This is a genomic window from Actinoalloteichus sp. GBA129-24, from assembly GCF_001941645.1.
Taxonomy (GTDB): domain Bacteria; phylum Actinomycetota; class Actinomycetes; order Mycobacteriales; family Pseudonocardiaceae; genus Actinoalloteichus_A; species Actinoalloteichus_A fjordicus.
The window spans coordinates 5245172-5302842 of record NZ_CP016077.1; the positions used below are offsets into that span (position 1 = coordinate 5245172).

A 57671-nucleotide genomic window follows, 5' to 3' on the forward strand; every position below is an offset into this window, starting at 1 on the left:
CCGTCCACACCGGAAGAGTCGGTGGCAGGCGCCCCGGCCGCGACCGAGGAGAGTGCACCGGGACTCGACGACGTCGCCGAGGCACCGGCCTGCGGTTGCTCCGGTGCCGAGCCGATCGGGACGGCGGAGGCCGCAGCCACCGGTCGGTCGTGGCTCAGGGAGTCGAGCACGGACGCGGCCCACTCCGCAGACTGCTCGATCTCACCGAGCAGGGCGGTCAACTCCGTCGCGGAGGCCGTCGTTCCCGCCGGTCGACCGCCGATGCCCGCCGCAGTACCGATGCCTGCCGCAGTACCGATGTCCGCCGCACTGCCCGCGCCAGGAAGAACTGCCCGGTCGAAGAGGTCGCGAATGGCGGCCCGGCCCTCGGCCCGCAGTACCAACGGCTCCGGACCCAGCGCGAGCGGCACCGGAGCGAGGGAACGGGTCGACGACGGCGGTGTGTCCGTCACGGGCCTGCGCGCCGTCGGATAGCCGTCTGCCCAGAGCGCGGCCAGTACCCGGCGGAGCTGTGGCTCGGCGTCGCGACCCTTCTGCGCAGCGGAGATCGCGAGATGTTCGCGTTCGCCCAGGATGTCGTCGACCAGCGCAGGCACCTGTCCCATTCCCGGCTGCACGAACGCCCGAACGCCTGCCGCGTACATCGCCTCCACCAGCTCGGTGAAGCGAACGGCCTCGACGAGGTGCCGGATGATCAGCTCTCTCGTCTGCTCGGTCTCGGCGGGGAACGGTGCGGCGAGCGTGGCCGACCACACCTCGACACTGGCGGGGCGCAGCGTCGCCTGATCGACGTAGGCCTTCAGGCGTTCCGCCAGCGGCGCGAACATCGGGGTGTGTGCACCGGTCCGAAACGGCAGTGCCCAGGCGATGAGTCCACGATCGCGGCAGGCGGCCAGGAACGGCTCGACGTCCTGGGCCGGGCCGCACACGATGGTCTGCCGAGGGCTGTTGTCATGCGAGATCACCAGACCGGGATAGGCCTCGATCAGCGTGCGGACCTCGCCGACCGGTTCGCCGACCAGGACGAACGTCAGGTCCATGAGCGTGATGTCATCGCGCTGGACGGCCTCGACCAGCGACGCGGTCGCATCCTCGCCGATCACCCCGGCGCTGGACATGGCGTTCCATTCGCCGAGGCTGTGACCGGCGATCGCGTCCGGCACCACCCCCTCGGCACGCAGGCCTCGATCCAGCTCTCGGCCTGCGCCGAGGATCTCGAGCATGCGGGACATCGGAGTGGACGTCTCGGTTTCGAAGCCGGTCACCGCCTCGCTGTCCAGGCCGGGGAAGACGAAGGCGAGCCGCCCGGAGCAGGCTGGCCCGAGCAGCGGTGTCGGAGCGAACCAGATGTCGTTGCGGCCCCGCCAGGCCCGGCCAGCCGCGATCACCCGGCGGGCGAAGGCCAGTCGTCTCGGTGTGGGGTCGACGATCGCCAGCCTGCACGGTCCGCCTGCCGACGTCTCGGCCTCCGGTGACAGCCCGACGCGCAGCACCTCGGCGTCGTCGGCCTCGAAGAGTCGCGCCATGGCGGCCGGATCCGAGGCGACGAGCCGCAGGGTCCGCTCGCCCGCTCCGGCGTCCTGGGTGCGCGTGATCGCGGCGAACCCGGACCGGCCGACCGAATCCGCCTCCTGCTCCAAGACGACGTGGGCGTTGATTCCGCCGAAGCCGAAGGCGTTGACCGCGGCCCGACGTGGCACGCCTGCGGGCGACTCCCAGGGACGTGCCTCCGCCAGGGGTCGGAACCGGGTCGCGGCGAGGTCGGGATGCGGCTGGTCGCAGTGCAGGGTAGGCAGCTGAACCCCGTGATGCACGGCCAGCGCGGCCTTGACCAGTCCCGCGACCCCGGCGGCAGGCATGGTGTGGCCGATCATCGACTTCACCGAGCCGATGACCGCCGGATCGCCCGCAGCGGGGCCGAAGACCTCGGCGAGGGTGCCGATCTCGACCGTGTCGCCGACGGGGGTCGCCGTGCCGTGGGCCTCCAACAGGCCGATCGAGTGCGGCGAACTCGGATCGATCCCCGCTTCGCGCCACGCCTGGCGGACGGCGCGCGCCTGGCCCGCGATGGTGGGGTTGACCAGACTGGACGACCGGCCGTCGCTGGCCAGGCCGGTGCCTCGGATCACCGCGTACACCCGGTCGCCGTCCCGGCGGGCGTCGGCGAGGCGCTTGAGCACCACGACCCCGGTGCCCTCCCCGATCAGCGTGCCGTCGGCCCGCCGGTCGAAGGGCCGGATGTGCTCGCTCGACGACAGGGCCTGCATCTGGGTGAAGACACTCCAGAACGCGATGTGGTGCGAGTGGTGGGAGCCCCCGGCGAGCATCAGATCGCAGCGGTGCCGCTGCAGCTCGCCGACGGCGTGGTCAACGGCGATCAGCGACGAGGCGCACGCGCCGTCGACGATGTAGGCGGGTCCCCGCAGATCCAGTCGGTTCGCGACGCGGGAGGCCATCAGGTTGGAGACCACCCCGATCGCGTTCTCCGGTTGCTCCGGACGCTGGCCTGCTCGAACATGGCGTGTCAGCTCGGACACCGCGACGTCGTCGAGCTCGGGGAAGATCTCGCGCATCATCGACGCGAACTGCGCGGGTCTGGTGATCCGGTCGCTGCGGTCGGTCTGCCTCGTGGACACATAGCCGCCGCGACCGAGGACCACGCCCACACGATCCCGATCCGGCAGCGCCCCTTCACCGCCCGCGTCGGTGATCGCGTCGGCGGCGACGCTGAGCACGATCAGATGATCGGGCTCGGTGTCGGCCACCGACATCGGCGTGATTCCGAAGCGGGAGACGTCGATCTCGGCGAGGTCGTCGATGAAGCCGCCCCGCCTGCAGTACATGGCGTCGGGGCGGGTCCGGCCGACGGCGGCGGGGTCGTAATAGTCCTCGCCCCAGCGGCCCGGCCGGACCAGGCTCGTCGCGTCGACTCCGTCGACCAGGTTGCGCCAATAGGCGTCCAGGTTCCCGGCCTGCGGGAAGAGCACGGCCATGCCCACGATCGCGACGCCGTCCGCCGAGAGCGTCACGGATTGACCCAGCCCTGCGGCGCGTACAAGACCGAGCGAGCGGTGGGGTCGCCCCACAGCAGTTCACGGGTCAGCGCGTCGACACCCGCGTCCGGGTCGATCATGTCCAGCCCCTGACGCGCGAACTCGCGACCAAGCTCGTCGGAGACCATCCCCCGATGCACGCCGTCGGGCACCCACGGTCCCCAGTGGACGGTGATCGTCCTGGCACCCGTCCGCACCGCATAGGCGTTGCCGAGGGCCTCCAACGCGTCGTTGCCCGCCGCGTAGGCCGCCTGGCCGCGATTGCCCAGCACGGCGGAGATGCTGCCGAACAGCACCACGAACCTCGGTGACCTCGGCAGCGTCGCGAGCGAGGACAACAGCGTCGAGGCGCCGGACACCTTCGTGTCGTACACCCGCCGGAACGCGGCGCCGTCGGTGTGGGCCAGCAGCCGGTCCTCGATGGTGCCCGCGCCGAACACGACGCCGTCGATGCGGCCGTGCCGGGTGTACAGCTCCTTCACCAGCTGGTGCACCGACTCCGGGTCGAGGACGTCGAGCTGGTGGTAGGACACGTCCGCCGAGGAGCGGCGCAGCTCCGTGAGCGTCGCGTCGACCTCGCGTCGGGCCAGCACCGCCCTGGCCGCCGCGTCCACCTCCGCCGGGGAGCCCACGGTGCCGCTGGAGGCCAGTGCGGCCCGTAGCCCGGGGAGGTCCGTGACGCCCGCCGTCGCGGCGGACTCCGGCGTCGTCGACAGCGCGGTGCGGCCTGCGAGGTGCACCTTCGCCCCGCCCGCGGCGAGCGCGGTCGCCGAGCGGGCGGTGATGCCCCGGCCGCCGCCGACGACCAGCAGGACGGCGTCGTCGTCGAGGCCGAGCAGCCGGGCCTCTCGCCTCGCGTCCGCGCCCGGCCCCGCTCCCGTCGTCGCGACCAGTCCGAGGTCGGCCCGGATGGGCAGCTGCGCCCGGCGGGTCGATCCGTCGAGCCGGATGACCGGCGGGTCCGTGCGGCGTTCGCCCAGCAGCTCGGTGAGCACCGAGGCCGCGATCTGCGCCGGGTCGGCGGCGGACGCGAACTCGATCAGCCGGACGACGGTCTCGGGGTACTCCCGATCCACGGTGCGCATCAGGCCTCGCAGCCCCGCCGCATTGACCGTGGCCGTCCGGTCGTCGTCATCGGCATGACTCAGCAGCGCGAACCACTTCGGCGGCCGGGCCAGCGCGGCCTTGACCGGACCGAACAGATCGGGGAGCACGGGATCGCCGATGTCCACCGCGTCCAGTCGGATCACTCCGTCGGCAGGCGGCTCCCCGTCGGGCATCCGACCGCCCGCCGTCCCCAGGAACACCGAGCACCCGTGCCGTTCCAGCAGGCCGTGCAGCTCGGTTCGCACCGCACCGGGCGCGCCGAAGACCGCGAACCGGGCGCCCGCCAAGGCCTGCGGATCGACCTCGGTGAGCGAGGCCAGCTCGACGGCGCCCCACACGTGCCGCACCGGCTCCCGGCCGGACGGAGTGGTCTCGATCGGCCGAGCGGCACTCCGATCGTCGCTCGTCGAGACGCCGTCGGCAGGGTGTCCGACCAGCGGGGTGCGGTCCTCGAGCGTGTCCGGGGCCGTCGGGCTCGCCGCGACCATCGACCGCCGTTGCGGATCAGTGATCGCGATGTATCCGGCAGGCGAGGAGTCGCCCGATCCGGCGGGGTCGAACGCGGCGGGGTCGAAGCCGGTGCGACGAGACGTGGCGAGGTCTGCTCCTTCCGGGGCTGCGCCCGTCGAGGGCTCGCGAGACGCGGACCCTCCGGTGATCGCCGGTTCGGTACCCGCCGGTTCGGGGCTCACCGAGCCGGCCTCGCCGTCTCGGCGCCGGGTCAGCCAGGCCGCGATCGCGACCGTCGTCCTGGCCTTGGCGAGTTCGTCGACGTCCTCCTCCGGCAGCGCGTCGACGTCGAGGCCGAGCCGGGCGATCAGCTCGCCCGCGATCTCGGTCCGCTTGATCGAGTCGATGCTGAAGTCGGCCTCCAGGTCGAGGTCCGGATCGATCAGATCCACCGGATAGCCGGTCCGCTCGCTGATCACCGTCAGCACCAGCGCATGGACGTCGACCGACGCGGGCGGCACCACCGGCTCGGTCGCGGGCACGGCGGCCGCCGGGACGACCGCCGTGAGCGGGGCCGAGGGAGCGACCTGCGCCTGCCCGACGGCGGAGACGACAGCGGCGGGACCGGCCTCCGCCGTCCCGACGGCGGCGGGAGCGGCGGCGACCGAGGCGCTGCCGACCGGTGCAGCAACGATCACGGGCGGAGCCCAGGTGACGCTCGGCGGTGCGGCCGGTCCGGCAGCCGAGCCTGCCCCGAGATAGGTCATCAGCACGTCGCGCTGCGCGGCGAGCATCTCCCGGCTCGACCTGAGGAAGTCGGTGACGAGCCGCTCGGCATCGCCTCGGGGTGCTGGGTCGCGTTGGATGGTGATGACGTCCTCCTGGATACGTCGGGCCGGTCGAAGCCCGTCGGGAAGGTGCGCGCCCTCGATCGTGCGGACCGAACGCCCGTCCACGGCCCAGCCGGGGCGCTGCGGCGGGACGTCACTCGTGGTCCCGGCTCCGGGCCCGATGAGCGTTCGGAGGTTCGCGGCGACCGCGCGGTCGCCCGCCCGCGCACCCCGCACCGCAGCGGCGGGCGTGATGACGCGGGCACCACGCCCGGCGGTCAGCCCGGCGGCGCGCACCGGGACGCCCGCCACGGCGAGCCGGGCCAGCAGGACGAGGAAGCCGCCGAGGCCGGGGCGCGAGTCCTCACCGGACGCCGCCAGATGCGGTCGGTCACCCAGCACCGCCGCCGTCAGACGGGTGAGGACGGTGCCCGGCCCTGCCTCGACGAAGACTCGGGCGCCTGCCTCGTACATCGCCTCGATCTGGTCCGCGAAGCGCACCGGGGCCGCGAGCTGCGCGGCGAGTTCCGCGCCCACCCGGGCGGGGTCCGCCGGGTAGCGGTCCGCGGTGCGGTTCGACCAGACGGGAAGCTCCGCCCGCCCGAACCGCCGATCAGCCAGCGCCGCACCGAATGCGCGACTCGCCGGGTCCATCAGCGGGCTGTGAAACGCGCAGGCGACCGGGATTCGCCGGGCGCCGAGTCCCGCACCGCGCAGCGCGACGACGGCCTCCCCGATCGCCGAGGCCGGACCGGAGACGACGGTCTGGGCCGGGGCGTTGTGATTGGCCACCACGACCTGCCCGGCGAGGGCGGCCGCCTCGAGCACCGAGGCCGTCTCCGCCGGACCCGCCGACACCGCCGCCATCGCCCCCTCGACGTCGCGGGCGGCGTCGGAAACCGCCTCGGCCCGCTGCCGGGTCACCGTCACCAGGTCGTCCGGGCTGAGCACCCCGGCGACGCACAACGCGACCAGCTCGCCGTAGCTGTGGCCCGCGACCATCGTCGGGACGACGTCGACGCGCTGGAGAAGTTCGGCGACGAGCAGTCCCGTGCCGCCGAGGGCCTGCTGCGCCACGGTCGTGTCGGTGACGGCCGCGCGCTGGGCCTGTTCGACGGCCTCGGTCAACGGCGCGGGCGGGTAGACGACGCAGGCGCCGTCGGGCACGCCGCGCAGATGACGATGCAGTTCGGGGAAGGCGATGAGCAGCGCGGCCAGCATGCCGGGACGCTGACTGCCCTGTCCGGGGAAGAGCAGCGCCACCTCCGGCGGCGGGCCGGTGCGCCCGAGTTCCGTGGCGCGGAACAGTCCCGAGGCAGGGTCGTCCTCGCCCGCCGAGGCCCGCCCGACCAACTCGGCCAGCTCGTCGAGGTCCGAGGCGACCAGCGCGAGGCCGACCGGACGATCGTGCTCGTCCTGCCAGGCGGCGGCGGTGGCCGCGAGGTCCCGCAGGCTCCACGGCCTGCCCGCCCGATCGTTGACCTCGAGGTGCTCCCGCAGCCGCGTCAGCACGCGCTGCAGCCCGGCCTCGTCCGCGGCCCGGAAGAGGAACAGCTCGGCGGGCCACTCCGCACGGCCGGAGGCGGGCGGCGGCCCCAGCGGATCGGCACGCAGGACCGCATGGAAGTTGATCCCGCCGAAACCGGAGGCACTGACCGCGCCCGCCCGCTCGGCGGCGGGAACGGGCCACGGCCTGGCCCGGCCGCTCAGGGTGAAGGGGCTCGTCTCGGGGTCGTAGGCGACGTTGGGGCTGCGCACATGGAGGGTGGGCGGCAGCACTCCGGTGTGCAGGGCCAGCGCCGTCTTGACCAGGCCCGCGAGACCGGCCGCGCACTTGGTGTGCCCGATCTGCGACTTGACCGAGCCGAGCGCGGTGCCGCCCACCCGTGCGCCCGCCGCACCGAAGACTGCGGTCAACGACGTGAGCTCCGCCGCGTCGCCCGCCACCGTGCCGGTGCCGTGCGCCTCGATCATGCCGACCTCGGCGGGGGACATCCCCGCCTGGGTGTAGGCCCGTCGCAGCGCCCGCTGCTGACCTTCCGCCCTGGGTGCGGTCAGCCCGAGCGCACGGCCGTCGCTGGCGCTGCCGACGCCCTTGATCACGGCGTAGACCCGGTCGCCGTCGCGGCGGGCGTCGGCCAGCCTCTTGAGCGCGACGCAGGCCGCGCCCTCCCCCAGCACGATGCCGTCGGCAGTGCTGTCGAAGGACCGGCATCGGCCGGTCGGCGACAACGCGCCCACCGAGGAGAACATCAGATAGTCGGAGATGCCGTTGTGCACGTCGACCCCGCCGCACAACACCACGTTGCTGGTGCCCTCGACCAGTTCCTTGCAGGCGACGTCGAGCGCGGCGAGCGAGGAGGCACAGGCGGCGTCGACGGTGTAGTTCATCCCGCCGAGGTTCAGGCGGTTGGCGATGCGCCCGGAGACGATGTTGGCCAGCCCGCCGGGGAACGAGTCGCCGGTGAGGCGCGGCAGCGCGGCATCGAGTTCGGCAGGGACGTCGGCGAGGTAGGCGGGCAGCAGCGACCGCATCGCGAGGGCACTGCCCAGGTCGCCGCCCGCCTGGACGCCGAAGACCACCGAGGTCTTCCCCCGGTCGAAGTCCCGGTCGCCGAAGGCGTCGACCAGCGCGGCCTCGGCGACCGTCAACGCCAGCAGCTGGGCGGGGTCGATGCTGGCCAGGGCGGCGGGCGGGATGCCGTGCCGGATGGCATCGAAGGGGACGGGCGGCAGGAAGCCGCCCCATTTGGAGACCGAGCGGCCGTCGCCGACCACGGCGTCGGATCGGTGGAACAGCGCAGGGTCCCAACGATCGTCGGGCACCTCGACTACCGAGTCCCGCCCCTCCAGCAGATTCACCCAGAATCGATCGAGGTCGGGGGCGTCGGGGAAGACGCAGCCCATGCCGACGACGGCGATGTCCAGCGGTCGGGCTGTCTCGGTCTCCGACGGCTCGGCACCGGCCGAGAGGCAGGCGGCGCGCTCCCGGCGGAACTCCTCGGCGCCCGAGGTCACCGCCTCGTGCAGGTCGGCCATCGTCGTCGGCTCGGAGCGCAGGACGGCGGCCTGACCCGCCATGAACAGTCCGTCGCGGAGCTGTTCGTCGGCGTCGACGCGGGTGAGGCCCTCCGCCGTCCGGCGGACGCTCTTGGCCGCGATGCGCAGTCGACCGACGTTGAGCCCCTCCAGCTCCGCCCAGATCTGCCGCTCCGGCACGCCCTCGGCGACGAGCCGAGAACGCACGGCCCCGAACTCCTCGGCGAACGGCGTCGCCAGCGCGCGGGTCACATGGCCGGGAGCGGACTCCAGCAGCTCGGTGCCCTCGGCCACGAGCACCTGCTGCTGGAAGACCGGGGTGACGGCGCCGTGGGTCACCGCCTCCTCGGTGCACAGGTAGGCGGTGCCCATCAGCACGCCGACCTCCACACCCAGCGAGGTCAGCGGGGCGGCCAGCGCGGCCACCATGGCGGCGGATCGGTCGTCGTGCACCCCGCCCGCGAAGAGCACCGCGATGTCGGCGGCCTGCGCCACGCCCGCGCGGAGCTGATCGAGCAGCACGCCGACCTGCGCCTCCCACAGCGGGAAGCTGTTGCGCGGTCCGATGTGTCCGCCGCACTCGGCACCCTCGAACACGAACCGCCGGAGGCCTCGGCCGAGGTACTGCGTCAACAGCGTCGGCGAGGGGACGTGGACGAAGGCGCGGACGCCCGCCTCCTCCAGCGCGGCGGCCTGCGAGGGCCTGCCGCCCGCGATGATCGCGTGGGTGGGCCTGATCTCCCTGATCACGTCGAACTGGGCCGTGCGGACCTCGTCGGGGACGAATCCCAGGACGCCGACCCCCCACGGCCGATCGCCGAGGGCGTCCCTGGTCTGTTCCAGCAGCGCCCGGCTCCGCTCCCGGTCGGCCAGGGCCAACGCCACGAAGGGCAGCGCGCCGTTGGCTGCGACGGCGCCAGCGAAGCCCGCCTGATCGCTGACCCTGGTCATCGGCCCCTGGGCGATCGGCAGTCGGGTGCCGAAGGCGCCGTCCTCGTAGGAGACCCGGGCGGGCGGCGGCTCGACGGCGGCCTCCATCGTGGCGGCGAGCACCGCACGAACGGCCGTGCCGACGTCGCCGTAGCGCTCGGCGAACACCGAGGCCAGCCCACCGTCCTGACCGATCGGGAGCGAGTCCGGCGGCGGCGAGGCGAGCCGAGGAGCAGCCGAGGACGAGGCCTCGGACTCCCGCAGGGGGCCGGGCGCGGAGCAGGCGGCCGGTAGATCGACCGCTGCCGGGTCGTCCACTGCCGAGGCGGAGTCGACCGGCGGCGCCTCGACGGGCCGGGTCGGCTCGACGGCGGCGTTCCGTCCCGCACCGGGCGGCGCGAGCGAAGCGGGCAGGAAACGATGTCCTGCCCGGTACACCGACTCGGAGCCGTCCAGCCGCCGCAGCCGCGCGGCGACCGATGCCGACGTCTCGGCCTCCGCGAGCAGGGCGAGCTGGACGTCCAGCACCACCCCCGCCGCGCCTGCGGTGAGCGCGGCGGCGGCGGTGCGCGGGCCGATCCCGCCGCAGATCCACAGCGGCAGGCGGAGATCCGGCTCGGCCAGCAGCCGTTGCAGGAGGATGAGGGAGCTCAGCTCCCCCACCCGGCCGCCCGACTCGTTGCCCCGCAGCACCAGGCCGTTCGCGCCCGCCCACGCGGCGCGACGTGCCTCGGCGATGTCGGTGACCTCGACCAGCAGCCTCGGTACCGCCCCGCAGGCCGGGAGCCGGTCCAGCGCGGGCAGATCGGCGATCACGAGGTCGACGCCCACGAGCATCTCGGCGTCCAGCACCGTCTCCGACGACACCCGGACGCCCCATGGGCCTGCGGCCCAGTCTCTGGCCTTGGCCAGCGCCGTCCGCGCCCGGCCGACCCCGGCGCCGAGGTCGAGCACTCCGACACCCCCGGCCCGGCTCACGGCGCTCACCAGTCGCGCGCTGGGTGCGCCGAGTGGAGTGACCCCGATGATCGCTGCGTCGTCGAGCACTGTTCTGACCCCCGCCGTCCGGCGATTCTGCACTTCCCGGCGCGAGACCCGGGCGAGCAACGGCTCCGCACCCGGCGGCACCGGATTCCCGCCGGATATACCCGGCGGTTCAGCAAAGTACTCGACGTCAGATTCGGAACACAAAATTCTACGCCAGCCACCACTCCATCGAGTGATAGTTCGTGATTTTGAGTGATATAACCCCCCTCTTCCTCGGCTTTTACCGACCCGATAGATTGGCATCTGTCCGCAGCGCGGCATCCCTCGCGTTCACTCCGAGAACCCACGACCCGTCTACATCGCCACCCCGAGAAGCCCGCCGTGGTCTCACCACGGACCCGATAATGCGTGTTCCGAACAATGTCGCAGGTCGCGGATGCGAAGTACGGCGCATTCGTCCGGAATCATTCCGTGATCTGGTGGTCGAACCATTCCCGAGACCGACTCCTCGCGTGGCGAGTGGCGGTCTTCGTCGAGCCGCGCCGCCGGCAGGCGCCCGGTTCGCGGCTCGCGCACTCCGCTGTCTGCGGCCGGTTCCGACGACGCAGGTCGGCGGGCGGCAGCGTCTCGGGCGGTCTGCACCCACTTGACGTGGGGCGCGCACGCGGCCAGCCGGCCGAGCGATCACGGCCAGGACGTCCCGGACGGACGCCGGAACCGACCGCAGGCGTCCCTGGTGTCGGGTCGATCACCGTGTCAGCTGATCTCCGGCTGGGTACCGGGCAGACGACCGCACTCCGACGTCACGGATTCCAGGAGGCACCCATGATCGCCATCATCGCCGCAGTGCTGTTCGGGCTCGCCCTGATCCTCGACATCGCGGGCGCCTCACTCGGGTTGGTCAGCAGTGGACTGCTGACGACCGCAGGCCTGTTATGTCTGGCCCTGCACCTGGGCGGTGTGGGCTCGAACCGCCGGGCCCGACGACGGTGAGCCTCGTCGCGACGGCCGTCTCGGCCAGGAGGCAGCCGACTCGTCAAGTCGAGACCCCGGACCCGAATTCGGGTCCGGATCGGGCCGCCCGCCAGGGCCGTCAGTCCAGGCTGTCCCGCGCATCGGCGAAGAAGCGCTCGACGCCCTCCGCCACGGTGACCCGCCCGTAGCCGATCTCCTCGTCGATGCGGATCAGGGTGCGCTCCACGGCCGAGCCGCCCGGCGGGGGCGGCGGCGGGGTGTCCCGGACGTGCTCCTCGATCGAGGTCTCGTATTCGCCCACGAGACCCGCCGGACCCGCCAGGTCGACGTTCTCCTGCTGAGCCACGGTGGCGGGCATTCCCCGGTCGGCCCCGAGCAGGGCGGCGGCCTCGGGATCGTTGACCAGGAAATCGATCAGCATCGCCGCCTCCTCCGGATGCTCGCTGCGAGCGGAGACGCCCATGAGTGCCGAGGGCTTGAAGTAGGTGCCGAGTTCGTCGGTGCCGGTGGGCATCGGTCCCAGCGCCAGCGGCGAGCCGTAGGTGTTCTCGGTGCTCAGCATCAGCGTGTCCCAGCCGAACTCCGAGGCCGACAGGCCGTGTCCGAGCGGCGTGACCGTGTCGCCTGCGACCACCCGGTCATGCGGCACGACGAGCCCGCGTTCCTGGAGGTCGACGACCATCTCCCAGTACTCGGTGAGGTCTGCCTCCTCGAATCCGAGGTCGCCGTCCTCGGTGTAGAGGCTGGCCCCGCGCTGGGCGAGCCAGTTCTCGAAGAAGGTCAGGTGCTGGCTCCACGAGGTGGTGGGGAACCGCTCCTCGCCGAGATGTGCCTGGAGGGTCTCCAGCGCGCCCTCGAAGTCGGCCCAGCTCCAGCCGACCTCCGGCGGCGCCAGGCCCGCCTCGGCCCAGACCTCGGGGTCGTACTGGAAGGACAGCGAGGTGCGGCCGACCGGCACGGCGAAGTACTCGTCGCCGACCCGGCCCGCCGCCTCCATGCCCGGCAGCAGCTCGTCGACGGCGATGATCTCGCCCTCGTACGGCGTCAGGTCGCGCAGTAGCCCGCGCTCGGAGTACTCCCGCAGGTAGCTGTAGTCGATCTGCATGACGTCCGGCGGATTGCCGCCCGCCGCCTCGGTGGCCAGCCGCTGCCAGTAACTGCCGAACTCGGCGAACGACGTGGCGACGGTGATGCCGGGATTCTCCCGCTCGAACATCTCCACCGCCTCGGTGAGCAGTTCGGCGCGTTGATCGTTGCCCCACCAGGTGTAGCGCAGCTCGACCTGACCGTCGTCGCCACCCGAGCCGCATGCCCCCAGCGCGAGGGCGAGGACGAGAGCCGCTGCCACCGAGGTTGGTCGTCCGCGTCGAGAGCGGTGGATCATGAGCACCTCCGAGTCCGCCGACGGATGCCGAGGCCCGCAGCCGAGCGACGACCCGCCCGTCGTTCTCGCACGTTAAGCGAGAGCCGCGTCACAGCGGCCGTCGCCGGCCGCAACCGGCCGACGCCGGCCCGGCCTCGTCGCAGGCGTTGAGTCCCGCCGGACGGGCCGATACCGTCGAGGGAAAGCGTTTCCCGCAGTTCGGCGGGATCGCGAGGTCTCGATCGACGCCGCGTCGATCCCTGCCCGGCGGCGACGCTGCGGCAGCCGAGGTGAGGAGCGCGCCACGTACCGCCCAGGAACCACCCTCATCCGCGCCGCCGTGATCGGCACCGGCAACATCGCCGACGGCAGGCATCTGCCCGCGCTCCAGGACGCGCCCGACGTCGAGATCGTCGCCGCCGTGGACGTCGATGAGGATCGAGCCCGCGACTGCGCCGCCAAGTGGGGCATTCCGGCGTCCTATTCGGACGTCGAGACTATGTTGACGCGGGAACAGCCCGATCTCGTCGTCATCTGCACACCGCCCGCCCTACACCGGGAACAGGCGGTCGCCGCACTACGCGCGGGCGCCTGGGTGTGGTGTGAGAAGCCGCCGTGTCGGTCGCTGGCTGAGTACGACGAGATCGCGGCTGCCGAAGGCAGCGATCAGACTCAAGCTGCCGAAGGCGACTGTCACGCTTCGGCTACCGAAGGCGACGGCCACGCATCGGCTGCCGAAGGCGACGGCCACTCCCCGGCAGGCCCGTACGCCGCCTTCGTGTTCCAGCACCGCTTCGGCTCCGGCGCCGAGCACGCCAGGAGCCTGATCTCGCAGGGCAGGCTCGGTGCGCCGTACGTGGCGCTGTGTCAGACCACCTGGTACCGCGACGATGCCTACTACGCCGTCCCGTGGCGCGGCCGGTGGGACACCGAGGGCGGCGGACCCGCGATGGGCCACGGCATCCACCAGGTGGACCTGCTGTTGGAGCTGATGGGCGACTGGGTCGAGGTGCGAGCGATGGCGGGTCGACTCGCCAGGGACGTGCAGACCGAGGACGTCTCCACCGCCTTGGTGCACTTCACCTCCGGGGCCATGGGCTCGGTGATCAACAGCGTGCTCTCGCCGCAGGAGGCGAGCCGCATCCGGGTCGATCTCGCCGATGCCACGGTGGAGTTGGCCCACGTCTACGGCTACACCAACGACGACTGGACCTACACGCCCGCCCGGCACGTCACGGCGGAGCAGGCCGAGGGCTGGGGCACGCCTACCACCGACGAGACGGGTTCGCACGCCGGTCAGCTCGCCAGCCTGCTCGCCGACATGCGGGCCGGTCGCAGGCCGAGGTGCAGCGGCGTGGACGGCAGACGGAGCCTGGAGTTCACCACCGCGATGTACAAGGCCGCGGTGACGGGACGTCCGGTGCGCGCGGGCGAGATCGTCGAGGGCGACCCGTTCTACACCGATCCCAGCGGCGGTCGCACCGACTGGACACTCGCCGCACAGTCGACCGGCTGAATTCGACCACCGTCACCCGGCGGCGGCGGTCGAGCGCGAGACGCGGCGGTGTCGCGGCAGGCGACATCCGAAGACGACAGGAAGAGGACGACGAGCGTGGGCATCCTGCACGTACGGCACGACCTGGGCGCGGAGATCGTCGTGGAGGCGGCGGGCGTGGCGATCCTGTCCTACGTCTACCGGCCCGACCCGATCGCCTTCGAGGCCCCCAAGCCCTACTGCCATCCGCTGCGGACGCTGGCGGGCGACGTGGTGACCGACTACCGGCCCAACGACCACCGCTGGCACAAGGGACTCCAGCTGACAGCGTCGCACGTCTCCGGCGACAACTTCTGGGGCGGCGTCAGCTACGTCCGCGACGAGGGATATGTGGTCAAGGACAACATCGGCCGGATGCGGCATGACGGCTTCGACGCCGTCGACGCTGCCGAGGACCGACTCGACCTGGTCGAGCGGCTCACCTGGATCAACTCCGGCGAGGAGACCTGGGCGAAGGAGGTCCGTCGCATCTCCGTGCACGACGTCGACGTCGAGGACGGCTCGTGGACGCTGACCTGGCGCAGCACGATCACCAACGTGCGGGGCGCTGATCTGCACTTCGGCAGCCCCACCACCGAGGGCAGGCCGATGGCGGGCTACACCGGGCTGGCCTGGCGCGGGCCGCGCGCCTTCCGCGACGGCACCGTGCTCACCGCAGGCGGCCTCGACGCCGCAGGCGTGATGGGGCAGCACGCGGACTGGGTGGCGTACTCGGGCGAGCACGACGAGGTCGACCGGCATTCGACGCTGGTCTTCCAGGAGGGGCCGCGCAATGCGGCGACCCCGGCGCACTGGTTCGTCCGTTCCGACCCGTTCGCCGTGGTCAACCCGAGCTGGGCCTTCTACGAGGAGCTGGCGCTGCCACCCGGCGCGGCACTCGATCGGGAGTACCGCGTGGTAGTGGCCGACGGCGCCTGGACCTCGGAGCGGATCGCAGACACGCTGGCGGCGAAAACCTGGTCCTGACGGCGAGTCAGGTCGCCGCGATGACAGCCTGACGGTCGGACGCGCACGAAGACGACCGGCCGGACCCGAACGAGAGGAGACGACATGACCGCCGAATCGAGTCCGTATCGGGACGGGGACGCCCTGCTGCTGCCCGGCGGCGTGGGAGTGTCCCAGCTGGACGTCTACGACTGGCCGACCGCGGACGACAGTCATGGCGGCTCGCCGCACATGCATCTGACCTGTATGGAGGCCTATGTCGTCGTCGGGGGCGAGGGTGCGGTGCAGACCCTGACGGCAGGCGGGCAGCAGGAGAGCGAGCTGCGGCCGGGGACGACGCTGTGGTTCACGCCGGGCACCATCCATCGGCTGATCAATTCGGCGGATCTGCGCATCGTGGTCGTCATGCAGAACAACGGGCTGCCCGAGGCAGGCGATGCGGTCTTCACCTTCCCCCCGGAGATCCTCGACGACCCGGCGGCGTACGCGCAGGCGGCGACGCTGCCCAGCCCGGCGGTCGAGGGCCATGCGGCGGCCGAGGCGGCGGCCAGGGCCCGACGAGACCTCGCCATCGAGGGCTTCGGTCGGCTGCGGGACGAGATCGCGGCGGGACGGGACGAGGCGTTGCTCCGCTTCCACGAGCAGGCGCTGGCCCTGGTGGGCGGCAAGCTCGCCGACTGGGAGCAGCGCTGGCGGGCCGGTGCACTGGCGGAGGCCGAGCGCACCGGGGCGCAGCTCGCCGCGTTGAAGTCGGGGGACGTCTCGCGGCTGCGGGCCGCCGAGATCCGGCAGATCGTTCCCCGTGATGACCGCAGACTCGGGATGTGCGGCAGGCTCACCACCTACCCGGTGGAGCGCGCGAACGAGGTGGGCGGCACGCGGCCGGACGCAGGCTGACCGGCTGATCCAGGAGCGGGCGCGCCGCCCGCCCGGCGGGCAGGCGGCGGCTCGGGCGTCGGCCCGCCGCAGCGTCTGCGGGCCGGGCGGGAAGCGGCGTCCGGGCGACCCGGCGGGATCGGTCGGTGCCCGAGTCCGGACCACGGCGGTGTCTCATGCAGCGATCCGGGTCCGGCCGGTCGAGGCGCGCGCCCTCGGCTCGTCCGACGACGAACCCGCGCGGCCGGACCGGGAAGCGCCACCCGGCAGGGCATGGCCCGGCGCGCGGCGTGCGCGGTGTGCGGCGGCTCGCCCGCCGAACGCTGGGCTGCGACCGGCAGCGGAGATCCGGGCACGGCGAGGCCACGCCGTGGGGACTCAGCCACGTCGATGGAATGGCGCGGAGCAGCCGTCAGGAAACGCCGCAGCCCGGCGCGCGCCCGTCGGCGCTCACGACGTCGGGACGGCCCGCCCGCCCCGAGAACGACGCTGAGCCGGCCCAGGCGAGTGCGAAAGCTGCCTCGGCGTCCGACCACCGAACTAAGGTCGAAACGACCGGCCCCACGTCGGGCCGCCAGGACCGGCCGAGAACAGCCGGAGCGCAGGCGGGCAGCCGGCACAGCCGCCTGCTGACCCCCGACCACACACCAGCTCGACGAGGGAGCACGCATGCGGGCCGCACGGCTGATCTCGCTGGTCCTGCTCCTCCAGGCCAGGACCAGCATGACGGCGGGCGAGCTGGCCGCCGAGCTGGAGGTCTCCGAACGCACGGTGTACCGCGACGTGCTCGCGCTGAATGCGGCGGGCGTGCCGGTCTATGCGGAGCGCGGCGCTGCGGGCGGTTACCGGCTGCTCGACGGCTACCGCACGCGACTCACCGGCCTGAACTCCGCCGAGGCGCAGGCGTTGTTCCTCTCGGGCCTCGGTCGCACCCTGGAGGAGCTGGGGCTCGGAGCACAGGCGGGCAGCGCGCGGCGCAAGGTGTCCGCAGCGCTGCCTCCGACGCTGCGGGACGCCGCGGACGACGCGGCGCGGCGCTTCCTCCTGGACGCGCCGGGCTGGTTCGACGAGGCCGTGACTCCCCCGCTGCTGGCCGAGCTGGCGCGCGCCGTGTGGGAGGACCGGCGCGTGGCGACGCGATACCGTCGAGGCGCGCGTGAGGTCCGGCGGGAGCTGGCGCCGACGGCGCTGGTGTTGAAGAACGGCCGCTGGTATCTGGTCGCCGAGATCGACGAGGGCCACCGGGTGTATCGGGTGGACCGGTTCGTGACGGTCGAGCTGCTCGCGGAGACCTTCGACCGCGCGGGCTCCTTCGACCTCACCACGTTCTGGCGGGACTGCTCGGCGGAGTTCGTCCAGCAGATGCTCACCGTCCCGGTGACGCTCCGGGTCTCCCCGGCAGGCAGGCTTGCGCTGCCCAGAGTCCTGGACCCCTCGTCCGTACGGCAGGCACTGGCCGAGGCGGCGGAACCCGACGAGCAGGGCTGGATCACGGTGACCCTGCCCGTCGAGTCGATCGAGATCGGTGCCGATCTCCTGCTCGGGATGGGGCCAGAGGCGGAGGTGCTCGCGCCGCCGGAGGTGCGCGAGCTGATGGCCGACTCGGCCAGGCGCCTCAGCCTTCTGTACCGCTGAACAGCTCGAACGGCAGGTTGCGTCCCTCGGCGAACGCGTCCCAGAACGGACTGCTCGCGCGGCCGTTGACGTCGGTGAAGCCGTAGTCGGCGGCCAGCTCCACGACCGTGCGCAGCGCGCCGGTGTGGCGGCTGGGATCGGGGTCGGCGGCCAGCGCCGCGATGGCACGACCGATGAACTCCGGCGACTCGGTGTAGGGCGCGGCCTCCGCAGGCATGTTCTCGGTCTGCGTCCAGCCGGGCGAGACGGCCAGCGCCGTGCCGCCGGAGGGGCGGAGGTCCTCGGCCAGGCCGAGCGGCATCCGGTTGACCGCCGTCTTGGCGACGTCGTAGTACAGCTGGCCGTAGTACTCCGGGCCGACCGCCCAGGTGGTGACCGCCAGCAGTCCGTTCCCGGTCTCGGCCAGCAATCGCAGGCCGAACTGGGCCGTGAGCACGTGCGCCCGCAGCCCGGCGATCAGCATCGCGTCGAGCTGGCGCGGATCGGACTCCCACAAGGGCTGCGGGACGATCCCGTCGTCCTCGGTGGTCTCGTAGCCGCCCCAGGCGTTGGAGACCAGTACGTCGAGCCTGCCCGAGTCGGCCCGCACCCGGTCGAACAACGCCCGGATCTGGTCGATGTCGGTGTGATCGCAGCGCACCGGGATGCCGGTGCCGCCGCGCGCCGTGACCCGCTCCGCCGTCTCCTCGATGGTCTCGGGGCGCCCGGTGGGGCTGCCGGTGGCCCGGCTGGACCGGCCGGTGACGTACACGGTGGCGCCGTTCTCACCGAGCACCTCGGCGATGCCCCGCCCCACGCCCCGGCTGGCGCCGGTGACGACCGCGATCGTGTTCCGCAGTTGCACTGTCCTGTCTCCTCACGTCGAATCCGAACGTGATCGAGGGTGACAGCGAAACCTGACACCGGCTGTCTGGATTGTCCGCCGGATCGCGACCGTCCCCGGCACCCGACCGGGCCAGGGGCCGGGACGGCGGGTTCAGCCGTTCGCCAGCACCTGCCGGGTCATGGGGCGCAGGCCGAGTCGCCCGTCGGCCGTCGTGGCCTGTTCGAGGCGCACCTCGGCATGGCGGCCCCGGATCGAGACCGTCGCCACCTCGTTGCCGAAGTAGGGCCCCGCGAGTCGATCCCAGCTCAGCGGCGGGTCGGCGACGCCGGCTCGCCGGGCGGCGAATCGGGTGAGGCGGACGAGCGCGGGCCACCAGCCCATCCGGAACAGCCAGCGCATCTTCCTGGGTGCCGCGTTGTGCAGGGGCGAGCAGGTGAGCTGGTAGACGGGCGCGTCGGGGGCGTCGGGATACCGGGCCTTGGCGATGTAGCTGTGGTGGACGTCGCCGGAGAGCACCGAGGCCGTCGCCGTGCCGCTGCGCACCGAGCGCAGCAGCAGCGCCGAGAGCCGGTCGAAGGACTCGCGGAAGGCCGCCCAGTGCTCCAGGTCCAGGCCCTGCCGAATCCGCTCCCCTCGCTCGCCCCGGCTGCCGGGACGCGCCGAGGCGACCTCGTTGTGCGACTCGACGTCGCTGATCGCGGGCGGCAGCAGCCAGGGCAGAGTGCTGGCGAGGAACAGGTGCTCGACGTGATCCGGCGTGCTGACGGCGTTGTGCTCGATCCAGTCGAACTCCTCGTCACCGACCATCTTGCGGACCCCCTCCGCGACGACGCGGCCCGCCCGATTGTCGATCACCACCAGCCGCACCGGCCCGTAGTCGCGGCGGTAGCTCCAGCGGTAGGCCGTGGCGCCGTCCGCCTCGGAGTCCGCCCATTCGGCGAAGTCCTCCAGCAGCTCCAGTGCATCGCCGTCGCGACCGGAGCGCAGGACCCGCGCGTACACCTCGTCCTCGTCGAGGTCGACCGGGCGGAGATTGCCGAGATGCTGATAGATCCAGTACGAGGCCAGTCCGCCGCGAATCCGCTGCCGCCACCACGGGGTGGCGGCCATCTCGCGGCGCCAGGCCTGCGAGGTGTTCCAGTCGTCGCGGACGTCGTGATCGTCGAAGATCATCGCCGTCGGCACGGTGGAGAGCAGCCAGCGCAGCAGCTCGCCGGACCACGCCTCGCGGTAGAGGTAGGTGTACTCCTCGAAGTCGGCGACCTCGGTGCCCGGCGGCGTGGTCAGGTCGCGACGGGTCGCCAGCCAGTCCTGAGTCGCCGGGCTGGTCTCGTCGGCGTAGACCTGGTCGCCGAGCAGCAGCAGCGCGTCCGGCCAGTCCTGTTGGTCCTGGGCCGCCATCCGCTGTGCGTAGGCAGCCAGCGCGTGCGGACCGAGCGTGTCGGGACGGTCCACCGGGTCGACGCGCGGGTGCTGACAGGAGCCGAAGACCAGCGTGAAGTGCTCCGGACGCTGCGCCGAGGTGCGGATGCGGCTCGGCGGCAGGGTGGAACCCGGCGGCGGCCAGACCAGCTCCCCGTCGAGGCGCACCTCATACGGCGTCGCCGTGTCCGAGGGGAGGTCTCGCAGCACCACCAGCGCGTAGTGGTGGCCGCCCACCCCGAAGGTCGGCGTCGTGGTGCCCAGCACCTCGACATCACACGCCGCGTCGGTCTCCACCCACACCGTGGCGGAGTCGGCATCCGCGTAACGCAGTACCGGTCCCAGCAGTAAGCCCGTCACTCGCACTGCCTAGCGGAGGAAGTCGTCACCCACAAGGGTTGCGCGCAGAGTGCGATGCTCGGCACCAGGCGTGCGACGCGCGGACCGCCCCGCCTGCGGCCCGTCGCCCGAGGTGCGGCGACCACTCCACCGTGTGATCGTCGAGAAATGATCTCCTTCGGTTACACTCTGTTCACCGAGCAGGCACCGCCCCGGCAGCTGGTGTCCGACGCCGTCGCTGCCGAGAAGGCCGGTTTCGACTTCGCGGTCTCCAGCGATCACTACTTCCCCTGGCTCGACTCTCAGGGCCATTCCTCGTACTGCTGGAGCGTGCTCGGCGCCGTGGCGCACGCGACGAGCCGCCTCGAGCTGATGACGTATGTGACCTGCCCGATCATCCGCTACCACCCGGCGGTGGTAGCCCAGAAGGCCGCCACGCTGCAACTGCTGTCGGAAGGTCGGTTCACCCTCGGTGTCGGTGCGGGCGAGAACCTCAACGAGCACATCGTGGCGCACGGCTGGCCGCCGGTGAACACTCGGCACGACATGCTGGTGGAGGCGCTGCACATCATCGGCGGGCTCTTCGACGGCGGCTACGTCACGCACCGTGGCGATCACTTCCAGGTGGACTCGGCGCGGGTCTGGGATCTGCCGGAGCAGCGCGTGCCGATCGCCGTCGCGGTCTCCGGCGGACAGTCGATCCGGCGGTTCGCGGCGCTGACCGATCACCTGGTGAGCACGGAGCCGAAGCGGGAACTCGTCCAGAGCTGGGACAAGGCCCGGCCCAGCGGGGCGGCCCGCAGCCGCAAGATCGGCCAGCAGCCGGTGTGCTTCGACGCCGACCGCTCGGCGGCGATCGACCGGGCCCACGATCAGATGCGCTGGTTCGCGGGCGGCTGGAAGGTCAACTCTGAGCTGCCCTCCACCGCCGCGTTCGCCGCCGCCAGCCAGTTCGCCAGGCCGTCCGACGTGGCCGAGTCGATCCCCTGCGGCGACGACGTCGGCGCGATCGTGGAGTCGATCCGCCCGTTCGCCGAGGCGGGCTTCACCGACGTCGCGCTGGTGCAGATCGGCGGAGCGCATCAGGAGCCGTTCTTCCCCTTCGCCCGCGACCGGCTGCTGCCCGCCCTGCGATCGGAATTCGGCTGATGTCCGGAACGACCCCGCCGCCTTGCGAAGCCGACCGACCGAGACGAGGATGACGATCATGGCAGCCGAACCGCTTCCGCCGCATGTCATCGCCCTGCTCGAGGGCGCAAACCCCGCCGTGATGGCCACCCTCCGTTCAGACGGCACGCCCGTCTCGGTCGCCACCTGGTACCTGTTCGAGAAGGACCGGATCCTGGTCAACCTCGATGCCAAACGCACGAGGCTGACCCACCTCCGTCGTGATCCACGGGTCTCGCTCACCGTGATCGAGGACGGGAACTGGTACAAGCACGTGAGCATCCAGGGGCGGGCGACCTCCATCGAGGACGATCCCGAGATGACCGACATCGACCGGCTGGCCACCCGATACACGGGCGGCCCCTATCCGGATCGCACCCGTCCCCGCGTCAGCGTCTGGATCGACATCGACCGCTGGCACGCGTGGAACGTCGACTCCGGGTCATGATCCCGGCGCCGAGGCGGGTGGCGGTGGACGTCGCCCGCCTCAGCCGATCAACGGCCGGACGGCGTCGGCCAGATCGGTTCCCGGCCCGCCGAGCAGTGCACGCAGGTGCGGACTCGCCGTGGCGAAGACGCCGTTCTCGCCGAATTTGATCATGCTGAGCAGGGCGCCCGCCGCAGCCTCCGGCATCCCGGCGGCGGTCAGGACCGGCAGCAGCTCGGCGTCGGACGCCACGGTCCGCCGCACCGGCCGGTCGGCCGCCGCCGCCACGGCCGCCGCCAGCTCGACCAGGTCGAAGCTCCGGTCGCCGGTCACCTCGAACATCGGTCCCGCGTAGTCGCCGGTGAGCGCCGCGACGGCCGCCGCGGCGAGATCCGAACGCCCCGCCGCCGCGAACCGGGCGGACCCCTCGGGAGCGGGCAGCTCGCCCGTCTCGGCCGCGTGCCGGATCAGCGGGCGGAACGTCTCCAGGGCCAGGCCCAGCCGGAGCACGGTGTGCTCGACGCCGATCGATCGAAGATGTTCCTCGGTCCGCGCGTGGAAGACCATCGGCGAGAGCTGCGCCGCGACGACGCTGAGGTAGACGACCCGCGACACGCCCGCCGCGACGGCCCGGTCGATCAGGCCCGCCAGCAGTGCGGCGCCGCCGTCCGCTGCGCCGGTCCCGTTCGCTACCGGAGCGATGAGCACGCCCTCGGCCCCGTCGAACACCGCGTCCTCGGCCAGTGTCTTCTCGATCTCGTCACCGGAGAAGGCCCCGCCTGCCGTCGAGACGCCGAGATTCACGGTGCGATGGGCGATCCCATCCCCGCCCAGCCGGGCGAGGGCGGCGACGCCCAGCAGCTGATCCGCACCGACGACGACGATCATGACGGACTTCCCCCGATTCGATGGGTGTGGCGACGACGAGGCCACCGTAGTCGGCAGGTGGCATCCGGGAGGACCGATCCGGCGTGCATCGTGATCACGATCCCGCACCGGGCGCCGCCTCACCGCCCCCCGCCTTGCGGTCCAGCCATCGGATCAGCAGCGGAAGGACCGTCAACAGCACCACCAGCCGGATGAGGTGCATGCCCGCGACCACGGCGCTGTCGCCGCCCAGGCTCGCGGTCGCCGCCACCAGCTCGCCGACGCCGCCCGGGACCATGCCGAACACCGCGACGGTCTCGTCGACGTCGCCCCAGTGCGACAGCAGGGCGCCGAGGCCGACCCCGACGCCCAGGATCGTCACCACGGCGAGCAGGCCGGGTAGCAGCAGGCTGCGGAAGACCCGGATCAGCGATGGTCCCAGCGCCGAGCCGACCACGGTGCCCACCACCACCTGGGCGGCGATCTCCAGTGCCCTCGGCAGGTTCTCCGGCGTGCCGGTGATCGCGTGGAACGCGCCTGCCCCGGCGATCGCTCCGATGAGCGGCCAGAGCGGAACCCGCCCCAGCCTGGCGAGCAGTGCGCCGAGTAGCGCGGCGGCCAGCAGTCCGATGACCGTCACGCGGGCCCCGAGAACCAGATCAGCAACGGCATCACGACCAGCACCACCGCAGCGATCCGTGCGAGGTGGACGGCGACGACCACCTCGGCACGCGCGCCGACCTCCGTCGCGACCGCCGCCATCTCGCTGAATCCACCCGGCGAGCAGGCCAGCAGGCCGGTGCGCAGATCGATGTCGAAGCGGCGGGAGAGGAGCAGGGCCAGGCCGACGTCGACCGCCAGCAGGACGAGGATGCCGATCAGCACCGGCAGCGCCAGGTTCGCCAGGGCGGCCAGGCTGCCGCCGTCGAGCCGAGCCCCGGCCACGCAGCCGAGTAACAGCAGGCCCACTCGGCTCAGCCACCGAGCGGGCCGGTGGCCGGACCAGCGGATGTTCACCAGGGCGCTGCCCGCGACGGCGCCGAAGATGCCGCCTGCGGGCACCTGAAGCAGCAGGGCGACGGCGGCACCGAGCGATCCGCCGAGCAGCAGCCGCAGCGTCGGCAGCAGGCGGCGCACGGCCCCGGCCCCCCGCGCCCCGTCGTCGGCTGTCATCGAGCGCGGCTCCTCCGTCGGTGTGGCGGACCTGACCGGTCCGGATTCAGCAGGCAGGCAGGCAGGCAGGCAGGCAGGCAGAGGTGAGACTTTCACGCGCCGCGGGTCCGGTGCGTGCCTTCGTGGCCAACGCGACAGCCCTCGACCGCGTCAGCGGCCTCGCCTGCCTGCGAGTGGGAGCGGCCGAGCGTCTCGATCCGACCCGTCCTGGGCAGCCGAGGCATGACGGCGGCCGTCGCCGAGTCCCGTCGACGGTGACGACGCTGCTACGTTGAGTGCAGAGACGATCACCGACGCTCAGAGATCGACGTTCGGGAGGAGCACGACGATGGTGGACTCGGTTCTGGTGGCGATCGCCGCAGCGGTGGCGCGGCAGGCCTCCGGTCTCCTCGCATCCGGAGCACGCAGCGCCGTGGCCGCGTTGGCGAAGACCATCGGAGATCGCTTCGCCGACGATCCGCAGGCGACGGCGGCGTTGACGGCGGCCGCCGACGACCCGCAGGACGACCAGCGCGTCGAGCGACTCGCGGAGACGATCGACCGGGCCGCCCAAGAGGACGCCGCCTTCGCTCGGCGCGTGCAGACGCTCTGGGAGGCCGCCCGCACCGAGGGCACCGCGACCGGCGGCGGGGTCGTCAACCAGATCTCGGGTCGGGTGCAGGGCAACGTCGTGCAGGCTCGCGACATCCAGGGCGGCATCACCTTCGGCGGCTGAGCCGCGCGGTGCGTTCCGCGGCTGAGCCGCGCGGTGCGTTCCGCGGCTGAGCCGCGCGGTGCGTTCCGCGGCTGAGCCGCGCGGTGCGTTCCGCGGCTGAGCCGCGCGGTGCGTTCCGCGGCTGAGCCGCGCGGTGCGTTCCGCGGCTGAGCCGCGCGGTGCGTTCCGCGGCTGAGCCGCGCCATACCTCCAGTGGCCGAGCCGCGCCGCCGGCAGGCGAGCCGCATCCTGCATTCCGCCGCCGTGCCGCCGCACACCTTCGGCCGGCGCCGGGTCGTCGACGGCCATACTGACGGGATGAGCGCCGTGCCGCCGCCGTCCGAGGAGTCGCTGCTGGGACACGTCTTCCTGGTGCCGCACCGGGACGACGAGCGCACCCAGCACGCGGCGACGCGGACGGTGCTGGCCGCGCTGGGCGAGGCCTCCCCCGCACCCACCGTGGTGGCCGCCTACACGGCCCTGCTCCGGCCGTACTACCACTCGCTGTGGTGTCCACGGGCGATCCTGACCGCGCTGGATCGCAACTCGGAGCAGCGTCCGTATCCGATGGGCGCGGGCGCCGCCGCCGATCGGCTGGCCGAACAGGATCGTCGAGAACGCCATGCGGGCCAGGGTTCGTCTCGTGGCAGGCAGGCCGACGATCGCAGGCTCACCCCGTTGGAACGGGTCGTCCGCTCTCGGCTGGGCGACTGGAATCGGTCCCGCCCGCCGATGGAGGGCTTCCGCTCCATCGAGGAGTTGGCCGAGGCCCTGCACCGGCGAGCCCGCAACGAGCATCAGGCCGTGGGCCCCGTCGCGGCGCCGGGCACCCGAGCCAGAGCCGCCGCCAGATTCCGCAGGCCCACCAGGGCTGATGCGGTGCGTCGGGTCCGCGAATCGCAGGACAAGATCCGCAAGGCCCTCGACAGCCTCGGCCCCGCCTACCTCCCGCCGCCGTCCGCCATGTCACCACCCGAGGCGACTCGCCGGGCCTGGGAGACGACGCAGGAGGATCGCACCAGCTACTACCTCGATCAGGAGGTCTCCGCCGCCGAGCTTCCCGCCGTGCGCGCGCTGCGCAGTCACCGCGCCAGGCCCGACGGGGAGGCGCTGGACGAGGCCGCCCTCGCCGAGCTGACCGAAACCGCCCGCCAGGAACTGCTGCGTCACTTTCGGCGGCGACGGCGATCCTCGCGTTTCCGGGTGTCGATGGACGCGATCGGCGGCTATCTCGATGCGCTCGGCGACGACGATCCGCAGCGCCGTTGAGCCGCTCGGCGGTCCTGGAGACGTGCGCCGAACCCGGGACCGTCCGCCCTCCAGGTCAGAGTGGACAGCCGGACGATTCCGGCGGCGTCCGGGACGAGTGATCGGGCGCCGTCGCCGCCGTCACGACCCGCCATGCCCGCCCGCTGCGGCTACGGCATCGCCCTGCCCGGCCTGGCGGCGAAGGGGGTCGCCGTCGCCTCGCCCCACCGCGAACGGCTCCGGTCCGTCGCCCGGTCCCGTCGCCCGGTCCCGTCGCCGCCCCGGCTACCCGCCCTCGGTCAGGACGCATCCCGACCAGCCGATCATCGCGCCGGATGCCTGCCGCGCTCGGGCACCGAGACGGCCGGGTGCGTCTGGTCGCCGTCCCGGCGCAGGCAGTGCCTCCTCGCCTGCGATCCGACAGGCAGCGGCCGCCGCAAGCCCGATCACGACCTGTTCCCGGCAGGCGGATGACCGACCGCGGGCAGCACCGCCTCGTCGACGATGCGCGCCAACATCGCCTCGTCCGGCGGGCTGCCTGCATCGGCGAGGTGCTTCAGGACCAGCGCCTCGCCGATGTCGGTGACCACGTCGGTGATCCGGGCCGGGTCGAGGTGCCCGTGCTCCGCGTAGTGCACCAGCACGGTGCGGGTGAACCGCCCGCCCTTCTGGTCGAACACCCGCTCGTACAGCGCCCGAGCCAGCTCCGGGTGGCGGCCCCGCTCGACGACGATCGACTCCACGGCCCGCGCGGTGGGGGTGGCGAGCCACTCGACGAGGAACCCCAGTGCTCGGATCAGATCGCCGCGCAGGTCGTCAAGGCCGGGTGACACCGTCTCCTGTGGATAGCTGTGCTCCAGCGCCTCCAGCAGAATCTCGGTCGGGCTGGACCAGCGACGATGCAGCGAGGTACGGGCGGTGCCCGACCGCTGGGCGATGCCCGCCATGCTCATCCGGCCGATCCCGACCTCGCTGAGCTCCGCCAGGACGGCGGCGCGGATGGCGGCCAGCATGTCCTCCTGGCTGCGACGGGCCCTGGCACTCATCGTCACGTGCTCCTCACCGGTCGGGGTACCTGCTCAACCTAGGAGGGCGGCCCGACGCCGAGACAGGCGGCACACGCGGCCGACGTGCCGACGTCAGGCCAGGGCGACCACGGCCGTGGCACAGGGCCCGAGCACCACCACAGAACCCTCGGTCACGGAGGTCCTGGCCGGTCCGTCTCCCGTGCCGGTGTCCACGACGGTCACCCGCTCCGGGCGTCCCGCGTCGGCGAGGTCCACCGTGACGGACTCGGTCGAACGGTTGACCAGCAGGATGCGGCGGCCGCTCCCGGTCTGGAAGCCCTGAGCGTGCACGGGCGGCTCGGGTGCCAGCTCGCTGCCCGCGCTCGTCGTCACGAGCCGGTCGCCGGGACCGAACTGATCCAGGAGCAGTTGGAGAACCCGATAACGCGCGTTGGGTTCGCCGGTCTTCCAGTCGACGAGGCTGACGCCGGGGATCACCGTCGGGTAGCCGAGGAACTCCGCGGCGCCCACCAGTTCGATGCCCAGGTCCGCCAGCCGGGACCACAGATAGGCGATCACCGCCCCGCCGAGAGCCCAGTACTCCTCGGGGATGTCGGGCTCGGCGGCCATCACGTCGGGGGCGAAGCTGCCGATCTCATTGATGTGCGTCTCGGTGTGCGGGCTCAGCCTGCGCTTGATCGACTCCACGAGTTCGACCTTGTCCAGGAACCCGTCGGCCTGGGCGAAGAAGGTCGCGGGCCAGGTGTCGAACGGAGCGTTGCCCTCGGTGCCGACGGCGTTGCCCAGGGCGGGAGAGGCATAGAAGTGGTGGGAGACGGCGTCCACCGAGATGCCGGGCGCGTGATTCGCCGGGTCCAGGAAGTGCCAGAAGTAGTCGGCGTTGCGGGTGATCGGGCTCAGCGACAGGCCAACGAAACGCATGTCCGGGTCGAGCCCGCGCAGGCGCTGCACGACGAGGTCGTAGAGGCGGGTGTAGGCGGCGGGCTCCCAGGCGTGGCCCACGTCCGGCTCGCATAACACCTCCCAGTAGGCGAACCGGTAGTCGTGGTCGGAGACGTGACGGCGGCCGCGTTCGTCGGTGAAGCCGCCGTCGATGTACCACCTGGCGATCCGCTCGAAGTAGTCGGCGATCTCAGTCAGGGACTCGTCCCTCGGCGGGCCGCCCTGCTCGTAGTCCCAGATCGTGGCGTCCGGATCGGTGCCCAGCTCCGGTGCGGAGTCCTGGAACATCCAGCTCGGGATCGCCGCCAGATTCGCCACCACGGGCCTGCCTTCTGCGGCGGTCATGAAGTCGGCCAGCAGGGGATCGAGGTGGGCGAAGTCCCAGGACGTGCCGGTCTCGGTCGGTGCATGCAGCGCGGGCACGCCGAGGTGCGGATGGGTCCAGAACGACAGGAACCGGGCCTTGTCCGCTCGAAGGTCCCGCAGCGCCGCGAAGGCACGTTCGCTGATCGGCGAGCTGCGGCGCAGGGGCGGCGCGGCCCAGGCATGCGTGGTCAACGTGGTGCGCGAGACCCGCGTGACGTCATCCCAGTCGACGCGCACCGGGATCGGGGGCAGGGCGTTGTTCGCAGACATGTGTCCGTCCTCAGGTCAAGGAGTGTCCGATATGGACGGACGCCACAATAGCTACACCATCGTAGCTACACAAGTGTAGCTACGATGGTGTGCGCCTAGCCCTCTCGCGCGCAGTGCAACCCGCAACGGACGTCGGTCCACCGCGCCGACCGGGCCACGAGCCCGAAACAGGCCCGCTCAGTCGCTCGACGCAGGCAGGACCTCGCCGGTCTCCAACAGGGTCTTGAGGCTGGACAACAGCTCCGGCCAGGACTCGGCGTAGACCGCGAGCTTCTCGCTGCCCGACTCGAAACCGTCGTGGATCAGCGTGAGCCGTACCGTCGGTCCGGCCGCCTCGATCAGGAAGGTCGTCCTGGTCTGCGGCTCCTTCAGCGCGTCGGCACGCTGCCGCTCGTCCCAGCCGAGCTGATCGAGATGCTCCGGCGGCGGCGTCCCGTCGGTGTAGGACAGTCGATGATGGGGCTCGGACTCCAGGACCACCGCGCCGAGATCGCGGAACTCCTCGCCTGGCACGATCTGCACCTTGACGGGCGATCCCACCCGCCAGTCCGATTCGTAGGCGACACCCCAGTAGCGACGGGTGAACTCCGGCTCGGTCAACGCCTGCCAGAGTCGTTCCGGCGTGGTCTGGACGTAGATGGTGTAGACGAACTCCGTCGCGCCCATCGGCGGCCGCTCCAATGCTGTCGTGAGATCCGCGAGCGCCTGGAGCCGCCCGTGGTCGTACTGACTGATCCAGCGCCGGGTGACGGCGTTGATCGGCGCGGCGTTGAGGTAGTGCAGCTTCTCCCTGCCTCGCCACAACGTGGTCACCAGGCCTGCGGCGGCCAGGACCTCGAGATGCCTGCTGACGGACTGCCTGGTCATGGTCAATCCGACGCACAGCGCACTGAGGCTCAGTCCGCCGCGCTCGTTCAGGCTGTCCAGGAGCCGACGGCGACTGGGATCGGCCAGCGCCTTGAACACCTCGTCCACGTCCGCCCCGCCCGCTTCATGCAGCCTTCTGACTGCATGAAGATAGGCAGCCGAAAGGCTGCATGTCAACGGAAGGCGGAGTCGAGCGAGGCGACAGGCGAATCCCGGCTCGCGTTCGGCGGGCCTCGACGACCGCCACATCGAGCGCACCGCCGTACGGGAGCGGACGACGAAATCCGGGATGCCTGCGAAAGACGTCGAATCGACGAGTGTCTCGAGCGGCCACGCCTGCCCGGCCCCGCCAGGGACGGCGACGCCGCCGTCGTCTCCGTCGCGGCGGGCAGGCTTGTCGACGGCATGTCTCGTCCCGGCCCGACCGTGCCGGGCCGGGGACGTCGTCACCGTCCCAGGGCTCTGCCGAGTTCCGCCTTGCTCATCGTCGAGCGGCCCCGGATGCCGCGCCTCCTGGCGTCGTTGTACAGCTGAGCCTTGGTGGGCCCGCCCGGCCCCAGCCTCTTCCCGGATCGCTGACCGCCGCGCTTCTGCGGCGACATGTCCTGCACCGAGGTCTTGCTCCTGGTGCGCGACTCGCCGGAGCGGGCCCGGTTCTTGTTGACCGTCCGCGCCGCGATCTCCTCGGCGCGGCCCTCTCCCGTGCCGCGCTCCCGCTGCGAGTCCTTGATGTGGCGATACTGACGTTCCCGCCGGTCGTTCCACGACTGCTGAGGCACGATGATCATCCTTTCGCTGGATGGACGACATCCGTGGCGGTGACGGATTCGCGACAGACGTCGCTACGCCGCCGGGATGCGGACCGCACGGTGCCGACGCCGACGCCGAGACCGGCGGCGGTGTCGTGGTGGCGTGCCCGATCGATCAGGTGTCGGCGAGTCCCGCGATGGACCACGCCCGTCAGCCTCCTTCGACAGGCGGGCACGGCGACCGCCATCGGCATCGTCGTCCCTGTTCACCGCGTATGACGGCATCACTCGCGCACCTCCGCGTCCTGCCCATCGCGTTCCCTGCGGCCTCTTCGGTGAAACGTGCGCATCGGGACGGCCGGAATCATCCTGCCGCCGGATGCCCGTCGACCGACGCCGGTTCGGCTCTAGACCGAGGACGGCCGTTCCGTGGCCGGGGAGAGCCTGCCGTGCCGCTTAATAGTCCGGGAGCGCAATGGGCGCGGTGGCCGTGAGCCAGCGGGGCTGGAGGTTGAGCCGCAGCCCCAGATCCACCGCCGGAAGCAGCATGCGCAACGACTGCTCACGCAGCCAGACGCCTGCCCGTCCTGCGCGGGGTGCCGCCATCGCGATGTCCAGTTCCCCGAGCTCCTGGCTGCCGACCACGAACTCGCGCATTCTCCGTTCGTAGGCGGCGAAGGCCACGTCGTGGTCTCCGCGCGCTGCCTTGAGCTCGCCTGCCAGCACATAGGCGCCCGCCAGCGCCAAGGTGGCCCCCTGCCCGGACATCGGGTCGGGGCAGTGCGCGGCGTCCCCCGCCAGCGCGACCCGGCCGTCCCGCCAGGACTCCATCCGGACCTGCACGCACGGCATCAGGCGGAAGTCCTCGGACGAGCGCATTGCCCGCAGCAGGCTCGGCACCAGCCACTCGTCGCAGGCGAAGACACGGTCGACCTGCGCCCACTGCTCCTCGCGACTCAGGTCGGGGCTCACCGCCGACTCGGCGCGGCGGATGAGGAACAGCCCCTCCAGTTCCGTGTTCCCTGGGAAGGTGGTGATGGCCGCACCCCGATAAGGCCAGGCGTGGAAGCGGGAGACATTCCGCCAACCCAAATGATTGTCCATCGTGAAATAGGCCTGATCCGCCCCGAGATAGTGCAGGAACCGGTCATGCTCGCCGAACACCAGTCTCCGCACCTGGGAGTAGAGCCCGTCGGCACCGATCACCAGATCCACGTGTCGGGTTTCGCCGCTGTCCAGATCGACCTCCACCCCGGCGGGTCGCTGGCGGATCGCGGTGATCGAATCGGCGAAGAGGTAGGGAATCCGGTCACGGACTTCTTCGTACAGAATCTCGCCGAGCCGAGTCCGACTGACGGCCAGCCGATCACTGCGGGGAGACTGGTCGGCCGCGCCCACGCCGACAGCCGGGACACGCACCGGTCGATCGGTCGCACCGACGTACATGGTGGCCTGCGGCTGCGGTCCACCTGCCGCACGTACCCGGTCCAGCAGGCCCATCCGGCGCAGGACGTGCTGGCCTGCCTCGGACAGCTCGATCCGCTGCCCCCCAGAGCGCGGGCGCGGAGCTCGCTCCACGATGGTCGGCTCGAAGCCGTACCGCCGCAGCCAGAAGGCCAGGGCAGGACCGGCCACACCGCCACCGGAGATGAGCACACTGGTCGGGTGTCGGTCGGTCATGGGTCGCCCTCGCGCTCTCGTATGTCGTACGACGGTTTCCCGCACCCTATCCGGCAGAGAACCTCTACTCGCAATTCTTTCGCACTACCAGTGCAATTACGTCACTCACCACACGGACTGCGCTTTATTTCATCACGAATCAATGGTCATGATAGGATTTCATGACCAGGCGGCAAGCGTGACGAAATGATGCGAGGCGACGCGATGGCGGCATGCGTCCAGTGCGGACAACGGTTTACGCCCGCAGCTCGCGGGCGGCGGCGGCACTACTGCTCTCGATCCTGTCAGGCCCGGGCTTACCGAACCCGCGTCAGAACCCGTGCCGAGCCGACCGCGGACCGGGTCGATGCGGCAGGAGAGCGGGGAATGGCGGCCCGCACCACGTCTCACACCGAGCAGGCGCATCCCGACGGCGGCCTGTCCACACCCCGCATCGTCGCTGTCGCCGTGTGGATCGCCGACACTCACGGCCTGGATGCCCTGTCCATGCGACAGGTGGCGGCCGAGTTGGGTGTGGCGACCATGTCGCTCTATCACCACGTCCGGGGCAGGGACGAACTGGTCGAGCAGATGGTGGAGGCCGTGTTCCGGGAGGACACCGACGCCGCGCATGGCGAGGGCAGCACGGTACGGCATGACGTCAATCTCTCGGGGGCAGACTGGCGCGACGAACTGGAAGCGTGGACACGGCGGGAATGGAGGCTGCTGTCCCGCCATCGGTGGCTGCTGCGGGTCATCACCGACTTCCCACCGCTGCTCCCGCCCGGCCTGCTCGCCGACGTCGAACGCGTCCTCGCGGCGTTGGTCGACGCCGGACTGGACCCGATCACCGCACACCAGGCCTTCCAGAGCGCCAGCGGGCTCGTCGAAGGCCTTGCCCTGCTCCAGGCAGGCACCGACAGGGCGGACCGCCGTGGTCTGACCCACCGATGGCGGACCACGGAGGTTCCGGCGATCCTGGAGCGGACCGGCGCGAAGAACTACCCGCTGCAGGCAGGCCTGATCACGTCACTCGATGCCGCACTGGATGTGGACCGGATGCTGGAGTTCGGCCTGGCCCGCCTCCTCGACGGCATCGCCCACCACCTGACCAGCAGGGCCGCCGAGGGAATCGGCTGATCACCTGTAGACGATTCGACCCCGGCAGCCAGGTGTGTGCACGCTCAGACGGGCGGGCGCAGGCAGCCCGGTGAGCACGAGGTCGTGCCGGATCTCCGCGATCGCACGACACTGCCGCACCGCCGAGCCGGGACGCCGTTCACGCTGGACTGCCACGCGCTCCGCGCAGAGCAAACCCGGCCCCTGCCTGCGCTCACGGAGTACCCGGGAAACGTCGCACCCGTTCCTCCGGACCGGTTGAACGCCCTTCGTCGTGATCGCCCTGCCGGCCGCCGCCTCGGCAGCGGCCGTTCTGGCGACCGCGCCCACGACTACTACCCCAGCACGATCGAGACCAGCGGGCCGGCGAAGCCTCGGCCAGCTGGGCACCGGCTGACGTCGCGTCACGGCCGGTCGCGCGGGAGCCTGCGTGGTGCGTGCTCGAGGAGGGTCTCGGCGGCCGCGCAGGCATGGCGGCCGTAATCGGGGTCGCCGAGCACCATCGCACGGCTCGCGACGCCGTCGGCGAGCGTGGCGAGCTGCTCGGCGAGCAGTTCCGGCTCGTCGATGCCGAGTTCGTCCACCAGATCCGTCACCAGCGCCAGCATGACGAGCTTCTGCTCGCGGGCGAGGGCGCGCACGCGACCGGCGGGGTCGGGGTGCTCGACCGCCGCGTGGATGAAGGGGCATCCCCGGACGGTTCCATCCGGCCAGGGCTGCGCGACGAACATCGCAAGGAGCCGGTCACGGGGCGGGACATCGGCTCGCCGCAAGGTCTCCAGCAGCGTGTACCCGGACCGCAGGAGGTGGTCCAGTTGCGCCAGGACGAGGTCCTCCTTGGTGGGGAAGTGCGCGTAGAGGGTCCGCTTCGAGACCGGAGCCTTCGCGGCGACGTCCTCCATCGTGGTCGCGGTGATGCCGCGCGTCGCGAACAGGACGCTCGCAGCGGCGAGCACGCGTTCCCGGCCGCCCCGCCCTGCTCGCCGCACGGGTTCGTCACTCATGAACCCAACGATACGACAGCGTTTACATAGGACGGTCAGTCCACTATGGTCACTTAGGTAAACGATACCGTGTACCTAAGGAGAAGGTGTGACAACGGTGACGAGTGGGCTCCCCGATGCGGCCGAGCAGCTCATCCGGGGTCGGCGCGCGACCAGGGCGTTCCTGCCCGACCCTGTTCCGGACGAGACGATCGAGGCCGTCTTCGCCCTCGCCGGAGCAGCGCCGTCGAACTCCAACGCGCAGCCCTGGCAGGTCGAGGTGGTCAGCGGCGGCGCACGAGACGACCTCGCCGAGGCGCTCATGTCCGCCGATCGGGCAGGCAGGCGGACGGTCGACTTCCCCTACAGCGAGGACATCTACTCCTCGGTGCACCACCGCCGACGGGCGGCGTTCGGTGCGGCGGTGTACAGCGCGCTCGGGATCGGCCGCGACACCCATGATCTGCGGGCCGCCTACGACGCCCAGAGTCTTCGCTTCTACGACGCTCCCCACGTCGCGCTGCTGTACGCGCCGGAGTCAGGCGACGCGCGACTGACCGCCGATGTCGGCATGTACGCGCAGACGCTGCTGCTGGCCATGACCGCATACGGGGTGTCCAGTTGCCCCCAGGCACTGCTGAGCTTCTATGCCGACACGGTGCGTGAGACGCTCGGCGTCACCGGCGGGAAGCTGCTGTTCGGCGTCTCGTTCGGCTACGCCGATCCCGCCGCTGCGATCAACGCGGTCACCGTCGGCCGCGAGTCCCTCGGGGAGACGACGCGATTCCATCGCTGATCGGAGGTCCTGAGCCCGCCGCTGGGAGACCGTTCCCGGCCACTGCCCCGGAGCCGCTCGCCTGACAGCCCCGGATTCCCTCCGGATCCGCTCAGGATCGCACCGCTACGCCTGCTTCATTCTCGTCACCGTCGAGCCGGATTCCGGCAGGTTCACGCAAGAGCCCGCCGATCCTGATGAACAGGTCGCCGGATTCCGCGCGACGCTCCGGCGGGAACGATCCGTCAGCGATACCGAGCCGAACGACCGGAATCGTGACGCGTCCTTCGCTCATTGCCGTACACATCAGCAGCAACCCTGCCAGTGCGGTGGTCACCGTGTCTCCACAGCAGGAGACCCCGTCCCGCAGTGCTGCGACACCAATGGATCGGCGACAGGTTCGGCGGCGTCATGGGCACCTGCTCCCTAGGGGCATCCGACCCGTGATCGACACCATGGTCACCGCGCTCGACTCCCGCGGGCAGCACCATCGGAGCAGAACCCTCGCTGACCACTTCGGCACCGCAGGCGTGGCTGGCACCCCTACTCCCATACTGCTCCCACCAACGACCAACGGCCCGCCGACAAGGATCGTCGACGGGCCGTTGACCAGGGAAAACATTCTGTGGGCGATACTGGGATCGAACCAGTGACCTCTTCGGTGTGAACGAAGCGCTCTCCCCCTGAGCTAATCGCCCTGGGCTTTCGGGGCGTCCCCCGGCAGCGAGGAAACCATACATCACCACGGGACAGAGGTCTCGCACCGGGGGGCGTTCTCCGCTTCCGCCCAGGTCAGCCGTTCATAGGACCGCTGGCGACGATGTCGCCCGACGGGGCGTCCGGCATGTCCCGCCCGGACTCCAACGAGATCGCGAACGCCGTCACGGAACCCATCTCCTCGGTCATGTCGTGCGACCACCGGAGCGTCTGCGCGGGCACCCGTTCCCGCTCGATCCCGACGTCGAAGCCCGCCATGGGGACCGGCTGGTCACCTTGCAGCGCCCAGAGCACGTACATCTGTTCGTCGTCGTCATTACGCGGCAGGCCCGTGGACACCACGGCGCCGTGCGCGCCCGTGGCGAACAGGACGGCCGCAGTCTGCTGACCGGGATCGTGCAACACGACCCGATGCATGTCGGGGTCCGCGGCCATGCGCAGCGCCGTCTCCATCGCCGCACTCTGCCGCGCCTGCACATCCTGCTGTCGAACCACCTCGACGAGCCGAATGCCCAGCCCGGCCGACACCGCCGCCAGCACCGCGACTGCGGTGGTGAGCAGGGCCATGACCACCCGCCCTCGCCGCCCCGGCCGTCGGGTTCCGCCGGGTCGCCTGGCTCGCTCGCCGGGACTGCCCGGCGGCCGAACCTCGGCCCCGGCCACCCTGCCCGCCCGATCCGAGGCGGCAGACTCCTCTGGTCGCCCGGCGGCAGGCGTGGCGACCACGGGAGCCTGCCCGCGTGGCTCGACCTCCTGTTCGACCTGCTCGATCTGCGCGAGCAGCCTGTCCCGCAGGCCGCTCGGCGGCTCGATCTGCGGCACTGCCGCGCCGAGCAGAGCGCCGATCTCCTCGGTCTCGGCGACGGTCTCGCGACACTCCGCGCAGGAGGGCAGATGCTCGGCGAACCTCGCGGCCTCGTCGGGTTCCAGCGAGGACAGCGCCCATCCGACCGCAGCCTCGTGCTGCGGGCACTGCCCGTCCTGCTCCAGCTCGCTCACGTCCGTCCCCCCTTCCTGTTCCGTCGCGGCGCGTCGTCATCGGTGCCCAACAGGGACGAGAGCATTCCGCGCAGTCTCCGCACCCCGGCGAAAGTGCGTGATTTCACCGTGCCCAGCGGCACGCCGGTCATCGCGGCCACCTCGCCCTGGGTGTACCCGCCGTAATAGGCGAGCGCGATCACCTGACGCTGCTCGTCGGGAAGACGACGCAACGCCTCCTGAACCTGACCCCCGATGACCCGTCCCATCGCCTCCTGGTCGACGTCGGGCCCGGCGGCGGCCTCTTCTGCCGCCGCGTCGCCTTCGGCCGCCGTACGGCGGCGTACGGCGCTCTCACGCCGCACCGCATCGACGGCGCGATGGTGAACCAGCGTCAGCAGCCAGGTCGAGAACGAGCCGCGATCGGCACGGAACCCCTGTGGCCTGCGCCACAGATTGAGGAACGCCTCCTGAACGACGTCCTCGGCGATCTCCGGATCCACGCACAGCCTGCGGGCCAGTGAGTAGGCGGGCCGGGTGTACCGATCGAACAGCTCGGCGAACGCCTGGGCGTCACCTTGTGTGACCAGCTCCACCAGATCGGCATCAGTAGGTCGGCGCCGTGCCTGCGGCGCAGTCGTCGGCTCCTCCTCGGTCCGGGACCAAGAGGAAGATGTTGGTGGATCGGCCACTACGAGAGCCCTCACAACCCAGCGTTCGCGCAACGGGTACGTTTCGGTTCATGTCCCGCCGACAGAGCGGACCGTGAAGAGTACCGCCCTCAGGTCGCCGCCCCAGCCACCGGGAACGGACACGGAGCGCAGCGAGACGGTAGCCCAACGAATTAGTTCTGACCCGTATGGGTGATGTCTGGCCCAAAGGCAAGCATTCGAGGGTGCCTGGGCGTCACAACTGTTGTGGTCGAACGTTTCATGGCCAGTAGGGAGAAGGAAAGGGCGACGACAATGCGCAATGATCACGTAACACTCTGTTCACGAGCCGTGTTTGACCTCCTCGCTCCGAGGACGCCTGCGGTGCCGGTCAACGTCGAGCTCAGGTACGACACCCGCGACCCCTACGCGGTCGTGGCCGCCTTCCAGACCGGACGCGGCGGCTCGGTGGAGTGGGTGTTCGCCCGCGATCTGCTGGCCGACGGCCTCATCGCGGAGGTCGGCGACGGCGACGTTCGCATCCGCCCCGCGGTCGACAACCCCGAGGTGGTCGTGGTCGAACTCAGTTCGCCCTCCGGACACGCGATGTTCGAGGCCTCCGCACAGGAACTCGCCGACTTCCTGGACCGGACCTACGACGTCGTCATGCCGGGCAACGAGAACCTGTGGGTCAACGTCGACGACGCGCTTGCTCGACTCCTGCCGCACGACCGGTCCTGAGCTGCGAAGACGACGGGAGGCGCCGCGAAACGGGACCCCGATTTGATCCTGGAACGCGGCGTTGGGTAAGGTTCTGCCCAACAGCACGGCGGTGGTCGAAAAGCCGAAAGGCTCAAAGATCGAGCGCCTTGCTTCTGCGGACGTGGCGCAGTGGTAGCGCATCACCTTGCCAAGGTGAGGGTCGCGGGTTCGAATCCCGTCGTCCGCTCGACTCGGCCTTGACGAGGCCGACGTCTCAGGGTCAGGCCTGGCTCTGGGATTCGGCGGAGTGGCCGAGTGGCTTAGGCAAGGGCCTGCAAAGCCCTGTACACGGGTTCGATTCCCGTCTCCGCCTCGGGCGATTAGCTCAGTGGGAGAGCGCTACCTTGACACGGTAGAGGTCACAGGTTCAATCCCTGTATCGCCCACCAGTTATACACACTGGTCAGATGCCCCGTCGGTGTTCATCACCGGCGGGGTTTTCTGCGTTGGTGGGAGCATTGTGGGAGCAACTGATCATGGGGTGATCCTGCTCTCGGTATGTGTTCTGGGGAGTCGGTCTCGGTAGTGCTCACCGTGGACCGCTCCCACCGTCGTTGGAGCCCGACGAGCATCCGGTCGACCATGCCCTGCGTCACATGCGAGTAGATCCCTGCGACGCCGCGCATCCGATGTCCGAGCCGCTTGTGTTGCAGGACCTCGGGGACGGTGTCCTCGATGAGCCACGTCTTGTGCGTGTGACGCAGATCATGGAAGTGGAATCCGGGCAGCAGCGGCGCCCATCCACGCCGAGGAAGCCCCGCCACGGCGGGGACCCAGAACCGGTCGCGGAAGTTCGACCGGCGCAGCAGACCCCCGTCGGCCCCGGTGAACACGTGCTCGTGGTCCTGTTCGGTTCGGTGGGCACGCAGGGAGTCACGCAGCACCGACGCGGGTGTCTTCGGCGGATCCAACTCCACATGACCGCCGATCTCGTGCAGGGCCTCGAAACGCGCGGCGATCCCCAGCTGCCATCTGGCAGGGGCAATCCTGCTGGCCTTACTGATCCTCGCTTCCGGTCTGGCGCTGGCCCGCCGTTGGCCAGGTCAGCACAACGTGCGGCAAGCAGTGTCTCGCCCTCGCACGTGGGCATCTCAAACACCTGATCACCGCTGGACGCTACGACAGGCGGCCTCGCAGGCGAGCGGTGCAAACTCGTCGTCATCACCACAGTCCCGCAGGCCAGTAGCGAGTTCGAGCGGTTCGTCGTCGCCTTCCTCGGCGACGCGAGCTTCATGCGCTACCTCGTCGACCTGCAAATCACCCAGGCGCGAGATCGGGCTAACCGCGAACCAGCCGACCGCTCCCTGGTTTTCGGGGCTGGATCCAAGCTTCGCCCAGATGCTCACCGACCGGGCCGTCCGCAGATCGATCTCTTCCAGCAGCGAATCCACCATCCGCACCGCGCCGGAAAATCCATGACAGCCTTGGCGTTTCGGCAGCGTCGTTCGGATCATGGCTACGGCCTGCGGGAGTGCCCCTGCCCGGTGACGATCTGGCTTGACTAGGTCGTCCGGTTTGACGAGAACCCTCCAGGTGCGGACGGGGACTAGTGGTTCTCAGGCACGACCGTGGCGAGTCCGGCCGCAGGGGCCAGGCTGGCGGCGAGTTCGGTTGCGGCCTCGCGAACACGCGCTGCGAAGTCCGCGGGTTCGGGCTCGTCGGTCCACCGCTCGAACGCGGTGTGGAAGACGGCGATGCCGACCTGCGCGAGCAGCGTCGCTCTCGACGTTGGGGTGCCTCGTTCCCGCAGTGCTTCGGCCAGCGCTTCGGTGACGGCCGCCAGTTTGGTTCGCTCGCGTTCCTGCAGCTCGGGGCTGGACGCGATGACCGCGCGTCGTCGTGCGGCGTGCGGAACCAGGTCAGCAAACCATTCACCGATGTCAACCAGAGCGGCGAGTAGAGCCTGGAAGGGCGGGAGCGCGGCGTCGGCGCGCCGGACGGCGCCGGACAGGACGCCAGGGATCTGCTCCGATCCGGCGAACAGCACGTCGCGTTTGTCGGTGAAGTAGCGGGAGAAAGTGCGCCGGGTCAGCCCGGCCCGCTCGGTGATCTGTTCGACGGTGACGTTCTCGTATCCGTGCTCGACGAACAGCTCCAGCGCGGCATCGCCAAGCCGCTCCTCAGCTCTCGGGTCCCACCGCGGCATGCCGCGATCATAGCAGTGATGTCTCATCGAGACATCACTGCTATGGTGATGTCTCACTGAGACATCGTAGCGGCACTACTCCCTGGAGGATGGTTCATGTCTCTGATTGACCAGCGCGTCGTCATCGTCGGTGGCAGTTCGGGCATGGGGCTGGCGACGGCCCACGCAGCGGCGGCGGCAGGTGCGTCCGTCACGATCGCATCGAGCAGGCGAGAGCGATTGGACGCGGCTCTGGCCGAACTACCGGACACCTGCGAAGGGTTCGTCACCGACACGCGCGTCGAGGCGGACGTCGCCGACCTGTTCGAACGGGCAGGCACACTGGACCATCTCGTGTACACGGCGGGTGACGCGCTGAATCAGCGGCCGTTGAAGGACCTCCCGCTCGATGAGGCCCGGCACCTGTTCGACGTCCGCTTCTGGGGCGTGATCGCCGCGGTCAAACACGCAGCGCCCCGCATCAGACCGGGCGGTTCGATCGTGCTGACGTCTGGGATCATCGGTGTCAGCCCGACGCCCGGCGCGGCGCTCGCGGCCGGCTCCGCCTGCGCCATCGAGGGCCTGGCCCGTGGCCTGGCCGTCGATCTGGCCCCGGTCCGCGTCAACACGGTTCGGCCGGGCTCGATCCGCACGCCGATGTGGGACGGCATTCCGCAGCCGCACCGTGACGCGATGGTCGCCGCATTCACGGAACGAACGCTGACCAAGTCGATCGGCACGGCAGATCAGATCGCTGCGACGAACCTGTACCTGATGGAGAACGGTTTCGTCACCGGCACCGTGCTCACCGTCGACGGGGGCCTCATCCTGAGCTCAGGCTGACCGAGCGTGCCGACGAGCCCGGCGTCACAAAAGTGATCTGTCCACGGCATTGACCCTCCCCGGTGGGGAGCACTGTCGGGGTGGCGGGCTACCACGTCGCGCCCGACGTCTCCCCGCCTCGTCCGGCGGGCGGGGTCCGGTCGGGGTTCGCGTTGGTCGGCATCGGTCTGACCGCGTCGGCAGCCTGATCCAACACTGGGGCGACCGACCGGCCGATCGACCGCCGTGATCGATCGACGAACAGCGGACGAGGCAGTTCGGTCGGCGGCCGGTGAGCCGCTCGCTCTCGGCCGCCTGTCTGTCGGACTCTTCAAGCAGCGCCGCTGCGGCCGCCGGGTCGTCGCGGAGTTCGGGAGGACGGCGAGCGTGACGCCGGACGAAGGGCGTCTGCCTCGCCGCGGCATCCGACTTCTTCACCGGACACCCGGCCCGAGGAAGTGGCGCGACTCATAGCACTGCGGGGTTGAGTGTGCCGCTACGGCAGGGGTTCTGCTGGTGGCAACTCGTTCACCGTGCTGAACCCGCTGGTCGGGAGGAACCATGATCTGTCGAGAGAGCTGTCTTCGTCGGGGTGCATCATGAGCGGCGGTTCCGGCTCGCCAGGAGCGGTCGGAGCAGGCACACCGGGAGAGCGACGACGACTTCGGCCGTTCCGGCGCCGAGAACTGCTCCACCGCTGGCTCTACACCCTCACCCACCACGGTCCGGACGGCCCCGGACACGTCTGGACCGTCGACGTCGACATGACCGACGAGGAATGGGCGGCCGAGCTGTACCTCGACGGCGAACGGCAGCAGCGAAGCGAGATGCCCGCCGCCTTCCCGGTTCCGGGCGGGACGATCGAGGTCAACGCCTCTCTCTACGGGATCACTCGGATGCATCTCGTTCACGAGGACGGCCGGGAAGAACGACTCGCCCCCGTACGGGGCACCGCAGAGGACCTGCGCGGCAGGCTGGCCCGTCGACATCCAGGGCTGAGCCGGTCGATCGGACGGCTGGCGATCGGCATCCTGATCGTCAACCTCCTCCTGGCCGTTCCGCAGGCACTGGAGATCGCCACCCGCATCCCCAGGATCGCCGAGAACCTGGGCACCTTCACCTCGCCGATCATGCTGCCTGCGTGGCTCAACATCACGCTGCTCGTCGCGGGAGTCCTCGCCGCAGTGGAACGGATTCTCACCCTGCGGCACCACCGCCTGCTCGACGTCGAGACGATCTGGTCTGGCTTCTGACGCCCGCTGTGTGCAGGTCGCGCCCGCCCCGTGGAGACGGTGCCCGGCACCGAACTCCCCGGGATCGGGCGAGCCTCGACTACGAGCTGGGCCCCGTGATCGTGGCGATGCTGACGGCGGCACTGCCCGCCGCGATCGCCGCGACGGTCCTGGCCACGGCGTCGTTCACCGCCCCGGCTGCCCAGCTGCCCTGCTCCAGTTCCTTCGCACGGTGGTAGGTCCTGCTCGACCACTTCGGCGCGGGGTCGAGAGTCGGCAGGGTCCCGCTCGCCGACAGCAGCGCGATCACGGCCCCGAGGTGCGGATCGGGGCTCTCGCCGTCCTCTAGTACCGCGCACACCTTCCGCCGCAGCTCGGCCTCGTATCCGTTGTCCTCGGCAGGCAGTCTCGTCGTGGGGAACAGTCCCAGCACCCGCCTGCGCTCCTGACGGAGGTGGCCACGCTCGAGGAGCCGCTCGATCACGGGCTGGTAGAGGCCGCTGCCGACGGCGTTGAGCAACGGCTGGACCCGCTGGGTCTTCTCGGCGATCTTGTCGTAGGCGGACTGCAGCAGGGGGTCCGCGAGCGGCCCGTCCCCGACGGTGGTGATCTTCGGACCGTTCAGGGCAGGTCCCTCGTCCGCCTCAATTCTGTCGAGCAGAGCCAGCTCGAGGAGCACCGCGCCGCCGAGGGTGTAGTAGAGAGTGCCTGCGCCTGCCGGGACCCCCGTCTTGTCGTCGAGCATGAGGAGCATCAGATCCTCGATGATCAGCATGTCGCTCCGCATCGTCGCTTCTTCCTCCCTGTCATCGCCGGTTCGGGCGGCGGAATTCGTCATCCATCGAAGTCGGGGTTGTCACCGGCCCGGCCCGGCGCATTCCGCACCCGTCGTGCGGAAGATCCCGAGTCGTGCGCCTCGCGCGGAAGGCGGTTCTCGCCACGAGAGACGGGGAGTCGGCCGCCAGTGTCCTTCCGGCCGCGCGGCATCGCCAGTGACACCACGTCATGACCTCACCTCGAGAAATGTCATGGTCAGGTGATGACGTGGTTCCACTGGCCGACGAGCAGGTCGGCTGGTGAGATCGACGCAGGTCAGGTCGACCGGATTCCTCGGCACCCCAGGAGATCGACCGGCGGTCGACCTGTCGGGCCCGGTGGATCGGTGGCCCGCGACAAGCGGGCGCTCACCAGGACGGCGCCCACCGTGACTCTCTCGATGACGGCCCATTGTGGCGCGACCGGCCCAGATACGGGTGGCGGCCCGACGGTCGCCAAGCGGACGGCGAGGTCGGTGCGACCCGTGGCGAGCAAGCCACGCAACTCGACCTCGCGGGTCGTGAACGGGTTGAACAGCATCGATTCGCCCGCATGGCGTTCAAGGAGCGGGCGGTGGTTGCGCAACGCCTCGTCGAACGCTGGTGTGGCACCTAGTTCGCCAGCCGCACGGGCCAGAAGGATCAAGGCCGCACCACGAGCGTCGGCCACAGCTGCAACGGTCGCGGCGTGCTGAAGGCGCACGACTGCGGCCTTCACGTGACCAGCCTTCCGCAGCTCGTTGCCGTGCCTCGTCAGGGCTTGGCCGAGCATGTCGGTATCGCCGATCCGCTCAGCGACACGCACACCTCCACCGGTCCACCGGGCGGCCGTGGACAGTCGCTCCTCGGGAAGGATCGTGCCGAGCGCGACGCCGAGTTCGACACGCGCGCGTCCGAAGAACACGGCCGTCGCCCGGTCGATCCTGCCCTCGGCTGCGCGGCTTCGAGTCTGGCGACAAGGGGCCACAGCTCGGCAGCGGCGTCAGCGGCGCGGCCTGCCTGGCGGGCGAGGGTAGCGAGTCGAAGAGTCGAGCCAGCGAACTGGAGCATCGCGGCGACGTCAGCATCATCGGACTCAGTGACGCCGAGAGCGTGGGCGGGTAGGCCGAGAACGCGGGCGATGTGGCGCCGGGATCGGACATCGGTGATGGCTCGGCGACCGGTCTCGATCATCGAAACGTAACTCTTGTCGTAGCCCAGCATCACCGCAGCCTGTTCCTGACTCAAGCCAGCTGCGCGGCGCCAGGCGCGGAGGATGGTCGGGAGGTCGCGGGTCGCCGCAGCGACGGCGTTGTCGCGTTCGGCCCAGAGCCAGGGGGCGGGACGCCGGACGAGGGTCACGACGTTGGGGTGTGGAGGCGCGCGGACCAAGTGGCGATCGACCGCTTATAGCCCTCTGGCATCCGAAGATCGGCGACCCCGGCAACTGGAATGAGCGCGATCTCCTTGTGTTCGTGGGAGAGCACGGGGGCTGCATCGGTGTCGGGATAGCACCCATAGGTCACGATGAGCACGGTCTTGCGCGCCACCGCGATGTGATAGGGCCAGGCGTCGAGGATCGGCCCCGTCGTGACCGGCCACGACGCCTCTTCGGCGATCTCTCGCGCCACGCATTCTTCCGGGGTCGCGCCGATTTCAAGGCGACCGCCGGGCAACTCCCATTCGTCGCGCTCGTTGCGCAACAGGAGTACGCGCCCCTCTCGGAGGACGACGCCCTTGATCGAAACGGGGTACATGCCGGGGATCGTCATCGAGTGTCTCCACAGTGGATAGCCGTATGCGGAACGTAGCAGGTAAGGGGCACCATGGCTGCGGATACAGGGATGACAGATTGTCAGTGGACATCCTCGGTGACCAGCGGTGAGCTGTGCTCGGAGGTACCAGATGAACACAATTAGTATCCCCCGCGTCAAGGCGGAAGACACCGACACCGTCGCGGCCTGCCTCGCCTCAGCCGGCGCCCTGCTTCTCACGGGACTGCACGACCGGCACACCGTTCTGTCGGCTGCCCGTTCCCTCGGCCGCATCGTGCCGCATCGCGACAGCGACGCCGACGGCATCACCGTGATCGCCGACCGGCCCATGATTGCGGGTGCGGGTCTCGCCGGGTTCAGCTCCGCCGCACTCGCCCCGCACACTGACCGGTCGGGTGTCGCCGTGCCGCCGCCGCTCCTCCTGCTCGCCTGCCGAACTCCCGCCGTTCGAGGCGGCGCGTGTGTGCTCGTCGACGGCTAGGCGGTGTACCGGGACCTCGCTGCCGAAGAGCCCGAGGCGGTGCGCGATCTGATGACAAGTCGATCGGTGTTGTTCGGCGGCAGCGCGGGCCACCTCGGCGCGATCTTCGAGCCGACGGGTCCGGGACTACTTGGTGTGCGGCTCAGACTTGATGGATTGGCTCGCTGGTCGCCGCAGGCCGCTCGGTGGCGCGATCTGCTCGTCGCCACGATTCGGCGTCACGAACACATCATCCCGTTGGCAGCGGGGCAGGGCTACGTTCTCAACAACAGAAGGTGGCTGCACGGACGGCGGGCATTCACCGGGCAGCGCGTGATGTACCGGGCCGTCCTCGAACCGCAGACGCCGATTCCGGCGGGATGGCCACGATGACCTACCCGGCGGAGTGGGTCTCCTTTGTCGCGCGCGTCTCCTCGTCGAGCAGCGTCACCACCGCAGCCGCACCTGTCCGCGTCATCGGCCGGTCGGGCGGTGGACGCGAAGTGGGCATCGACCTTGCGCCGTCCGACGCGCGGGATGTTCTCGCTGACGTGGGCGCGGGATGCGCCGGGTCTGAGCCCGGCTGGTGGGACGACGCCGCGCGTCGGCTACAGATCGCCGGTGACGCCGCCCTCACTGTGATCATCAGTGACCCCGTGGCCCCGCTCGGCCGGAGGATCGTCGCTGGGAAGCACCGTTCGGGACTCGCGGTGACACTTCGCACGGCGATCACGAGCGCCGACAACGCCGCCCATGGATCGCACCGATGATCGGCCCGTGGCTCGCCAGGACTGCCCGGTGACCGCCGACGAGCGGGAGATCGCCGACGAGCCGCTGAGGATTTATCCACTGGTGACGGACACGCCCGGATATCGGTTCGGAGTGCCCCGGCGTGGCGCCCGACGCTTCCCCTCCTCAATCGACCCGGACCCGCCGCTCGGCCTGCGCGAGGACGGACCGGCGGTGGTCCTCGCCTACCGAGCCGGTCGTCTCCCCCGCCGACGAAGGCCGTGGCACGCGCGAATGAATGATCGACGACGAGCAGGGAGTCTCGCTACGATCGGCGAACCGGCAGGCGAGTCGGCCAGGGCTCGACCGGCTCGATCCGCACCACACGCCAGATCGCGGCTCGCCGGGGCCATTGTCGGCTCTTCGTCGTGGTCGGTGGTCTGACGTTCGAGGGAAGGGCGATCGATGGAGATCGAAGAACTCGGCGAACGGATCGAGACGCATCACACGGACAGTCCCAGACGGCTCCGCGTCGCGGTGTCCTGCCTGGTCGTCGCGGCCGTAAGTCTCGGCGTCGGTATCCCGCTGACCATCGCCCACTTCCAGCCCTGGGGTCCCGCAGGCCAGGACCCGCGGTCCTGGGTGGGTTCGGGAATGCTGCCCGGCGCGCTGACGACGCTGGGCGTCCTCGCGCTGGGCGCCGGGATTCTCACGCTGCTGAAGTACCTACGCACCAAGGACGAGTACTTCGAGGTCCATCGCCAGGGGATGATCCACCACGTCAGCGGGGCGACCTCGGTGATCCGATGGTCGGACGTCGCCTCGGTCCGGCCCAAGGGGGCGGTGTCGGACCGTGGCGGCGCGCGTCATTTCGGCGCCGACTTCTCCTGTCTCGTGGTGCTGACCGACGGTCGACGGATCAGGTTCAACACCTTCATCGAGGACGCGCCGCAACTCGCGGAGGCGATCGTCACCGCCGTCGACCCGACAGCGCGTTCCTGACGGCCGACGCGCGCACCAGTCGTCCCCGCCGCTACACAGCCCGCGGAGGTCGGCGGCGTCGACGGTCCCGAAACCGAGTGTCCCGTTGGCAGGATATGCCGCCTGATCAGGCACGATCCGGTTGTTCCCTGCCTAGCGCCGCAGGTCGGGCGTGCCCGCCAGGCTACTGCCGCTCTCTCGACGGCAGGAGGTTCTGCCGTCCCCGGGCTCGACAGACCCTCCCACCGCAGCGCCGAGGGGTGTTTCGTCGCTGCTGACCGGGGCAGCCAGACAAGGAACCTCGGGAGGGCCGCAGGCGGGGGTGCCCTTCCGGGTGACGCCGGGTCGCCCCGGTGTCGAGCAGAGGAGCAGTGATCGTGAAGCACGCCATGCTGAGGGATCTGGACGTCTCCCGCATCGGGCTGGGCGCGATGGGCATGTCCTTCGCGTACACCGGCGCGGGGACGGACGACGCCGAGTCCGTCCGCACCATCCATCGAGCGCTCGACCTGGGCGTCACCCTCATCGACACCGCCGAGATCTACGGGCCGTTCGTCAATGAGGAACTCGTCGGCCGGGCGTTGCGCGGCCGCCGCGAGGGGGTCGTGCTGGCGACCAAGTTCGGCATGGTCTCCCATGCGGGCGGCGGCGCGAACATCCTCGACAGCAGCCCGGCGAACGTCCGCGCGGCGGTGGAGGGCTCGCTCAGGCGGTTGGGCACCGACCACATCGACCTGTACTACCAGCATCGGGTCGACCCGAAGACGCCCATCGAGGACACCGTCGGAGCGCTGGCCGAACTGGTGTCCGAGGGGAAGGTGCGCCACATCGGGCTGTCCGAGGCGGGGGTGGCGACGATCCGCCGAGCCCATGCCGTGCATCCGATCACCGCGTTGCAGTCCGAGTACTCGCTGTGGACGCGCGATCCGGAGCCTGCGGTGCTGCCGCTGCTGCGGGAGCTGCGGATCGGCTTCGTGCCGTACTCGCCGCTCAGCCACGGCTTCCTCACCGGGAAGATCCGTTCGCCGAAGGACTTCGGCCCCGACGACTTCCGGGCGACGAACCCCAGGTTCACCGGGGAGAACTTCCAGCGCAATCTGCGCATCGCCGACGAAGTCGAGGCCGTCGCGGCCGAGGCAGGCGCGACGCCCGCTCAGGTGGCGCTGGCCTGGCTGCTGGCCAAGGGCACGGACATCGCCCCGATCCCCGGCACGAAACGGGTCTCCCGCGTGGAGGAGAACACCGCTGCGGACGATCTCGCGTTGACCGAGGAGCAGATCCGCACGCTCGACGGCCTCACACCGCCGGAAGGCGACCACCACAACGACGAGCAGATGAAGATGATCGAGCGTTGACCGAGCCTGCCCGCCGCGCCGCGCAGGCTCGGCCATCGCCGAGGTGACGAGGAGCAGGAACGATGACGACGTGGACGCCGGACGAACTCGCCAGGATCGACGGAGCCGACGAACTACAGGTCACCACGCTGCGCGGTGACGGATCGCCGCGCAGCCCGAGGACCATCTGGGTCGTCCGCGACGGCGACGACCTCTACGTCCGGTCCGTCTACGGCGTCACATCAGTCTGGTACCGGGGGACCCGGACCCGCCATGAGGGCCGGGTCCAGGCGGGCGGTGTGGACCGCGACGTGACCTTCGTCGACGTCGGCGACGAGCTGGATGAGCGCCTCGACGCCGAGTACCGCAGCAAGTACCGCCGCTACGCCGCCTCGATCGTCGACTCCATCACCAGTGCCGAGGCACGCGCCGCGACCATCCGACTCGTGCCCCGGTGACGCCGTCCATGCTCGCCCCGAGTCCGTCGATCCGGAACAGCAGCGGTTCCTCGTGATCAACCGCTCGACGTCGGCGAGATCGGCCGCGTCGCCTGCCCTGCCACGACGACGCCAGGAAGGTCTGGGACGGCAGCCTGCGTGGCGGGCGGTGGCATCTTCAGCGGCGGAACGGCCGGTGTCACCGGTTCCGGCGCACTGCCGCAGCGAGGCTGCTCACCACGCCTCGGGGAGAGGCTCTCGTCGGCAGTTCGGGGACATTCCGCAGTTCAGGAACAGGACGACACTCGTCGACCACCCGAACCGGTGATCACCCGCCAGGCCGGACAGCGGTCGCGTCCCCCCTTCGCGGCCACAAGGTCGGCGACCAGGTCATGTGCACCCTTGCCGCCGCCTGCGCGACCGGATGGAAGGCAGGCGGCTCCTCGGCAGGCTCCGCAGCGACGAAGCCCAGGACGTGTTCGGCGTCCCGCCGGGACTCCCCGCACATCGCTGCGGCGTACCGGCCACGGTGGCGACCGGTCACGACCCGTCGCGCGGCGGGCGGAGCTGCTGATAGAAGTGATAGGCCACCGCTTCCGGCTCCGGCGTCCGCCAGTGCCTGCCGAGCAGCATCGGCAGCGGGGCACCGGCATCGAGCACCGTGAAGCCGTGTCGGGCGAAGAGGCGGCGCAGCGAATCCGCCTCCTGATCGACGGTGACGTTGCCGAACCAGACTCGAACCCCTCGGTCCCGCAGCCGGTTCTTCGACTCTTCCAGCAGCCGTCCCCCGATCCCCTGCCCCCGAGCCTCCGGCACGACGGCCAGCAGTTGCAGCTGACTGTGCCTGTCGAGCACCGGACCGAAGTCCAGCTCGCGGGGCATCCGCTGGCCGGACATGAGCCGCAGTGCGCTGCCGACCGCGATCTGCGCGCGGCAGCTGAGAGCGGCGCCGAGCAGACGTCCGGTCTCGGGGTCGTGGTACTGCAGCACCAACGGCGCGTAGAGCTCGTCCAGCTCGGTCATCGGCACGGCGGTGGGCTCGACCTTGTCGATGACGGCCGTGAACAGGTCGAGTACGTCGCGTCGTCGGGGGTCGGTGTCGGCCTCGGAGATCATGGCGAGAGTGTCACCCGAACGACACGCGGCGCTCCACTCGGCCTGCGCGAACGACCGCTTCGGCTCGGCCGCGTCCGGCCGACGCCGACGGCCGGAGAGCTACGAGCGGGCCCGTCGACGTCGCCGGGCCCGCTCGTCACACCTGCCGATCTCCTCGGCCTCGATCAGGCCCCGGCGCCACCCCGGAACGTGGCCCACTCCGACCAGGCTCCGCCGCCGGGGGTCCCGTCGGCGGGAATGGTGTGCCACCGACCCAGGACGCCCTCGGTCGCCGCGAGGAAGACCTCGATCCGGCCGTCCACGTTCACCGTGGCGACGAGGTCCGATCCACCGGAGCCGAAGTCGCTCCACGGCGACCAGGTTCCGTTCAGGTCCGTCTGATACCGGTGCCGAACACCCGCCGAGGTGGTGGCGAACTGTTCCAGCCGACCGCCCGGCGCCAAGGCCACCGTCAGCCGCGCCGCACCGGGACCGCCAGTCTCGACCCAGTCCGACCAGGCACCGCCGCCCGGCCTCCCGTCGGCCGGACTCGTCTGCCACCGATGCCGAACACCGCCCGCATCGGCCACGAAGACCTCCAGCCTGCCGTCGAGGGCCGTGCTGGTGACGATGTCGTGCCCACCGGGACCGAAGTCCGACCAGCCGGACCACGCGCCCTCCACCGTCATCTGGTAGCGGTGGCGAGTGCCGTTCGAAGTGGTCGCGAACTGCTCCAGTCGACCATCCGGGGCCGCGTCCACGATGACCTGTGCGCCCGCCGGGCCGCCGGTCTCGACCCACTCCGACCACGCACCGCCGCCCGGCCTCCCGTCCGCCGGACTCGTCTGCCACCGATGCCGGATGCCGCCGCCGTGTGCGACGAAGACCTCCACCCGACCGTCGCGCGCCACCGCGGTGGCCAGGTCGGTTCCACCGGGGCCGAGAACGCTCCAGCCGGACCAGGCGCCGTCGAGATTCGTCTGAAAGCGGTGATGCAGGCCGTCGGGAGTCAGGGCGAACTGTTCGAGTCGGCCGTCCGGCGCGCGGGAGAACGCCAGCCGCGCGTTCGCCGGTCCGCCCGTGTTCACCCAGTCCGACCAGGCTCCGCCGCCCGGTCGTCCGTCTGCCGGGGCGGTCTGCCATCGGTGGTGGACGCCCGCCGCGTCGGACACGAAGGCCTCCACCCGACCGTCCCGCGAGGTCGCGGCGGCGACCGAGGAGCCCGTGGTGGTGAACTCCCGCAGATTCTGTGCGGGCGGCGGCCCTTCGGCGACGAAGTCGAACCTGATCGGCTGGTAGGTGGCCTGGGTCTGCGACCAGGTGTACTCGTTGTAGGTCGCGCGCGGCGGGGTCTGCTCGTATACCCAGTACCGGCTGCGCGCGTCGTCGAGCCAGCCCCCGAAGAGGCGGATGTGTCCGATCTGGCCGTCGCCCTGCCAGTGGCGCCAGTTCAGCGCGTCGCCGGGAAGCAGCTCGTCCTTGGTGATCTCGTGGGAGACCTGATAGATCGTGCGGGTCGTGTACGAGGCGCCGGTGTTCCAGGCCAGGGACACGAAGCCGGAGCAGTCGGTGCGATATCCCTCGTGCCACCGGCTCATGCTGTAGGGGACGCCTGCGTCGACCCAGGTCCTGCCTCGAGCCATGATCTCCTCGCGGGAGATCGGGTTCGCCGCGAGCGGGGTGACGTCACCCTCGCGGATGTCCTGGTGCGCAGCGGGTTCTCGGGGCTCGCCGATGCCGGTCGGCGCGGACTCCCGGGGCGTCGTGGCGAACGCGGTCGCCGCCCCCGGTACTTCGGCCGGGACGGCGGCGAGCAGCAGGGCCAGGGCCGCGCCTGCCACGGATCTTCGCAGGCGGGATGATGTCGTGCGCATGAACTCTCCTTCGCCGAGTCTGGAGTGGGAGGGATCGGCTACCGCGTCTGCGCGGACGGCTGCGCAGGCCGGGCCTGCGTGGACCGGGCCTGGGCAGACCGGGCCTGGGCCGAGAACGCGCCCCAGCCGGACCAGGTGCCGCCGCCGGGAGTGCCGTCGGCCGGAATCGTGTGCCAGCGCGCCTGCAGAGCCCCGGAAGGCGCGGCGAGGAAGACCTCGATCCGGCCGTCGGCGTTCACGGTGGCGGCCAGGTCGGAGCCGCCGGGGCCGAAGTCGGTCCACGCCGACCAGTTCCCCGCCAGGTCCGTCTGATACCGATGTCGGATGCCGCCCGAGGTGGTGGCGAACTGCTCCAGCCTGCCGCCCGGCGCCAAGGCCACCGTCAGCCGTGCCACGCCGGGACCGCCGGTCGCCACCCACTCCGACCACGCACCGCCACCCGACCTGCCGTCCGCCGGACTCGTCTGCCACCGATGCCGAACACCGCCCGCATCGGCGACGAAGACCTCCAGCCTGCCGTCGAAGCCCGCGACGGTCGTGAGGTCCGTGCCGCCCGCGCCGAACTCGCCCCACGAGGACCACGCGCCGTCGAGGTTGACTGATGGCGATGCCAGGTCGCGGCCGAGGTGACGGCGAACTGCTCCAGCCTGCCGTCCGGCGCCACGTCGAGGACGACCTGCGCCCCGCCCGGCCCGCCGGTCTCCGCCCATTCCGACCAGCCGCCGCCGTTCGGTCTTCCGTCGGCCGGACTCGTCTGCCACCGGTGACGGATGCCGATGTCGTGCACGACGAAGACCTCCAGCCGACCGTCCCGCGAGACGGCCGTGGCGAGGTCCGAACCGCCGGGACCGAACTGCGACCACCCGGACCACGCACCGTCCAGAGTGGTCTGGAAGCGATGCCAGAGCGCGTCGGGAGTGAGCGCGAACTGCTCGATGCGGCCGTCCGGCGCACGGGAGAGAGCGATCCGGGCGTCGGCCGGTCCCCCGGTGCTCACCCACTCCGACCAGCCGCCGCCACCGGGCCTGCCGTCGGCGGGCGCGGTCTGCCAGCGGTGCAGGGTGCCGGAGCCGTTCGAGGCGAACACCTCGATCCGGCCGTCCAGCGAGGTCGCCGAGGCGACCGCCGAGCCGGTGGTGGTGAACTCTCGAAGATCTTGGGCGGACGGGATGCCCGGTCCGACCGCCCGACTGGCCTCCTCGATCATCGCCCTGGCTCGTCCCTCGGCCTCGTCATACCGCCACGGGCAGCAGGAGCGCTGCACGCTGTCGGCGAGCAGGCCTGCGCTGAGGTCCGGGTGTCGCGGCTCCACGATCTTGGCCTGGGTGAAGAAGCTTCGGGAGGCGTAGGAGACGTCCATGATCTGGTCGGGGGTTCCCCAGCCCTGCGAGGGTCGCTGCTGGAAGACGCCGAGGGAGTCCCGGTCGCCGCAGGGCAGGTTGTTCATGTGGGACTCGACCCAGCCCGCCTCGAAGCCCGCGAGCATGACCTTGTCGGACACCGACATGGACAGTCCGACGCGGTAGACGGTCTCGATCACGGCGGGATCGTGATTCGGCGGGATGCTGGGGCAGGCCAGCGGCGAGATGTCCTGGGCGTTGGTCCTGGGCCGCTCCCCCTCGGTCTGCTCATCGGGCTGGACGGGTCCGGCCCGGCCGGTCGGTCGTGCGGCGGACTCGCCTGCGACGGCGGTGCCCAGGGTGCCGCCCAGCAGGGCCAGGACGGCGATCGGCACCGTCAGCAGCCGCCATGGTCGGGGTCTGTGTCTGCCGTGGGGAGGTCGATCTGCTGCGGACATGAACGTTTCCTTCCTCGCCGAACGGCGCACCGATGTCGATCGGCGACCGGGGGGGTCGACCGCCGAGGAGGACGTTCGGCGGCGACGTCGATCAGGGGTGATCCGACCGACGACCGGCGGATCCGCAGAAGGCGGCCGGGCTCGCACCGACGAGCCGACCGGGATGGGCCCGCCGAGACGGGCTCGCACGCAGGTCGCGCACCAGGCGCAGCAGCGGAGTTCTAGTCGAGCGGCTCGAGGACGACGTCGTCGAGCTGGATCCAGACCTCGCCGCCCGAACCGGCCCATCCGCCGCAGAACACCTCGGCCTCGCCTGCCTCGTCGGCGGTGAACTCCACCGTCAGCGGGGCGTAGTCGGCGACATGCCCGAAGGGCGCCTCGGCGATCGTGCCGCCGCCGTCGGGACGGCGGACGCCTAAGTAGCCGCCGTCGGTGGCGGCCGAACTACGCACCCAGCCGGTCAGCCGATGGCGGGCGCCGGGTCGGACCGCGACCTTCTGAAAGAGGTCGTTCCACCCCGCGTCGGCCCGAATCCAGCCGTTGTTCTCGCCGGAACGGGCGTATCCCAGCCCCTGGTCCACGCCGCCTCGTCCGTTCACCCGCCACGGACCGACCCCCGCTCCCGGCGGTCGATCCTCGAATCCGCCGTCCTGCACGAGGTTCGACTCGACCGGCAGCTCGTCGGCGGAGAGGCTCATCAGCCGCACGTGGTACGGGGTCCACTGGGACATGGCGAAGTACAGTTCACGGCCCGTGCTGGCGGGATGGAGGAACGCGCCGTAGAGGCCGCCGAAGTCCTGCCCATGGGCGACGATCCACCCGCCCGTCCACGGGCCGTTCGGCGCGGGCGCGGTCCGCGCCACGATCGCCGCGCGGCTCTCGTCCAGGTACAGCGCGACCCAGCGGCGAAGATGTTCGTTGTAGAGCACGGAGAGTTCGCCGACCGGGCCCGCCAGCACCGGCACCGTCCGGTCCAGTCCCGTGCGGTCCCAGCCCTGAGCGGTCCAGTACTGGTAGCTCGCCGGATCGAGCAGGCGATCCGTGGCGACCCTCGCCAGTACGACGTCGCCGAACCGGCCCTGCGGCGTGCCGAACAGGTAGACGGTGTCGCCGTCGGCGGCGAACGCGCCGAGCTGGAACCTCGCCCCGCCGCCGGTGGCGGACCAGCGGTTGTTCACCGGCTTCGCCCAGGTCTGGCCGCCGTCGTCGGAATAGGCGAGTCCGGCGTAGTTGGTGACCCAGGTGCCCGCCGCTCCCCAGTGGCGGACGGACATGTAGTGCAGGACGTCCCGGGAGCCGACGGCGATGCCCGCCGTGGGGATCACCGTCTCCTCGGCGACGCTGGTGTCACGGGCGAGGATCTGGGCAGCGTGGCCCGGCCGATCGGTGATCATCGAGTCGATGCGCAGGCCGTCGGCGAGGCTCGGGTTCGAGGCGTGGGCGAGGACGTTGCAGCGCCAGTCGGCGGTATGCGGGCCCGCACCGTTGCCGCCCCACCCGGGCCCGTAGGTGTCGCCGAAGGCGATCGCGACCCGGCCTCGGCCGTCGCGCCACATCACGCCGAGGTCGGTGGCGTGCACGGCGAAGCGGTCCCGCGTCTGATTGACGTCGTCGGCACCCTGCCCGGCGAGCAGGGCCACTGCTCGGGCCGGGAAGACACGCTGCCACGGAACGGCGGCGTCCCAGCCGGGAACGGTGGTGGGCGCGGCGGTGGCGGCCGCCGCGCCGGTCGAGGTCAGCACCATCGAGGCGGCGGTCAACGCGGCGCCGCGAAGCACGTCGCGTCGTCCGATCGTCGAAGGCCGGGGTGCGGGCTCAGGTCTTCGTGGCACGGCAGGACTCTCCCGTCGCTGGCGTGAATCGTCTCCACGTTCACCGCGGCGCCGCAGGCGATCCGGTCGTCGCCGCCGGTGAACGGGACACTTCGGATTCCTACCGTGGGAAACTAAACAACTACTACACGAAGTCGGGCAGGGTGGCCTCGCGGCCCCCGCAGGTGGCTCGCCCCGCAGCGACGGCGCTGCGGCTGATCACGCGGGAACGGTGATCCGCGTCCCGGTCCGACCGACTCGCGTCCACCGTGGTCGACCCAGTGAGCCGCCTCGGCGAGGAGCGCGCCGGTCCCCGGGCCGGGCCTGGGAAACCTGGAACACCGCGATCCCCGCGTCAGGCTGATCGAGCCGATGAGGGCTAGTGCCTGCGGCGACGCCGAGGGGGCGCCGTGCCGAACAACGGCCCGCCCACCACCCGCGCCGAGACAGGGCCGTCAGGCACTCACATTGTCTCGTCGTCGAGCCGGATGATCGCCTCGACGATGGCGGCGACGTCGGAGCGGCGCATCGGCGTGGAGTCCATCGAGTCGTGGATGGTCAGGCCCTCGACGAGTGCGTCGAGGGCACGGGCCGTGCGTTCGGAGAAGTGCGTGCTCAGGCTGGCGCGGCTGGCCGCCATCCAGTCCCGCATCACCTCGATCAGCTGCGGCCGTCGCGAGGTGTACGCGTAGAGCTCCAGGGTGAGCCGCTGTTCCCGGGGCGTCCCGTACGCGGTCCCGGCGATGATCTCGACGACGGCGGCGCCTGCCTGCTCGCGGGTCCGCGCCTCGACCAGCAGGCGGCGGTAGCGACGGGACATCGAACGGGTCAGCTGAGTGAAGGCCTCGAACAGGACCTCGTCCATCCCGGTGAAGTAGTAGCTCATCGAGCCGAGCGGGACTCCGGCCGCCGCCGCGATCCTGCGGTGCGTCGTGCCCGCCACCCCGCGCTCGGCGATGACGTCGAGGGCCGCCTCGATGATCCGATCACGACGTCCCGGGTCGGGCGGGCGACGCGCGGGACTGGACACGGCGACCCTCCTCGATCAGTCGCACCTCGCCGAGATCTTCTCACGCGCCGCCCTCGCGGGTACCCTTCGCTCGCGAATGTACGTTTGTACACTCACCGAGCCGCTCGCCCGGCTGCCCCCCCCCGGCCCCCCGGCCCGCCCGACTCGGCCGACCGGCCCGACCCGGCTTGCCTGCCACCCAGCCCGCCGCGACCGAAGGCCTCTCATGGACTCCGCCCTGCGCAGACGCCGCTTAGCCCTGCTCCTCGCCTTCTTCATTCCCGGAATCTCCATGTCGTCCTGGATCACCCGCACGCCCGCGATCCGCGACATCCTCGGCGCGTCGACCGGCGAGATGGGTCTGGTGCTGTTCGGCCTGTCCGTCGGATCGATGACGGGCATCCTCAGCGCGGGCCCCCTGGTACGCCGCTTCGGGACTCGGCCGGTCACCGCCGTCGGCCTGGCGCTGATGATCGCGGGAATGGCCACGATCGCGATCGGCGCGGCGACCTCGATCGCGTTCGTCGTCGCGGCGGGACTCGCGTTCTTCGGCGGCGGGATGGGCTCCGCCGAGATCGCCGTCAACATCGAAGGCTCGGTCGTCGAACAGATCCAGGGCCGTCCGCTGCTGACCACGCTGCACGGCTGTTTCAGCCTCGGCACCGTCGCGGGCGCGGTCGTGGGCATCGGTCTCACCGCGACCGACTTCCCGGTGGCGCTGCACCTGACGCTGGTCGCGCTCGTGACGATCCCGGCCGCGATCTGGGCCGTGCGCGCCATTCCGGCGGGCACGGGCATCCAGTCACGCGCCGCCGACGCGTCCACGGCGCCCGGGGCTTCGCTGGCCGTCTGGCGAGACGCCCGACTGGTGTTGATCGGGCTCATCGTGCTCGCGATGGCCCTGGCCGAGGGCGCGGCGAACGACTGGCTGCCCCTGCTCATGGTGGACGGCCACGGCTTCGACGCCGCCTCGGGCTCGCTCGTCTTCGCAGGCTTCGCCGCGTCGATGACCATCGGTCGATTCTCCGGCGGGTTCTTCCTGAGCCGGTTCGGCCGGGTCGCCGTGGTGCGGACGAGCGCGGTCTTCGGCGTGATCGGACTGGCGCTGGTGATCTTCGCGGGAAATCCGGTCCTCGCCGGGCTGGCCGTGGTCTTCTGGGGCCTGGGGACCTCGCTCGGCTTCCCGGTCAGCATCTCGGCGGCAGGCGACTCCCCGCACGATCCGGCCGGTCGGGTCGCTGCCGTGGCCACGGCGGGCTACGTCGCCTTCCTCGTCGGGCCGCCGCTGCTCGGGTTCCTGGGCGATCAGTACGGCCTGCGCGGGGCGATGATCGTCGTCCTGGTCTTCGTGGGCGCCGCTGCCTTCCTCGCCCCGGCCGTGCGTCCCGCGAGTGCCCTGCCCGCGAGCCGACCGCAGGCCGAGGACGACGTCGGGGCGGCGCCGGAGTGATTCGGGGCCGCGAGGCGCACCCGCCCGACCTCGTCCATCGGGACCGGCCGACGCGCCCCGGCAGCAGGGCCGGGCTCGCTCGTCACCAACGCGACACTCCGGCCGAGCGGGGCCGAGCGGGGCGGTACGCGCGCCGACCCGCGCCGCAGGCCGTCGCCCTCGCCACCGCCCG

52 protein-coding genes and 4 tRNA genes (1 of these 56 cut by a window edge) are annotated in these 57671 nt (G+C 71.0%); 26 read left to right on the top strand and 30 right to left on the bottom strand.

Annotated features, from left to right (window positions below; genetic code table 11):
• Both UA75_RS22350 and UA75_RS22355 read right to left on the bottom strand, forming a co-directional pair.
• On the bottom strand, positions 1–3029 hold the 5' portion of the coding sequence (locus tag UA75_RS22350) for a type I polyketide synthase (protein WP_157434370.1). Its footprint begins 1879 nt before the window's first position; 3029 of the gene's 4908 nt are visible here — the first part of the coding sequence; it begins with the start codon at positions 3027–3029; the stop codon falls past the left edge of the window.
• On the bottom strand, positions 3026–10456 hold the full coding sequence (locus UA75_RS22355) for a type I polyketide synthase (protein WP_075741926.1): 7431 nt from the start codon (positions 10454–10456) through the stop codon (positions 3026–3028). The genes UA75_RS22350 and UA75_RS22355 overlap by 4 nt, the downstream gene beginning before the upstream one ends.
• A gap of 765 nt (positions 10457–11221) precedes the next feature.
• Here UA75_RS22355 and UA75_RS34080 point away from each other — a divergent pair.
• On the top strand, positions 11222–11389 hold the full coding sequence (locus UA75_RS34080; RefSeq protein ID WP_198042813.1) for a hypothetical protein: 168 nt from the start codon (positions 11222–11224) through the stop codon (positions 11387–11389).
• A gap of 100 nt (positions 11390–11489) precedes the next feature.
• Here the strand turns inward: UA75_RS34080 and UA75_RS22365 are convergent, their stop codons facing one another.
• A complete protein-coding gene (locus UA75_RS22365) occupies positions 11490–12719 on the bottom strand; it encodes an ABC transporter substrate-binding protein (protein ID WP_198042814.1) in 1230 nt (409 codons plus the stop codon).
• A 355-nt stretch (positions 12720–13074) separates the two neighbouring features.
• On the opposite strand from UA75_RS22365, the gene UA75_RS22370 reads away from it, so the two are divergent.
• The 4 genes from UA75_RS22370 to UA75_RS22385 all read left to right on the top strand — a co-directional run bounded on the left by UA75_RS22370 (position 13075) and on the right by UA75_RS22385 (position 17745).
• Positions 13075–14250, top strand: a complete 1176-nt coding sequence (locus UA75_RS22370; RefSeq protein WP_232251109.1) for a Gfo/Idh/MocA family protein — start codon at positions 13075–13077, stop codon at positions 14248–14250.
• Between the two features lie 96 nt (positions 14251–14346).
• Positions 14347–15255 (top strand): PmoA family protein, encoded by a 909-nt coding sequence (locus UA75_RS22375; RefSeq protein ID WP_075741929.1) that lies wholly within the window; start codon positions 14347–14349, stop codon positions 15253–15255.
• Positions 15256–15339: 84 nt separating this feature from the next.
• The gene (locus UA75_RS22380) at positions 15340–16131 is read left to right on the top strand and encodes a cupin domain-containing protein (protein WP_075741930.1); all 792 of its coding nucleotides are present in this window, start codon (positions 15340–15342) and stop codon (positions 16129–16131) included.
• Positions 16132–16779: 648 nt separating this feature from the next.
• Positions 16780–17745 carry a helix-turn-helix transcriptional regulator gene (locus UA75_RS22385; protein WP_075741931.1) on the top strand — a complete coding sequence of 322 codons (966 nt, stop codon included), beginning with the start codon at positions 16780–16782 and terminating at the stop codon, positions 17743–17745.
• Here UA75_RS22385 and UA75_RS22390 read toward each other — a convergent pair.
• The gene (locus tag UA75_RS22390; protein WP_075741932.1) at positions 17726–18589 is read right to left on the bottom strand and encodes an SDR family NAD(P)-dependent oxidoreductase; all 864 of its coding nucleotides are present in this window, start codon (positions 18587–18589) and stop codon (positions 17726–17728) included. The two genes, UA75_RS22385 and UA75_RS22390, sit on opposite strands and share 20 nt — an antisense overlap.
• A gap of 132 nt (positions 18590–18721) precedes the next feature.
• Entirely contained in the window at positions 18722–20353 is a 1632-nt protein-coding gene (locus UA75_RS22395) for an alkaline phosphatase D family protein (RefSeq protein WP_075741933.1), read from the bottom strand.
• Positions 20354–20503: 150 nt separating this feature from the next.
• Here UA75_RS22395 and UA75_RS22400 point away from each other — a divergent pair, with 150 nt between their 5' ends.
• Together UA75_RS22400 and UA75_RS22405 are read left to right on the top strand one after the other, a co-directional pair.
• Complete coding sequence (locus UA75_RS22400) at positions 20504–21481, top strand: TIGR03557 family F420-dependent LLM class oxidoreductase (RefSeq protein ID WP_157434652.1); 978 nt, start codon at positions 20504–20506, stop codon at positions 21479–21481.
• A 58-nt stretch (positions 21482–21539) separates the two neighbouring features.
• Entirely contained in the window at positions 21540–21947 is a 408-nt protein-coding gene (locus tag UA75_RS22405) for a PPOX class F420-dependent oxidoreductase (protein WP_075744092.1), read from the top strand.
• A 39-nt stretch (positions 21948–21986) separates the two neighbouring features.
• Here UA75_RS22405 and UA75_RS22410 read toward each other — a convergent pair whose 3' ends face one another.
• The 3 genes from UA75_RS22410 to UA75_RS22420 form a co-directional block, all read right to left on the bottom strand.
• Positions 21987–22814, bottom strand: a complete 828-nt coding sequence (locus UA75_RS22410; protein WP_075741935.1) for a hypothetical protein — start codon at positions 22812–22814, stop codon at positions 21987–21989.
• A gap of 94 nt (positions 22815–22908) precedes the next feature.
• Positions 22909–23433 (bottom strand): AbrB family transcriptional regulator, encoded by a 525-nt coding sequence (locus UA75_RS22415; RefSeq protein WP_075741936.1) that lies wholly within the window; start codon positions 23431–23433, stop codon positions 22909–22911.
• Positions 23430–23966 (bottom strand): AbrB family transcriptional regulator, encoded by a 537-nt coding sequence (locus tag UA75_RS22420; protein ID WP_075741937.1) that lies wholly within the window; start codon positions 23964–23966, stop codon positions 23430–23432. Before UA75_RS22420 ends, UA75_RS22415 begins: the two co-directional genes overlap by 4 nt.
• A 328-nt stretch (positions 23967–24294) precedes the next feature.
• Between UA75_RS22420 and UA75_RS22425 the strand changes: the two genes are divergently transcribed.
• Positions 24295–24681, top strand: a complete 387-nt coding sequence (locus tag UA75_RS22425) for a hypothetical protein (RefSeq protein ID WP_075744093.1) — start codon at positions 24295–24297, stop codon at positions 24679–24681.
• Positions 24682–24978: 297 nt separating this feature from the next.
• Positions 24979–25929 (top strand): hypothetical protein, encoded by a 951-nt coding sequence (locus UA75_RS22430; RefSeq protein WP_157434371.1) that lies wholly within the window; start codon positions 24979–24981, stop codon positions 25927–25929.
• 425 nt (positions 25930–26354) lie between these two features.
• Here UA75_RS22430 and UA75_RS22440 read toward each other — a convergent pair whose 3' ends face one another.
• The 5 genes from UA75_RS22440 to UA75_RS22465 form a co-directional block, all read right to left on the bottom strand.
• Positions 26355–26954, bottom strand: coding sequence for a TetR-like C-terminal domain-containing protein (locus UA75_RS22440; RefSeq protein ID WP_075741940.1), 600 nt, complete (start codon positions 26952–26954; stop codon positions 26355–26357).
• A gap of 93 nt (positions 26955–27047) precedes the next feature.
• Positions 27048–28514: a hypothetical protein gene (locus tag UA75_RS22445; protein ID WP_075741941.1), complete on the bottom strand. Its 1467-nt coding sequence runs from the start codon at positions 28512–28514 to the stop codon at positions 27048–27050.
• A gap of 177 nt (positions 28515–28691) precedes the next feature.
• Entirely contained in the window at positions 28692–29489 is a 798-nt protein-coding gene (locus UA75_RS22450; protein ID WP_075744094.1) for an ArsR/SmtB family transcription factor, read from the bottom strand.
• Between the two features lie 338 nt (positions 29490–29827).
• Positions 29828–30160, bottom strand: a complete 333-nt coding sequence (locus UA75_RS22455) for a plasmid stabilization protein (RefSeq protein WP_157434372.1) — start codon at positions 30158–30160, stop codon at positions 29828–29830.
• 426 nt (positions 30161–30586) lie between these two features.
• Entirely contained in the window at positions 30587–31810 is a 1224-nt protein-coding gene (locus tag UA75_RS22465) for an FAD-dependent monooxygenase (RefSeq protein ID WP_075741944.1), read from the bottom strand.
• A gap of 366 nt (positions 31811–32176) precedes the next feature.
• On the opposite strand from UA75_RS22465, the gene UA75_RS22470 reads away from it, so the two are divergent.
• Positions 32177–32929 carry a TetR/AcrR family transcriptional regulator gene (locus tag UA75_RS22470; RefSeq protein WP_075741945.1) on the top strand — a complete coding sequence of 251 codons (753 nt, stop codon included), beginning with the start codon at positions 32177–32179 and terminating at the stop codon, positions 32927–32929.
• Between the two features lie 383 nt (positions 32930–33312).
• Here the strand turns inward: UA75_RS22470 and UA75_RS22480 are convergent, their stop codons facing one another.
• A complete protein-coding gene (locus tag UA75_RS22480; RefSeq protein WP_075741947.1) occupies positions 33313–33912 on the bottom strand; it encodes a TetR/AcrR family transcriptional regulator in 600 nt (199 codons plus the stop codon).
• Positions 33913–34000: 88 nt separating this feature from the next.
• Here UA75_RS22480 and UA75_RS22485 point away from each other — a divergent pair, with 88 nt between their 5' ends.
• Positions 34001–34687: a nitroreductase gene (locus UA75_RS22485; protein ID WP_075741948.1), complete on the top strand. Its 687-nt coding sequence runs from the start codon at positions 34001–34003 to the stop codon at positions 34685–34687.
• 91 nt (positions 34688–34778) lie between these two features.
• Here UA75_RS22485 and UA75_RS22490 read toward each other — a convergent pair whose 3' ends face one another.
• The 4 genes from UA75_RS22490 to UA75_RS22505 form a co-directional block, all read right to left on the bottom strand.
• Positions 34779–35003, bottom strand: a complete 225-nt coding sequence (locus tag UA75_RS22490; protein WP_075741949.1) for a hypothetical protein — start codon at positions 35001–35003, stop codon at positions 34779–34781.
• A gap of 289 nt (positions 35004–35292) precedes the next feature.
• Positions 35293–35364, bottom strand: a tRNA-Val gene (locus UA75_RS22495).
• Between the two features lie 94 nt (positions 35365–35458).
• The gene (locus tag UA75_RS22500) at positions 35459–36382 is read right to left on the bottom strand and encodes an anti-sigma factor domain-containing protein (protein ID WP_075741950.1); all 924 of its coding nucleotides are present in this window, start codon (positions 36380–36382) and stop codon (positions 35459–35461) included.
• A complete protein-coding gene (locus UA75_RS22505; protein ID WP_232251111.1) occupies positions 36379–36957 on the bottom strand; it encodes an RNA polymerase sigma factor in 579 nt (192 codons plus the stop codon). The genes UA75_RS22500 and UA75_RS22505 overlap by 4 nt, the downstream gene beginning before the upstream one ends.
• 369 nt (positions 36958–37326) lie before the next feature.
• Between UA75_RS22505 and UA75_RS22510 the strand changes: the two genes are divergently transcribed.
• From UA75_RS22510 to UA75_RS22525, 4 genes are all read left to right on the top strand, one after another.
• Entirely contained in the window at positions 37327–37752 is a 426-nt protein-coding gene (locus UA75_RS22510) for an SsgA family sporulation/cell division regulator (protein WP_075741952.1), read from the top strand.
• A gap of 136 nt (positions 37753–37888) precedes the next feature.
• A tRNA-Gly gene (locus UA75_RS22515) sits at positions 37889–37960 on the top strand.
• A 54-nt stretch (positions 37961–38014) separates the two neighbouring features.
• Positions 38015–38086 (top strand) — tRNA-Cys (locus tag UA75_RS22520).
• Position 38087: 1 nt separating this feature from the next.
• Positions 38088–38162, top strand: a tRNA-Val gene (locus UA75_RS22525).
• A 36-nt stretch (positions 38163–38198) separates the two neighbouring features.
• On the opposite strand, the gene UA75_RS22530 is transcribed toward UA75_RS22525, so the two are convergent.
• The 3 genes from UA75_RS22530 to UA75_RS22540 form a co-directional block, all read right to left on the bottom strand.
• Positions 38199–38684 (bottom strand): tyrosine-type recombinase/integrase, encoded by a 486-nt coding sequence (locus UA75_RS22530; RefSeq protein ID WP_198044193.1) that lies wholly within the window; start codon positions 38682–38684, stop codon positions 38199–38201.
• A 192-nt stretch (positions 38685–38876) separates the two neighbouring features.
• Entirely contained in the window at positions 38877–39227 is a 351-nt protein-coding gene (locus UA75_RS22535; RefSeq protein WP_157434373.1) for a hypothetical protein, read from the bottom strand.
• 92 nt (positions 39228–39319) lie between these two features.
• Entirely contained in the window at positions 39320–39919 is a 600-nt protein-coding gene (locus UA75_RS22540) for a TetR family transcriptional regulator (protein ID WP_075741955.1), read from the bottom strand.
• A gap of 96 nt (positions 39920–40015) precedes the next feature.
• Between UA75_RS22540 and UA75_RS22545 the strand changes: the two genes are divergently transcribed.
• The 3 genes from UA75_RS22545 (at position 40016) to UA75_RS22550 (ending at position 41973) form a co-directional block, all read left to right on the top strand.
• The gene (locus UA75_RS22545; RefSeq protein WP_075741956.1) at positions 40016–40741 is read left to right on the top strand and encodes an SDR family oxidoreductase; all 726 of its coding nucleotides are present in this window, start codon (positions 40016–40018) and stop codon (positions 40739–40741) included.
• 62 nt (positions 40742–40803) lie between these two features.
• Positions 40804–40929 (top strand): hypothetical protein, encoded by a 126-nt coding sequence (locus tag UA75_RS34970; RefSeq protein WP_257787484.1) that lies wholly within the window; start codon positions 40804–40806, stop codon positions 40927–40929.
• A gap of 390 nt (positions 40930–41319) precedes the next feature.
• Positions 41320–41973, top strand: a complete 654-nt coding sequence (locus UA75_RS22550; RefSeq protein WP_075741957.1) for a hypothetical protein — start codon at positions 41320–41322, stop codon at positions 41971–41973.
• Between the two features lie 79 nt (positions 41974–42052).
• On the opposite strand, the gene UA75_RS22555 is transcribed toward UA75_RS22550, so the two are convergent.
• From UA75_RS22555 to UA75_RS22570, 3 genes are all read right to left on the bottom strand, one after another.
• Positions 42053–42739: a GOLPH3/VPS74 family protein gene (locus UA75_RS22555; protein ID WP_075744095.1), complete on the bottom strand. Its 687-nt coding sequence runs from the start codon at positions 42737–42739 to the stop codon at positions 42053–42055.
• A gap of 781 nt (positions 42740–43520) precedes the next feature.
• A complete protein-coding gene (locus UA75_RS35225; RefSeq protein WP_404799999.1) occupies positions 43521–43970 on the bottom strand; it encodes a hypothetical protein in 450 nt (149 codons plus the stop codon).
• A 134-nt stretch (positions 43971–44104) separates the two neighbouring features.
• Positions 44105–44518 (bottom strand): NUDIX hydrolase, encoded by a 414-nt coding sequence (locus tag UA75_RS22570; protein ID WP_075741960.1) that lies wholly within the window; start codon positions 44516–44518, stop codon positions 44105–44107.
• Positions 44519–44651: 133 nt separating this feature from the next.
• On the opposite strand from UA75_RS22570, the gene UA75_RS22575 reads away from it, so the two are divergent.
• From UA75_RS22575 to UA75_RS22605, 6 genes are all read left to right on the top strand, one after another.
• Positions 44652–45002, top strand: coding sequence for a TauD/TfdA family dioxygenase (locus UA75_RS22575; protein ID WP_075741961.1), 351 nt, complete (start codon positions 44652–44654; stop codon positions 45000–45002).
• 51 nt (positions 45003–45053) lie between these two features.
• Positions 45054–45374, top strand: coding sequence for a TauD/TfdA family dioxygenase (locus tag UA75_RS22580; protein ID WP_157434374.1), 321 nt, complete (start codon positions 45054–45056; stop codon positions 45372–45374).
• Positions 45362–45751 (top strand): hypothetical protein, encoded by a 390-nt coding sequence (locus tag UA75_RS34725; RefSeq protein WP_075741963.1) that lies wholly within the window; start codon positions 45362–45364, stop codon positions 45749–45751. The genes UA75_RS22580 and UA75_RS34725 overlap by 13 nt, the downstream gene beginning before the upstream one ends.
• Before the next feature lie 424 nt (positions 45752–46175).
• Positions 46176–46712 carry a hypothetical protein gene (locus UA75_RS22595; RefSeq protein WP_075741965.1) on the top strand — a complete coding sequence of 179 codons (537 nt, stop codon included), beginning with the start codon at positions 46176–46178 and terminating at the stop codon, positions 46710–46712.
• 356 nt (positions 46713–47068) lie between these two features.
• The gene (locus UA75_RS22600; protein WP_075744096.1) at positions 47069–48046 is read left to right on the top strand and encodes an aldo/keto reductase; all 978 of its coding nucleotides are present in this window, start codon (positions 47069–47071) and stop codon (positions 48044–48046) included.
• A 62-nt stretch (positions 48047–48108) separates the two neighbouring features.
• Entirely contained in the window at positions 48109–48483 is a 375-nt protein-coding gene (locus UA75_RS22605) for a DUF2255 family protein (RefSeq protein WP_075741966.1), read from the top strand.
• Positions 48484–49002: 519 nt separating this feature from the next.
• Here the strand turns inward: UA75_RS22605 and UA75_RS22610 are convergent.
• The 5 genes from UA75_RS22610 to UA75_RS35100 form a co-directional block, all read right to left on the bottom strand.
• Positions 49003–49578, bottom strand: coding sequence for a GNAT family N-acetyltransferase (locus UA75_RS22610; RefSeq protein WP_075741967.1), 576 nt, complete (start codon positions 49576–49578; stop codon positions 49003–49005).
• 164 nt (positions 49579–49742) lie between these two features.
• Positions 49743–51431 carry a hypothetical protein gene (locus UA75_RS22615; RefSeq protein WP_157434375.1) on the bottom strand — a complete coding sequence of 563 codons (1689 nt, stop codon included), beginning with the start codon at positions 51429–51431 and terminating at the stop codon, positions 49743–49745.
• A 38-nt stretch (positions 51432–51469) separates the two neighbouring features.
• Positions 51470–51826, bottom strand: coding sequence for a hypothetical protein (locus tag UA75_RS22620; protein ID WP_157434376.1), 357 nt, complete (start codon positions 51824–51826; stop codon positions 51470–51472).
• Entirely contained in the window at positions 51814–53229 is a 1416-nt protein-coding gene (locus tag UA75_RS22625; protein WP_157434377.1) for a hypothetical protein, read from the bottom strand. Before UA75_RS22625 ends, UA75_RS22620 begins: the two co-directional genes overlap by 13 nt.
• A gap of 221 nt (positions 53230–53450) precedes the next feature.
• Positions 53451–55061, bottom strand: coding sequence for a DUF4185 domain-containing protein (locus tag UA75_RS35100; RefSeq protein WP_318533340.1), 1611 nt, complete (start codon positions 55059–55061; stop codon positions 53451–53453).
• A 23-nt stretch (positions 55062–55084) separates the two neighbouring features.
• On the opposite strand from UA75_RS35100, the gene UA75_RS22635 reads away from it, so the two are divergent.
• Complete coding sequence (locus tag UA75_RS22635; RefSeq protein ID WP_157434378.1) at positions 55085–55276, top strand: hypothetical protein; 192 nt, start codon at positions 55085–55087, stop codon at positions 55274–55276.
• Positions 55277–55503: 227 nt separating this feature from the next.
• Here the strand turns inward: UA75_RS22635 and UA75_RS22640 are convergent, their stop codons facing one another.
• Positions 55504–56070 carry a TetR/AcrR family transcriptional regulator gene (locus UA75_RS22640; protein WP_075741972.1) on the bottom strand — a complete coding sequence of 189 codons (567 nt, stop codon included), beginning with the start codon at positions 56068–56070 and terminating at the stop codon, positions 55504–55506.
• A gap of 76 nt (positions 56071–56146) precedes the next feature.
• On the opposite strand from UA75_RS22640, the gene UA75_RS22645 reads away from it, so the two are divergent.
• The gene (locus tag UA75_RS22645) at positions 56147–57499 is read left to right on the top strand and encodes an MFS transporter (RefSeq protein WP_075741973.1); all 1353 of its coding nucleotides are present in this window, start codon (positions 56147–56149) and stop codon (positions 57497–57499) included.
• Positions 57500–57671 lie beyond the last annotated feature (172 nt).

Bases quoted from the DNA above. Each gene is read 5' to 3' on its own strand.
- UA75_RS34080 (WP_198042813.1), top strand. From the start codon at position 11,222: ATGATCGCCATCATCGCCGCAGTGCTGTTCGGGCTCGCCCTGATCCTC.
- UA75_RS22380 (WP_075741930.1), top strand. From the start codon at position 15,340: ATGACCGCCGAATCGAGTCCGTATCGGGACGGGGACGCCCTGCTGCTG.
- UA75_RS22385 (WP_075741931.1), top strand. From the start codon at position 16,780: ATGCGGGCCGCACGGCTGATCTCGCTGGTCCTGCTCCTCCAGGCCAGG.
- UA75_RS22405 (WP_075744092.1), top strand. From the start codon at position 21,540: ATGGCAGCCGAACCGCTTCCGCCGCATGTCATCGCCCTGCTCGAGGGC.
- UA75_RS22410 (WP_075741935.1), bottom strand. From the start codon at position 22,814: ATGATCGTCGTCGTCGGTGCGGATCAGCTGCTGGGCGTCGCCGCCCTC.
- UA75_RS22420 (WP_075741937.1), bottom strand. From the start codon at position 23,966: ATGACAGCCGACGACGGGGCGCGGGGGGCCGGGGCCGTGCGCCGCCTG.
- UA75_RS22425 (WP_075744093.1), top strand. From the start codon at position 24,295: ATGGTGGACTCGGTTCTGGTGGCGATCGCCGCAGCGGTGGCGCGGCAG.
- UA75_RS22430 (WP_157434371.1), top strand. From the start codon at position 24,979: ATGAGCGCCGTGCCGCCGCCGTCCGAGGAGTCGCTGCTGGGACACGTC.
- UA75_RS22440 (WP_075741940.1), bottom strand. From the start codon at position 26,954: ATGAGTGCCAGGGCCCGTCGCAGCCAGGAGGACATGCTGGCCGCCATC.
- UA75_RS22445 (WP_075741941.1), bottom strand. From the start codon at position 28,514: ATGTCTGCGAACAACGCCCTGCCCCCGATCCCGGTGCGCGTCGACTGG.
- UA75_RS22465 (WP_075741944.1), bottom strand. From the start codon at position 31,810: ATGACCGACCGACACCCGACCAGTGTGCTCATCTCCGGTGGCGGTGTG.
- UA75_RS22470 (WP_075741945.1), top strand. From the start codon at position 32,177: ATGGCGGCCCGCACCACGTCTCACACCGAGCAGGCGCATCCCGACGGC.
- UA75_RS22480 (WP_075741947.1), bottom strand. From the start codon at position 33,912: ATGAGTGACGAACCCGTGCGGCGAGCAGGGCGGGGCGGCCGGGAACGC.
- UA75_RS22510 (WP_075741952.1), top strand. From the start codon at position 37,327: ATGCGCAATGATCACGTAACACTCTGTTCACGAGCCGTGTTTGACCTC.
- UA75_RS22535 (WP_157434373.1), bottom strand. From the start codon at position 39,227: ATGATCCGAACGACGCTGCCGAAACGCCAAGGCTGTCATGGATTTTCC.
- UA75_RS22540 (WP_075741955.1), bottom strand. From the start codon at position 39,919: ATGCCGCGGTGGGACCCGAGAGCTGAGGAGCGGCTTGGCGATGCCGCG.
- UA75_RS22545 (WP_075741956.1), top strand. From the start codon at position 40,016: ATGTCTCTGATTGACCAGCGCGTCGTCATCGTCGGTGGCAGTTCGGGC.
- UA75_RS22550 (WP_075741957.1), top strand. From the start codon at position 41,320: ATGAGCGGCGGTTCCGGCTCGCCAGGAGCGGTCGGAGCAGGCACACCG.
- UA75_RS22555 (WP_075744095.1), bottom strand. From the start codon at position 42,739: ATGCGGAGCGACATGCTGATCATCGAGGATCTGATGCTCCTCATGCTC.
- UA75_RS35225 (WP_404799999.1), bottom strand. From the start codon at position 43,970: ATGCTGGGCTACGACAAGAGTTACGTTTCGATGATCGAGACCGGTCGC.
- UA75_RS22570 (WP_075741960.1), bottom strand. From the start codon at position 44,518: ATGACGATCCCCGGCATGTACCCCGTTTCGATCAAGGGCGTCGTCCTC.
- UA75_RS22575 (WP_075741961.1), top strand. From the start codon at position 44,652: ATGAACACAATTAGTATCCCCCGCGTCAAGGCGGAAGACACCGACACC.
- UA75_RS22580 (WP_157434374.1), top strand. From the start codon at position 45,054: ATGACAAGTCGATCGGTGTTGTTCGGCGGCAGCGCGGGCCACCTCGGC.
- UA75_RS34725 (WP_075741963.1), top strand. From the start codon at position 45,362: ATGGCCACGATGACCTACCCGGCGGAGTGGGTCTCCTTTGTCGCGCGC.
- UA75_RS22595 (WP_075741965.1), top strand. From the start codon at position 46,176: ATGGAGATCGAAGAACTCGGCGAACGGATCGAGACGCATCACACGGAC.
- UA75_RS22605 (WP_075741966.1), top strand. From the start codon at position 48,109: ATGACGACGTGGACGCCGGACGAACTCGCCAGGATCGACGGAGCCGAC.
- UA75_RS22610 (WP_075741967.1), bottom strand. From the start codon at position 49,578: ATGATCTCCGAGGCCGACACCGACCCCCGACGACGCGACGTACTCGAC.
- UA75_RS22615 (WP_157434375.1), bottom strand. From the start codon at position 51,431: ATGCGCACGACATCATCCCGCCTGCGAAGATCCGTGGCAGGCGCGGCC.
- UA75_RS22625 (WP_157434377.1), bottom strand. From the start codon at position 53,229: ATGTCCGCAGCAGATCGACCTCCCCACGGCAGACACAGACCCCGACCA.
- UA75_RS22645 (WP_075741973.1), top strand. From the start codon at position 56,147: ATGTACGTTTGTACACTCACCGAGCCGCTCGCCCGGCTGCCCCCCCCC.